The organism is Pelagibacterium sp. 26DY04 (assembly GCF_031202305.1).
In the GTDB taxonomy this organism is placed as follows: domain Bacteria; phylum Pseudomonadota; class Alphaproteobacteria; order Rhizobiales; family Devosiaceae; genus Pelagibacterium.
The window spans coordinates 3,233,915-3,287,824 of record NZ_CP101731.1 but is presented as its reverse complement, the minus strand read 5'-3'; the positions used below and the strand labels follow the sequence as shown (position 1 = coordinate 3,287,824).

63 protein-coding genes (2 of these 63 only partly in view) are annotated in these 53,910 nt (G+C 63.5%); 40 read left to right on the top strand and 23 right to left on the bottom strand.

Going from position 1 to position 53,910, the window contains the following annotated elements; translation table 11 throughout:
• From NO932_RS16290 to NO932_RS16210, 17 genes are all read left to right on the top strand, one after another.
• Positions 1–429, top strand: the 3' portion of a protein-coding gene (locus tag NO932_RS16290) for a TlpA disulfide reductase family protein (protein ID WP_309208402.1). Its footprint begins 231 nt before the window's first position; 429 of the gene's 660 nt are visible here — the last part of the coding sequence; its start codon lies off the left edge, out of view; its stop codon occupies positions 427–429.
• 128 nt (positions 430–557) lie between these two features.
• Positions 558–929 carry a hypothetical protein gene (locus NO932_RS16285; protein ID WP_309208401.1) on the top strand — a complete coding sequence of 124 codons (372 nt, stop codon included), beginning with the start codon at positions 558–560 and terminating at the stop codon, positions 927–929.
• Between the two features lie 171 nt (positions 930–1,100).
• Positions 1,101–1,931, top strand: a complete 831-nt coding sequence (locus NO932_RS16280; RefSeq protein ID WP_375142892.1) for a GH25 family lysozyme — start codon at positions 1,101–1,103, stop codon at positions 1,929–1,931.
• Between the two features lie 338 nt (positions 1,932–2,269).
• The gene (locus tag NO932_RS16275; protein WP_309211074.1) at positions 2,270–4,267 is read left to right on the top strand and encodes a conjugal transfer protein TraG; all 1,998 of its coding nucleotides are present in this window, start codon (positions 2,270–2,272) and stop codon (positions 4,265–4,267) included.
• Positions 4,268–4,269: 2 nt separating this feature from the next.
• Positions 4,270–4,719 (top strand): CopG family transcriptional regulator, encoded by a 450-nt coding sequence (locus NO932_RS16270; protein ID WP_309208398.1) that lies wholly within the window; start codon positions 4,270–4,272, stop codon positions 4,717–4,719.
• 36 nt (positions 4,720–4,755) lie between these two features.
• Positions 4,756–5,664: a LysR family transcriptional regulator gene (locus NO932_RS16265; protein ID WP_309208397.1), complete on the top strand. Its 909-nt coding sequence runs from the start codon at positions 4,756–4,758 to the stop codon at positions 5,662–5,664.
• Between the two features lie 228 nt (positions 5,665–5,892).
• Positions 5,893–6,897, top strand: a complete 1,005-nt coding sequence (gene trbB / locus NO932_RS16260; RefSeq protein ID WP_309208396.1) for a P-type conjugative transfer ATPase TrbB — start codon at positions 5,893–5,895, stop codon at positions 6,895–6,897.
• The gene (locus tag NO932_RS16255; RefSeq protein WP_375142775.1) at positions 6,894–7,253 is read left to right on the top strand and encodes a TrbC/VirB2 family protein; all 360 of its coding nucleotides are present in this window, start codon (positions 6,894–6,896) and stop codon (positions 7,251–7,253) included. Before trbB ends, NO932_RS16255 begins: the two co-directional genes overlap by 4 nt.
• A complete protein-coding gene (locus NO932_RS16250) occupies positions 7,253–7,522 on the top strand; it encodes a VirB3 family type IV secretion system protein (RefSeq protein WP_309208395.1) in 270 nt (89 codons plus the stop codon). Before NO932_RS16255 ends, NO932_RS16250 begins: the two co-directional genes overlap by 1 nt.
• 12 nt (positions 7,523–7,534) lie before the next feature.
• Entirely contained in the window at positions 7,535–9,994 is a 2,460-nt protein-coding gene (gene trbE, locus NO932_RS16245) for a conjugal transfer protein TrbE (RefSeq protein WP_309208394.1), read from the top strand.
• Complete coding sequence (gene trbJ / locus NO932_RS16240) at positions 9,984–10,901, top strand: P-type conjugative transfer protein TrbJ (protein WP_309208393.1); 918 nt, start codon at positions 9,984–9,986, stop codon at positions 10,899–10,901. Before trbE ends, trbJ begins: the two co-directional genes overlap by 11 nt.
• A 2-nt stretch (positions 10,902–10,903) precedes the next feature.
• Complete coding sequence (gene trbK-alt / locus NO932_RS16235) at positions 10,904–11,257, top strand: putative entry exclusion protein TrbK-alt (RefSeq protein ID WP_309208392.1); 354 nt, start codon at positions 10,904–10,906, stop codon at positions 11,255–11,257.
• Positions 11,254–12,582 carry a P-type conjugative transfer protein TrbL gene (gene trbL / locus NO932_RS16230; RefSeq protein WP_309208390.1) on the top strand — a complete coding sequence of 443 codons (1,329 nt, stop codon included), beginning with the start codon at positions 11,254–11,256 and terminating at the stop codon, positions 12,580–12,582. Before trbK-alt ends, trbL begins: the two co-directional genes overlap by 4 nt.
• Positions 12,582–13,271 (top strand): conjugal transfer protein TrbF, encoded by a 690-nt coding sequence (trbF, locus tag NO932_RS16225; protein ID WP_309211072.1) that lies wholly within the window; start codon positions 12,582–12,584, stop codon positions 13,269–13,271. Before trbL ends, trbF begins: the two co-directional genes overlap by 1 nt.
• The gene (gene trbG, locus NO932_RS16220; protein WP_309208389.1) at positions 13,268–14,281 is read left to right on the top strand and encodes a P-type conjugative transfer protein TrbG; all 1,014 of its coding nucleotides are present in this window, start codon (positions 13,268–13,270) and stop codon (positions 14,279–14,281) included. Before trbF ends, trbG begins: the two co-directional genes overlap by 4 nt.
• Positions 14,278–15,459 carry a TrbI/VirB10 family protein gene (locus tag NO932_RS16215; protein ID WP_309208388.1) on the top strand — a complete coding sequence of 394 codons (1,182 nt, stop codon included), beginning with the start codon at positions 14,278–14,280 and terminating at the stop codon, positions 15,457–15,459. The genes trbG and NO932_RS16215 overlap by 4 nt, the downstream gene beginning before the upstream one ends.
• A gap of 10 nt (positions 15,460–15,469) precedes the next feature.
• Positions 15,470–15,682: a DUF2274 domain-containing protein gene (locus NO932_RS16210; protein ID WP_309208387.1), complete on the top strand. Its 213-nt coding sequence runs from the start codon at positions 15,470–15,472 to the stop codon at positions 15,680–15,682.
• A gap of 50 nt (positions 15,683–15,732) precedes the next feature.
• On the opposite strand, the gene NO932_RS16205 is transcribed toward NO932_RS16210, so the two are convergent.
• From NO932_RS16205 to NO932_RS16175, 7 genes are all read right to left on the bottom strand, one after another.
• Positions 15,733–16,242, bottom strand: a complete 510-nt coding sequence (locus NO932_RS16205) for a GNAT family N-acetyltransferase (protein ID WP_309208386.1) — start codon at positions 16,240–16,242, stop codon at positions 15,733–15,735.
• A 3-nt stretch (positions 16,243–16,245) separates the two neighbouring features.
• Positions 16,246–16,548 (bottom strand): DUF1778 domain-containing protein, encoded by a 303-nt coding sequence (locus tag NO932_RS16200; protein WP_309208385.1) that lies wholly within the window; start codon positions 16,546–16,548, stop codon positions 16,246–16,248.
• Between the two features lie 118 nt (positions 16,549–16,666).
• Complete coding sequence (locus NO932_RS16195; RefSeq protein ID WP_309208384.1) at positions 16,667–17,830, bottom strand: tyrosine-type recombinase/integrase; 1,164 nt, start codon at positions 17,828–17,830, stop codon at positions 16,667–16,669.
• Between the two features lie 317 nt (positions 17,831–18,147).
• The gene (locus NO932_RS16190; protein ID WP_309208382.1) at positions 18,148–18,972 is read right to left on the bottom strand and encodes a manganese catalase family protein; all 825 of its coding nucleotides are present in this window, start codon (positions 18,970–18,972) and stop codon (positions 18,148–18,150) included.
• A 96-nt stretch (positions 18,973–19,068) separates the two neighbouring features.
• Positions 19,069–19,818 (bottom strand): amino acid ABC transporter ATP-binding protein, encoded by a 750-nt coding sequence (locus tag NO932_RS16185; protein ID WP_309208381.1) that lies wholly within the window; start codon positions 19,816–19,818, stop codon positions 19,069–19,071.
• On the bottom strand, positions 19,815–20,705 hold the full coding sequence (locus NO932_RS16180; protein ID WP_309208380.1) for an amino acid ABC transporter permease: 891 nt from the start codon (positions 20,703–20,705) through the stop codon (positions 19,815–19,817). The genes NO932_RS16185 and NO932_RS16180 overlap by 4 nt, the downstream gene beginning before the upstream one ends.
• The gene (locus NO932_RS16175; protein ID WP_309208379.1) at positions 20,702–21,535 is read right to left on the bottom strand and encodes an ABC transporter substrate-binding protein; all 834 of its coding nucleotides are present in this window, start codon (positions 21,533–21,535) and stop codon (positions 20,702–20,704) included. Before NO932_RS16175 ends, NO932_RS16180 begins: the two co-directional genes overlap by 4 nt.
• Before the next feature lie 120 nt (positions 21,536–21,655).
• Between NO932_RS16175 and NO932_RS16170 the strand changes: the two genes are divergently transcribed.
• The 3 genes from NO932_RS16170 (at position 21,656) to NO932_RS16160 (ending at position 24,043) form a co-directional block, all read left to right on the top strand.
• Positions 21,656–22,576, top strand: coding sequence for a LysR family transcriptional regulator (locus NO932_RS16170; protein WP_309208378.1), 921 nt, complete (start codon positions 21,656–21,658; stop codon positions 22,574–22,576).
• 91 nt (positions 22,577–22,667) lie between these two features.
• Entirely contained in the window at positions 22,668–23,612 is a 945-nt protein-coding gene (locus NO932_RS16165) for an SDR family oxidoreductase (protein WP_309208377.1), read from the top strand.
• A gap of 65 nt (positions 23,613–23,677) precedes the next feature.
• Positions 23,678–24,043, top strand: a complete 366-nt coding sequence (locus tag NO932_RS16160; protein ID WP_309208376.1) for a DUF2200 domain-containing protein — start codon at positions 23,678–23,680, stop codon at positions 24,041–24,043.
• Here the strand turns inward: NO932_RS16160 and NO932_RS16155 are convergent.
• A complete protein-coding gene (locus tag NO932_RS16155) occupies positions 24,034–24,576 on the bottom strand; it encodes a flavin reductase family protein (protein ID WP_309208374.1) in 543 nt (180 codons plus the stop codon). The genes NO932_RS16160 and NO932_RS16155 overlap by 10 nt on opposite strands.
• A gap of 132 nt (positions 24,577–24,708) precedes the next feature.
• Here NO932_RS16155 and NO932_RS16150 point away from each other — a divergent pair, with 132 nt between their 5' ends.
• The 3 genes from NO932_RS16150 to NO932_RS16140 all read left to right on the top strand — a co-directional run bounded on the left by NO932_RS16150 (position 24,709) and on the right by NO932_RS16140 (position 27,795).
• Positions 24,709–25,389, top strand: a complete 681-nt coding sequence (locus NO932_RS16150; protein ID WP_309208372.1) for a transcriptional regulator — start codon at positions 24,709–24,711, stop codon at positions 25,387–25,389.
• A 660-nt stretch (positions 25,390–26,049) separates the two neighbouring features.
• Positions 26,050–26,982, top strand: coding sequence for a VOC family protein (locus NO932_RS16145; RefSeq protein WP_309208371.1), 933 nt, complete (start codon positions 26,050–26,052; stop codon positions 26,980–26,982).
• 216 nt (positions 26,983–27,198) lie between these two features.
• The gene (locus NO932_RS16140; RefSeq protein ID WP_309208369.1) at positions 27,199–27,795 is read left to right on the top strand and encodes an alpha/beta hydrolase; all 597 of its coding nucleotides are present in this window, start codon (positions 27,199–27,201) and stop codon (positions 27,793–27,795) included.
• Here the strand turns inward: NO932_RS16140 and NO932_RS16135 are convergent.
• Positions 27,792–28,085: a GNAT family N-acetyltransferase gene (locus tag NO932_RS16135; RefSeq protein ID WP_309208367.1), complete on the bottom strand. Its 294-nt coding sequence runs from the start codon at positions 28,083–28,085 to the stop codon at positions 27,792–27,794. The two genes, NO932_RS16140 and NO932_RS16135, sit on opposite strands and share 4 nt — an antisense overlap.
• Before the next feature lie 124 nt (positions 28,086–28,209).
• Between NO932_RS16135 and NO932_RS16130 the strand changes: the two genes are divergently transcribed.
• A complete protein-coding gene (locus NO932_RS16130) occupies positions 28,210–28,584 on the top strand; it encodes a RidA family protein (RefSeq protein WP_309211071.1) in 375 nt (124 codons plus the stop codon).
• 150 nt (positions 28,585–28,734) lie between these two features.
• Here NO932_RS16130 and NO932_RS16125 read toward each other — a convergent pair whose 3' ends face one another.
• On the bottom strand, positions 28,735–29,646 hold the full coding sequence (locus NO932_RS16125; RefSeq protein ID WP_309208364.1) for a VOC family protein: 912 nt from the start codon (positions 29,644–29,646) through the stop codon (positions 28,735–28,737).
• A 66-nt stretch (positions 29,647–29,712) separates the two neighbouring features.
• Positions 29,713–30,489: a GntR family transcriptional regulator gene (locus tag NO932_RS16120; RefSeq protein ID WP_309208363.1), complete on the bottom strand. Its 777-nt coding sequence runs from the start codon at positions 30,487–30,489 to the stop codon at positions 29,713–29,715.
• Between the two features lie 154 nt (positions 30,490–30,643).
• Between NO932_RS16120 and NO932_RS16115 the strand changes: the two genes are divergently transcribed.
• Both NO932_RS16115 and NO932_RS16110 read left to right on the top strand, forming a co-directional pair.
• The gene (locus NO932_RS16115; RefSeq protein WP_309208360.1) at positions 30,644–32,119 is read left to right on the top strand and encodes an NAD-dependent succinate-semialdehyde dehydrogenase; all 1,476 of its coding nucleotides are present in this window, start codon (positions 30,644–30,646) and stop codon (positions 32,117–32,119) included.
• 88 nt (positions 32,120–32,207) lie between these two features.
• Positions 32,208–32,741 carry a thermonuclease family protein gene (locus NO932_RS16110; RefSeq protein WP_309208358.1) on the top strand — a complete coding sequence of 178 codons (534 nt, stop codon included), beginning with the start codon at positions 32,208–32,210 and terminating at the stop codon, positions 32,739–32,741.
• Here NO932_RS16110 and NO932_RS16105 read toward each other — a convergent pair.
• From NO932_RS16105 to NO932_RS16095, 3 genes are all read right to left on the bottom strand, one after another.
• Positions 32,738–33,160 carry a DoxX family protein gene (locus tag NO932_RS16105; protein ID WP_309208357.1) on the bottom strand — a complete coding sequence of 141 codons (423 nt, stop codon included), beginning with the start codon at positions 33,158–33,160 and terminating at the stop codon, positions 32,738–32,740. The two genes, NO932_RS16110 and NO932_RS16105, sit on opposite strands and share 4 nt — an antisense overlap.
• 190 nt (positions 33,161–33,350) lie before the next feature.
• Positions 33,351–33,557, bottom strand: a complete 207-nt coding sequence (locus tag NO932_RS16100; protein ID WP_309208355.1) for a SlyX family protein — start codon at positions 33,555–33,557, stop codon at positions 33,351–33,353.
• A gap of 8 nt (positions 33,558–33,565) precedes the next feature.
• A complete protein-coding gene (locus tag NO932_RS16095) occupies positions 33,566–33,958 on the bottom strand; it encodes a GNAT family N-acetyltransferase (RefSeq protein ID WP_309208353.1) in 393 nt (130 codons plus the stop codon).
• A gap of 128 nt (positions 33,959–34,086) precedes the next feature.
• Here NO932_RS16095 and NO932_RS16090 point away from each other — a divergent pair, with 128 nt between their 5' ends.
• The 4 genes from NO932_RS16090 to NO932_RS16075 all read left to right on the top strand — a co-directional run bounded on the left by NO932_RS16090 (position 34,087) and on the right by NO932_RS16075 (position 39,921).
• Positions 34,087–36,537 (top strand): heavy metal translocating P-type ATPase, encoded by a 2,451-nt coding sequence (locus NO932_RS16090; RefSeq protein ID WP_309208352.1) that lies wholly within the window; start codon positions 34,087–34,089, stop codon positions 36,535–36,537.
• 249 nt (positions 36,538–36,786) lie between these two features.
• On the top strand, positions 36,787–37,743 hold the full coding sequence (locus NO932_RS16085) for a carbohydrate kinase (protein WP_309208350.1): 957 nt from the start codon (positions 36,787–36,789) through the stop codon (positions 37,741–37,743).
• 73 nt (positions 37,744–37,816) lie between these two features.
• Positions 37,817–38,386, top strand: coding sequence for a hypothetical protein (locus tag NO932_RS16080; protein ID WP_309208349.1), 570 nt, complete (start codon positions 37,817–37,819; stop codon positions 38,384–38,386).
• A gap of 191 nt (positions 38,387–38,577) precedes the next feature.
• A complete protein-coding gene (locus tag NO932_RS16075; RefSeq protein ID WP_309208348.1) occupies positions 38,578–39,921 on the top strand; it encodes an MFS transporter in 1,344 nt (447 codons plus the stop codon).
• Positions 39,922–40,307: 386 nt separating this feature from the next.
• Here NO932_RS16075 and modB read toward each other — a convergent pair whose 3' ends face one another.
• From modB to eda, 4 genes are all read right to left on the bottom strand, one after another.
• The gene (modB, locus tag NO932_RS16070; protein WP_309208347.1) at positions 40,308–40,991 is read right to left on the bottom strand and encodes a molybdate ABC transporter permease subunit; all 684 of its coding nucleotides are present in this window, start codon (positions 40,989–40,991) and stop codon (positions 40,308–40,310) included.
• Positions 40,988–41,713, bottom strand: a complete 726-nt coding sequence (modA, locus tag NO932_RS16065) for a molybdate ABC transporter substrate-binding protein (protein WP_309208346.1) — start codon at positions 41,711–41,713, stop codon at positions 40,988–40,990. Before modA ends, modB begins: the two co-directional genes overlap by 4 nt.
• Before the next feature lie 74 nt (positions 41,714–41,787).
• Entirely contained in the window at positions 41,788–42,156 is a 369-nt protein-coding gene (locus tag NO932_RS16060; protein WP_309208344.1) for a winged helix-turn-helix domain-containing protein, read from the bottom strand.
• Entirely contained in the window at positions 42,157–42,792 is a 636-nt protein-coding gene (gene eda / locus NO932_RS16055) for a bifunctional 4-hydroxy-2-oxoglutarate aldolase/2-dehydro-3-deoxy-phosphogluconate aldolase (protein ID WP_309208342.1), read from the bottom strand.
• A gap of 142 nt (positions 42,793–42,934) precedes the next feature.
• On the opposite strand from eda, the gene nadA reads away from it, so the two are divergent.
• A complete protein-coding gene (gene nadA, locus NO932_RS16050) occupies positions 42,935–44,002 on the top strand; it encodes a quinolinate synthase NadA (protein ID WP_309208340.1) in 1,068 nt (355 codons plus the stop codon).
• Positions 44,003–44,009: 7 nt separating this feature from the next.
• On the opposite strand, the gene NO932_RS16045 is transcribed toward nadA, so the two are convergent.
• Positions 44,010–44,294: a GNAT family N-acetyltransferase gene (locus tag NO932_RS16045; RefSeq protein WP_309159984.1), complete on the bottom strand. Its 285-nt coding sequence runs from the start codon at positions 44,292–44,294 to the stop codon at positions 44,010–44,012.
• Positions 44,295–44,415: 121 nt separating this feature from the next.
• Entirely contained in the window at positions 44,416–45,363 is a 948-nt protein-coding gene (locus NO932_RS16040; RefSeq protein WP_309208339.1) for a DUF5996 family protein, read from the bottom strand.
• A 135-nt stretch (positions 45,364–45,498) separates the two neighbouring features.
• On the opposite strand from NO932_RS16040, the gene NO932_RS16035 reads away from it, so the two are divergent.
• The 6 genes from NO932_RS16035 to arsH all read left to right on the top strand — a co-directional run bounded on the left by NO932_RS16035 (position 45,499) and on the right by arsH (position 50,215).
• Complete coding sequence (locus NO932_RS16035; protein ID WP_309208338.1) at positions 45,499–47,088, top strand: L-aspartate oxidase; 1,590 nt, start codon at positions 45,499–45,501, stop codon at positions 47,086–47,088.
• Between the two features lie 70 nt (positions 47,089–47,158).
• Complete coding sequence (locus NO932_RS16030) at positions 47,159–47,515, top strand: metalloregulator ArsR/SmtB family transcription factor (RefSeq protein WP_309211070.1); 357 nt, start codon at positions 47,159–47,161, stop codon at positions 47,513–47,515.
• Positions 47,508–48,035, top strand: coding sequence for an arsenate reductase ArsC (locus NO932_RS16025; protein WP_309208336.1), 528 nt, complete (start codon positions 47,508–47,510; stop codon positions 48,033–48,035). The genes NO932_RS16030 and NO932_RS16025 overlap by 8 nt, the downstream gene beginning before the upstream one ends.
• On the top strand, positions 48,035–49,096 hold the full coding sequence (gene arsB / locus NO932_RS16020; RefSeq protein WP_309208335.1) for an ACR3 family arsenite efflux transporter: 1,062 nt from the start codon (positions 48,035–48,037) through the stop codon (positions 49,094–49,096). The genes NO932_RS16025 and arsB overlap by 1 nt, the downstream gene beginning before the upstream one ends.
• Positions 49,093–49,515 (top strand): arsenate reductase (glutaredoxin), encoded by a 423-nt coding sequence (gene arsC, locus NO932_RS16015; RefSeq protein ID WP_309208334.1) that lies wholly within the window; start codon positions 49,093–49,095, stop codon positions 49,513–49,515. Before arsB ends, arsC begins: the two co-directional genes overlap by 4 nt.
• On the top strand, positions 49,472–50,215 hold the full coding sequence (arsH, locus tag NO932_RS16010) for an arsenical resistance protein ArsH (RefSeq protein ID WP_309208332.1): 744 nt from the start codon (positions 49,472–49,474) through the stop codon (positions 50,213–50,215). The genes arsC and arsH overlap by 44 nt, the downstream gene beginning before the upstream one ends.
• Here the strand turns inward: arsH and NO932_RS16005 are convergent.
• The 3 genes from NO932_RS16005 to NO932_RS15995 form a co-directional block, all read right to left on the bottom strand.
• Entirely contained in the window at positions 50,212–50,748 is a 537-nt protein-coding gene (locus NO932_RS16005; RefSeq protein WP_309208330.1) for a dihydrofolate reductase family protein, read from the bottom strand. The genes arsH and NO932_RS16005 overlap by 4 nt on opposite strands.
• An 83-nt stretch (positions 50,749–50,831) precedes the next feature.
• Complete coding sequence (locus NO932_RS16000; RefSeq protein ID WP_309208329.1) at positions 50,832–51,209, bottom strand: VOC family protein; 378 nt, start codon at positions 51,207–51,209, stop codon at positions 50,832–50,834.
• A gap of 124 nt (positions 51,210–51,333) precedes the next feature.
• Entirely contained in the window at positions 51,334–51,759 is a 426-nt protein-coding gene (locus NO932_RS15995) for a hypothetical protein (RefSeq protein WP_309159996.1), read from the bottom strand.
• A gap of 137 nt (positions 51,760–51,896) precedes the next feature.
• Between NO932_RS15995 and NO932_RS15990 the strand changes: the two genes are divergently transcribed.
• The 3 genes in view from NO932_RS15990 to NO932_RS15980 are tightly spaced (at most 15 nt apart) and all read left to right on the top strand, a layout consistent with a single transcriptional unit that may run on beyond the window.
• On the top strand, positions 51,897–52,700 hold the full coding sequence (locus NO932_RS15990) for a creatininase family protein (protein WP_309208328.1): 804 nt from the start codon (positions 51,897–51,899) through the stop codon (positions 52,698–52,700).
• Positions 52,697–53,599, top strand: a complete 903-nt coding sequence (locus NO932_RS15985; protein WP_309208326.1) for a LysR family transcriptional regulator — start codon at positions 52,697–52,699, stop codon at positions 53,597–53,599. The genes NO932_RS15990 and NO932_RS15985 overlap by 4 nt, the downstream gene beginning before the upstream one ends.
• 15 nt (positions 53,600–53,614) lie before the next feature.
• Positions 53,615–53,910 carry the start of a DUF1007 family protein gene (locus NO932_RS15980; protein ID WP_309208325.1) on the top strand. The gene runs 1,327 nt beyond the window's last position, so only the first 296 of its 1,623 coding nucleotides appear in the window; the start codon lies at positions 53,615–53,617; its stop codon lies beyond the right edge, outside the window.

Below are 53,910 nucleotides of genomic sequence, written 5' to 3'. Positions count from 1 at the left end.
GACATCGCCTTTCAGGATGCCGACGGTAACCCTATCACTCTGGTGAACTTTGCCGGAAAGAAGCTGTTGATCAATTTCTGGGCGACATGGTGCGCGCCATGCCGGGAGGAAATGCTGTATCTCGACGCCCTCGAGGCGTCCTATGGCGGCGACGATTTCGAAGTTGTCGCTATCAGCCTCGACATGGGTAGCGAGGGTCCGGCTGCCGCTAGGCTTTTTCTCGATGAAATTGGTGCGGATTACCTGAAGCTCTTTGCCGACCCCAGCTACAAGCTCTTTGAACGCTTGCGCAATGACGGGGTGACCCTGGGTCTCCCGGCCACTGTCCTGGTTGATGAAGAAGGCTGCGAACTGGCCGTTCTGCAAGGCCCGGCCAAATGGGATAGTCCCGATGGCCGCAGGGTCATCGAGACGCTGCTGGAGATATGAACCGCGGTAGCGACCTTCTCGGTCAATCTCATTCGACGTTCGGCACTCCTCACTCCCTCGGCAATCTGGTGACCTCTGGATTTCCGTTTGTTTAAAACCGTTAAGCTTTCCAAGCTATCCTGGTTACCATGTTTGGTTCCGCGCGCGTACTCGTTGCTTTCATTGCAGTTGCTGCCGTAGCGCTGAGCTTTTTCATCGCTCAGGGAGGACAGGCGCTCTCCCACAGCAGCCAGTTTCCGCTCGCCACGGAAATCCTGATGGAGACCGCTTCCGTCTCGCATGACGAGCGCCACGGACAATCCAGCCATGATCATCCCGCCGGTTGGCACGAGCGGCATCACCATTCGAGTTCAGAAGATCATTCTCACGGCTACGGGTTAACAGCCTCTCAGCAACTGCCATTTGTCCTCACCGGTCAACGCGGCCGCCATCCCGCGAATGCGGTCGGCCTCGGCAAAGCCCAGTATGAGCTGAAACGTCCACCACGAATTTCCGCCTAAGCGAAGAAGCGGGTTCTGGGCGGTCGCGCCGTCACTCTGCTTCTTCCTGAAGTGTGGCCGTGTTCCGGCCCTGTCTCAGTAAAAGCGGAAATCACTATGTGGCTGGACATGCCCTCTGTGCGCGTATCGTTCGCGCGACTCCATAAAAGCATTGCTCATAGCTATGGAAGAATGTGTCGCGACGGCTGGGTAGAGCGGCTGTCTCAGAGTATTGCTCTGGTTTCGATTATCGCGCTGGTGGCGTTCGTCTCGGGCTGTGCGACAAATTACTATCCTATGAAAGGGGATAGCAGCCCTCATCCCGGTGTCGCGCGCGCGCATACGCTGCCCATTCATGGGATAGACGTGTCTCGACACCAAGGTGAAATCGACTGGCAAGCCGTAGCGCGAGCGGGCACTCGCTTCGCATTCATTAAGGCGACGGACGGCGGAGATTACCTGGATCCGCTGTTTCAACAAAATTGGCGGCTCTCGCGCGAGGCGGGAATACCTCGCGCCGCCTATCACTTTATGTACTGGTGCAGGACTGCGGACGAGCAGGTCGCGTGGTTTGCTGCGAACGTGCCGCCAGATCCCGACGCCTTACCCCCTGTCCTCGACCTTGAATGGAACAACGGTTCTCAATGTCGGCCGACGCTTTCACGCGACGAGGTTTTGGAAAAAGTGCGCATCATGTTGGCCGGTATGGAGGCACACACCGGTAAGGTACCGATAATCTACACCGATATCAATTTTCATCGCGATATACTTGAAGGCGTGCAGCTCGACAACCCGATGTGGCTTCGTTCCGTCGCAGCCGAACCGCTTGAACGCTACCGCGACCGCCCTTTCACGTTCTGGCAGTACACCCAGACAGGAACCGTCCCAGGCGTCCGAGGAGATGTCGACCGCAACGCTTGGTATGGCAGCGAAGCGGAGTGGATCCAGTTCTTTTCGACCGGGTGCGATCCGCGTTCGTTTCAAAGACTTGCGGCCCAAGGGCGATGCGCAGCAAGCAGATGATTAGGCTTTGGGCGCCTGCAATCGCCGGGGTGTTGGAGCCTCACATGCCGCAGAAGCTTCATATCGACAGCGCGCTTTCGATGAATTTGCGAGACGTGCATTGCCCTGGGTTGCAGCTTGGCATCACGTTTGTCGAGCGTGGGCGCAGTCATGTCGTCAAATGCCATTTGGCGATTGATTGGCAGAAATGTGCGTTCTTCCGCAATTTTGGTCTAGCCCTATTCAGCAAGTATTTTTGCGATCGGCTTTCTGCTCCTGCGCTCTCTCGCAAGTTCGGCTTGAAATACTCTCTGGCTCAGTTGTCCTGTTCAGACTTGCAATCGAATGTGGAGCGAGCCGTGTCAGGTACCAAGATCCTTTGGGGGCAGCTCATTACCGTTTTTGGCATTGTGCTCATATTTCTTTGGGCCGGTACCCAATGGGTGGCGTTCCGTCTGGGTTTCCAGGCACAACTGGGTGAGCCGTGGTTCGATATCTGGGGTTTGCCGGTCTACACACCGCCCGCCTTGCTCTGGTGGTGGTATTTCTTTGATGCCTATGCGCCCGGCATCTTCTTCGAGGGTGGGTTGATCGCGGCAGCAGGCGGCATCGTCGCAATCTGTATAGCCGTGTTAATGTCGGTCTGGCGCGCCAGAGAAGCCGAGAATGCCGAAACCTTCGGCTCCGCGCGCTGGGCAAAGCACGAAGATGTGAGGGCTGCGCGCCTACTCAACCCCGATGGGGTCGTGCTGGGCCAATACCGACACGACTACCTCCGGCACGACGGGCCGGAGCATATTCTCTGCTTTGCGCCGACGCGGAGCGGAAAAGGGGTGGGGCTTGTGATCCCCACCCTGTTGACCTGGCCCGGCTCTGCCATCGTGCACGATATCAAAGGGGAAAATTGGACGCTGACCGCGGGTTTCCGCGCTGGGTTCGGACGTGTTCTGATGTTCGATCCAACCAATCCCATCTCGGCCGCATACAACCCATTGCTGGAAGTGCGGCGCGGGGAATGGGAAGTCCGCGACGTCCAAAACATAGCGGATATTCTGGTCGATCCCGAAGGCAGCATGGAGAAAAGAAACCACTGGGAAAAGACAAGCCATTCGTTGCTGGTTGGTGCCATCCTGCATGTGCTCTACGCGGAACGTGACAAGACATTGGCGGGGGTGGCGTCCTTTCTGTCCGATCCACGGCGGCCCATCGAATCCACTTTAGCCGCCATGATGACGACACCCCATCTTAGCAAGGGCAAAGTGCACCCGGTCGTCGCCAGTGCTGCGCGAGAGTTGCTCAACAAATCCGACAACGAGCGCTCAGGGGTCTTGAGCACGGCCATGAGCTTTCTCGGGCTCTATCGCGATCCTATTGTCGCAAAAGTCACTTCGACCTGCGACTGGCGCATAGCCGATCTGGTTTCTGGCGAACAGCCAGCCACGCTCTATCTGGTTGTGCCTCCCTCGGATATCGCTCGCACCAAGCCTCTAATCCGACTCATTCTCAACCAGATTGGTCGGCGATTGACCGAGGACCTGTCTGGGGTAGCGGAACGTCAACGGCTGCTCTTGCTGTTGGATGAATTTTCGGCGCTGGGGCGGCTCGATTTTTTTGAAAGCGCGCTCGCCTTTATGGCGGGGTATTCGATCAAGGCATTCCTGATCGCTCAGAGCCTCAATCAAATAGAAAAGGCCTATGGTGCAAACAACGCCATTCTCGACAATTGCCACGTTAGGGTTAGCTTTGCGACCAACGATGAGCGCACTGCCAAGAGGGTTTCCGACGCGCTAGGCACGGCCACAGAGATGCGGGCGATGAAGAACTATGCCGGACATCGCCTGGCACCCTGGTTGGGCCATCTGATGGTATCCCGCTCGGAAACCGCGCGGCCTCTGCTTACGCCGGGGGAGATCATGCAACTCCCTCCCGACGAAGAAATCGTCATGTTGGCCGGCACACCGCCGATACGCGCGCGCAAGGCGAAGTACTACGCCGACGAGCGTTTGATGGCCCGCGTGCTGCCGGCGCCCAATTCGGTGCCCGATACCGGAGCAGAGAAACCGCATGATTGGTTGGCTCAATCCCTGGCTCCTGCGACGGACGGTATGAGCATCGTCGACCAGACGCAGGCCGCAACAGAGGAAATCGATCCAGCAGCCACCATCCGTCAAGACCCGGGGCCGCGCTCGCCCGAGGAGGTCGTTCCGGTACCACAGCGCCCGCACAACGAGTTCGAACCGGACGCAGCCACGGTAGAGCGAGATGCTACCGCTGCCCGCAACCGAGCCCTAACCCAGACCATGCGGCAGGCCGCGCGCCAAGTCGATATGAACCCCGATGACGGAATGGGATTCTGAGCATGTCACGTCCGGAGAAAAAGCAGAAGCTCACCGTCTATCTCGATCCCGATCTGATGGCCGCGCTCGCTGACCTATCATCGCGCCGCAAGCACTCCCTCTCTCTAGTTGCCGAGGCAGCCGTCGCCTCTTTCCTTTCTCCGGACGCCGAGCAGCGGCGCGAAGCGGCTTTTGCAAAGCGGCTCGATCGTCTCGACCGCCGCATCGGTCGCCTGGAGCGTGACGTTTCCATCTCGAATGAAGCCTTCGCTCTGTTCATGCGCTCTTGGCTCGCAGCTACCCCGCCGTCGCCCGATGCTGCTCAGCCGGCCGCCCGCGCTCAGGCTGCCAGCCGCTACGATCAGTTCCTGGAAGCACTCGGTCGGAGGCTCGCGAGCGGGCAAACGGTCCAGCAAGAAATCGCCGATGACATACGTACACCTTCAGGAGGCGAACACCATGAGCGGTCGTAGCGAGATCTATTCCCCCCTTGGTCGACGGCTCTGCCTATGATCATAACTCTCCGCCATCTTTACTATATGAGCCTCGTTGCCCGGACCGGGAGTTTTCGCAGCGCAGCCGAAGCCGCGGGGGTGAGCCAGCCCGTTATCTCCGACCAAATAGCCGCCATCGAGAGTCACTATGGCGTCAAGCTGTTCGAGCGCCGTCAGGCCGGCGCCCGCCCCTCCACGCTCGGCTGGGACTACATACAATCGGCCGACCGCATCCTATGCGAGTTCGAAAGGATGGAGGAACGTGTGAAGTCGGGCGCTGAGGGACACTACGGTACCCTATCGGTCGGGTACTACAAATCCCTGGCGAACGGCGCCCTGCGTGCCGCGTTCAGGTCCATGATCCGGTGCTACCCAGACGTCCGCCTCGTTCCGGTCGTCGCAGGTCTCGACGATCTGGAGCGCGTGGTGCGCAATGGCGCCCTCGATCTCGCGGTTTTGGCGACCGAAGCGGGCGGCTATGATGATCTTCGGCTCCTGCCGCTCTGGTCCGACCGTGTAGTGGCGGCATTGCCGGAGCACCATCCGCTCACCGAGAGAGACCACCTCTACTGGACCGATCTCCTCGGTGAGAAGTTCCTGTTCAGCCGCCACAATCCAGGTCCCGATCTCGCCGACATGCTGACCGCCAAGTTGGCGTCGCCTGGCAGGCGTCCCGAAATCGACATCATGGAGGTCAATCGCGAGGATGTGTTGAACTTCGTCGGCATAGGCGCCGGGGTCAGCCTGCAATGCGAGTCCGCGATTACTCCCGGAATCGGCGTTGCGTTCCGCGAGGTACGGGAGGGAACAATGGTCTCGCGCGTCGGCTATTCCGCCTGCTGGCGCGAGGACAACGACAATCCGGCTCTCAATGTCTTTCTCGAAATCCTGCGCAATGGCAGCCGGCACGAGTTGGACGGATAGGGGCCTATCCCCCCAGCGCCGAATCGCCACCTGTCGAACATTGCGAAAAGGCGACGTCAAACTGTCTATCGCGAGGGTGGCCGCAGGTATCGATCTACGCCCACGCAAGTATTTTTTCGCTCCCCTATGACCGCCCATAGTCCGCTATTGCACGCCCCCATTTTCCGGTTTTCTTGATTGACCCGTTGCCGTCCGCATGGGTCGCGGACGGACTGAACGGGGCCGATCATGGGCAATCCAGTTTCCGCCATCTCCGCTTCTTCGCGCGGCGCACGCATGCTGCGCACCGCCCTCGGACCAGTCATCGGCGCGCTGCTTTCCGATCCGGCTGTCATCGAAGTCCTGCTCAATCCTGACGGCCGCATCTGGGTCGATCGGCTGCGCGACGGGCTGGCCGATAGCGGCGCGACGATGAGCGCAGAGGATGGCGAACGCATCGTTCGCTTGGTCGCGCACCATGTTGGCGCGGAAGTTCATCCCGGAGCGCCGCGAGTCTCGGCCGAGTTGCCCGAAAGCGGCGAGCGCTTCGAAGGCTTATTGCCACCCGTCGTCATCGCGCCAAGCTTTGCCATTCGCAAGCCTGCGGTGTCGGTTTTCACCCTGGAGGATTATGTCCGCACAGACATCATGTCTGCGTCCCAGGCCGCGTTTCTCAGCCGTGCCGTTTCCGAGCGCCGCAACCTTATCGTGGCCGGTGGCACATCGACTGGCAAGACCACTTTGGTCAACGCGCTGCTCGCGGAAGTCGCCAAAACCGCTGACCGCGTGGTTCTGATCGAAGACACGCGGGAACTGCAATGTCCTGCCCCCAATCTGATCGCGCTGCGCACTAAGGATGGCGTGGCGTCTTTGACTGACCTGGTGCGCTCGGCACTACGCCTGCGGCCCGACCGTATCCCAATCGGAGAAGTCCGCGGGCCCGAGGCCCTGGATCTGCTCAAGGCATGGTCGACCGGCCACCCCGGCGGCATCGGCACGCTCCATGCGGGATCGGTGCAGGGCGCGCTTCGCCGGCTCGAGCAATTGATCGCCGAGGCCGTGGTCACGGTCCCGCGCGCGCTGATCGCCGAAACCGTGGACGTCGTTGCCGTCCTCGCCGGGCATGGCCCCTCACGAAAGTTGGTCGAACTCGGCTTCGTCGCGGGGCTCGACGCGGCGACCAGCGACTACCTGATCGTGCCGGCCGTTGACTGCAAATCCTCCCGCTCCCCCAAGAAAGGACTTCTGCCATGAACCACGGCCGTCCAGCGCGTCCTTTGTGCGCGCTCCTCTCCCGCTCCTCGCTTGCCATCGCCTTCACGGCGTTGATGCTGGCTCCGTCCTATGCCGCTGGTTCCTCAATGCCCTGGGAGGGTCCACTTCAAACCATTTTGGAGAGCATAGAGGGTCCCGTGGCCAAAATATTTGCCGTGGTCATCATCATCCTCACCGGCATCGGCCTTGCTTTCGGCGACACTTCGGGCGGCATCCGCCGGTTCATTCAGATCGTGTTCGGCCTGAGCATCGCCTTCGCGGCCAGCTCTTTCTTTCTGTCGTTCTTCTCCTTCGGCGGCGGTGTGGTGGTGTCCGGTGGCGTGACGGTGATCTGATGGAATCCACCGTGCCCATCGCCGGCTATTTCGTGCCCGTGCATCGCGCCGTCACTGAACAGATCCTCATGGGCGGCGTGCCGCGTGCGATTGCGATCACCAACGGGACGTTGGCCGCAGCGATCGGGCTGGGACTTCAGCTCTGGGTCGCTGGTCTGGTGATCTTCGTCCTCGGTCATTCGGTGGCGCTCTGGGCGACGCGCCGCGACGCGCAATTCGTCGACGTCGCGCGCAGGCACCTGCGCTACCCCGGCTATCTTCGTGTGTGAGGAGAGATCGCGATGCTCAATCTCGCCGAATACCGCCGCAAGGGGCGCCTGCTTTCGGACTATCTGCCTTGGGCTGCCTTGATCGCCCCGGGCGTGGTCTTGAACAAGGACGGGTCGCTCCAGCGCACCGCCCGTTTCCGGGGTCCCGATCTTGACAGCGCCACCCCCGCCGAGCTGGTCGGTACGACCGGGCGGCTCAACAATGCGCTGAGGCGCCTCGGCTCGGGCTGGGCGCTGTTCTTCGAGGCGCAACGCCATCCCGCCGGCGACTATCCCGAGAGCCTGTTCCCCGATCCGGCCTCGGCGCTGCTCGACGCCGAGCGCAAGGCCCAATTCGAGGAAGCGGGCGTGCTGTTCGAGAGCAGCTATTTCCTCACCTTCGTCTGGCTGCCACCCGCCGAGGAAGCCTCCCGAGCCGAAAGCTGGCTCTATGAGGGCAAGTCCAAGTCCGGCATTGATGCTCACGACCTCCTGCACGGCTTCATCGACCGAACCGACCGCGTGATCGGCCTGCTCGACACTTTCATGCGCGAGTTGGCCTGGCTCGATGACGGCGAGACGCTGACCTATCTGCACTCGACGATATCGACCAATCGCCAGAAGGTGCGGGTGCCGGATGTCCCTATGCATCTCGACGCGCTTCTGGCCGATCAGCCGCTTGTGGGCGGCCTCGAGCCGCGCCTGGGCGATCATTTCATTCGCACTCTCACCATCATGGGATTTCCCGCCGCGACCTTTCCCGGAATATTGGACGACCTCAATCGCCTAGCCTTCCTCTATCGCTGGTCGACCCGTGCCATTATCCTGGACAAGACCGACGCCACACGGCTGCTGACTAAGATCCGCCGCCACTGGTTCGCCAAGCGCAAGTCAATCGGCGCGATCATCAAGGAGATCGTCACCAACGAGCCCGCCGCGCTGCTCGACAGCGATGCCGCCAACAAGGCGATGGATGCCGATTTGGCGCTCCAGGAATTGGGGTCGGACGCCATTGGCGAGGCGCTGGTTACCGCGACCATCACCGTCTGGGATGCCGATCCCACCATCGCCGCTGAAAAGCTGATGCTGGTCGAGAAGCTCGTGCAGGGCCACGACTTCACCGCCATCCCTGAAACCCTCAACGGCATCGAAGCCTGGCTCGGCTCGATCCCCGGTCAATGCTACGCCAATGTGCGCCAGCCACCGATCTCGACGTTGAATTTGTCGCACATGATCCCTTTCTCGGCGGTCTGGGCGGGGCCGGACGCGGACAGCCACTTCAACGCGCCGCCCTTGTTCTTCGGCAAGATCGACGGCGCTACGCCCTTCCGCTACGCGCTCCATGTCGGCGACGTCGGACATACCCTTGTGGTCGGCCCTACCGGGGCGGGCAAGAGCGTGCTTCTGGCGCTTGTGGTCGCGCAATTCCGCCGCTACGAAGGCAGCCAGGTATTCGGTTTCGATTTCGGCGGCTCGATCCGGGCGGCCTGTCTCGCGATGGGCGGCGAGTGGTTTGACCTTGGCGGCACGCTCTCGGAGGACCTCGACGATCTGGTCGCGCTGCAACCGCTCGCCTGCATCGACGAGGACGCTGAACGCGCCTGGGCTGCCGAATGGATCGCCGCCATCTTTCGCCGCGAGGGCGTAAGCGTCACCCCCCAAGTCAAGGAGCTTGTCTGGACTGCCTTGGGATCACTGGCGACCGCGCCGGTCGAGGAGCGTACCATCACCGGGCTGGCGGTCCTACTCCAATCGAATGACCTCAAACTGGCGCTCAAGCCGTATTGCGTCGGTGGACCCTGGGGGCGGCTGCTCGATGCCGAGGCCGAACATTTCGGCGACACCTCTGTTGTGGCATTCGAGACGGAAGGGCTGCTCGAGACAGGAGCCGCGCCCGCCGCGCTGGCTTACCTGTTCCACCGCATCACCCGTCGCCTCGACGGCCGGCCGACCCTCATCATCATCGACGAAGGCTGGTTGGCGCTGGATGACGAGGGCTTTTCCGCCCAGCTCATCCAGTGGCTGATCACCATGCGCAAGCTCAACGCGAGCGTCGTCTTCTCCACCCAGTCGCTCAGCCAGATTGAGGGCAGCGCCCACGCCATTAAGATCGTCGAGAGCTGTCCCACGCGCATCCTACTGCCCAACGATCGCGCGCTGGAGCCCAAGATCGCAGGCATCTATCGCAGCTTTGGGCTCAATGATCGTCAGATCGAAATCGTGTCCCGATCTGCGCCGAAGCGCGACTATTACATGCAAACGAGGCACGGAAACCGGCTGTTCGAGCTGGGTCTTGGCCCGATCGGTCTTGCGCTTTGCGCAGCCTCCGACCGCAGCGATCAACCGCTGATCGCCAGCATCTATGCCAAGCACGGTCGCGACGGCTTCCTTGCCGCCTGGCTCGAAGCGCGCGGGCTCACCTGGGCTGCCGAGCTGATCCCCGATCTCACCAACCGTGTCCCAGATCCGAAGGAGGACAAACATGACCGATGACCCCCGCATCGTCACGACCGCGCGCGGGACGCGCGCGCTGCTGCCCGAGACGGAAGGGCACGACACACTCGACATTCCCGCGCTCGACGCGGCCCTGACGCTCGACATCGCCGCTCATAAGCGCCGCCGCCGTATCGACGGCATCCGGTCAGTCCTGCTTCGTGCCGGGGCGATCGCCGCCCTTGTTGCCGCGACCGCCGGGAGCATCGCTATCCTCGCGCCTGCACCGGCCCACGCCTTCATCTTCGGCCCAAGCATCGTCTTCGATCCGACCAACTACGGCGAGAACGTCCTGTCTGCCGCCCGTGCCCTCGAACAAATCAACAATCAGATCCTGAGCCTTCAGAACGAAGCGCAGATTTTGATCAACCAGGCGCGGAACCTGACCGCATTGCCGACCTCGCTGCTCTCGGACATCCAGGCCAACCACACCCGCATGCAAATGTTGCTGCGTCAGGCCGAACGGCTCGCCTATGATGTGCAGTCCATCGAACAGGCATTCCAGCAATCCTATTCCGGCTTCGCTGCCGGTCAGACCGATGCGCAACTCGTGGATCTCGCCCGTTCGCGCTGGCAGGATTCAGTCCAAGCCTTCGAGCATGCCTTGCAGGTCGGCGCCGGCGCCGTCGGCAATATAGAGGATCGCCAGTCCCAAACCGGGCGATTGGTCGATGCCAGCCAGTCGGCGGTCGGCGCCTTGCAGGCTGTCCAGGCCGGCAACCAGCTCATCGCGGTTCAATCGGCGCAGCTCGCCGATCTGACGGCACTCCTCGCCGCGCAGGGAAGGGCGGACGCCATCGAGCAGGCACGGCATGCGGCCGAATACGAGCAAGCTCAGGAGCAGTTCTCGCGCTTCATGTCCGGCACACCCTATCAGCCCCAGCCCGTGCGGATGTTCGGAAACTGATTATGCGCCTACACCCCGGAGACAGCACGTTCGCACAGCTGGTTCTCATCGTCGGTTTCGTCACAGGCATCGCCGTGGCGACTCTGATCATGCACGAGCGCGCGGCAGAGCAGAGCATCGAGGGCGAGCTAGCCCGTTCATTGCCTGCTGCCGGTGATCCCGAGCTGATCCGCTGCCGCGACCTCGGCACAGCGGCGGCCGAGGACGAAAGCTGTCTTGCGGCCTGGTCCGAGGAGCAGCGCCGCTTCTTCGGGACACCCCAGACACCGCAATCGGTTCCGCCCGCTCTGCCCCCTGCCGGCGGGACCGAAGAGGAAGCGGTTGATGCACAAGCCGTAGGGATGGAGGCCCAATGAATAACACCGGCGTCATCGATCGCTTCCTCGACACGTTCACGACCTACATCGACAGCGGGTTCGGCCTGCTAGGTGGGGAGGTCGCGTTTCTCACCGCAACTCTGATCGTGATCGACATCACGCTCGCCGGACTGTTCTGGGCTTGGGGCGCCGACGAGGACGTCATCCAGCGCCTAGCGCGCAAGACTCTCTATATCGGGTTTTTCGCCTTCATCATCGGCAACTTCAACAGCCTTGCCCAGATCGTCTTCCAGAGCTTTTCCGGGCTCGGGCTCCTGGCGGGCGGTTCGCAGATCACCCCCGACCAGCTCCTGCGGCCCGGTGCCATTGCCCAGACCGGCCTCGACGCCGCGCAACCGCTGCTCGACTCCGCGAGCCAACTCCTCGGCTTTCCTGCCGTCTTTTTCAATCTCGTGCAGATCGTCGTGTTGCTCATGGCCTGGATCATCGTGCTCATCGCCTTCTTCGTTCTCAGCGTGCAGGTATTTGTCACCCTGATCGAGTTCAAATTGACGACCCTGGCTGGGTTCATTCTCATCCCTTTCGCGCTGTTCAACAAAACAGCCTTCCTCGCCGAAAAAGTCTTAGGCAACATCGTTGCCTCGGGCGTCAAAATCCTCGTCTTGGCGGTCATCGTCGGCATCGGCTCGGGCCTTTTCGGCGAGTTCACGCAAGGGTTCGGTGGCGACCAGCCCACCATCACCGATGCTATGGCGCTGGTCCTTTCCGCACTCGCCCTGATGGGCCTTTCCATTTTCGGCCCGGGCATCGCTACCGGCCTTGTCTCGGGCGCCCCGCAGCTCGGTGCGGGATCGGCCGTCGGCACAGGCCTCGCCGTGGCCGGCATCGGCGCCGCCGGCTTCATGGGCGGCCGCGCGCTTGCCGGCGCCGTTCCGGGTGCTGCGCGCGGAGCCGCGACGGTCGGGGGCGCAGCATCCACTGCCTATTCCATAGGCGCTGAAACTACCGGCAAAACCGGTAGCGCAGCAATTCCCGCTGGTGCAGGCGGCATGATCGGCGCGGGCAGCGCGCTCGCTGGCCAAGGTCTACGAGCGATGGAGCGACGGGCTCTTGGCGCCCTGCGCACGAGTGCTGACACCGGCGCTAACGCGGTGCGCCGAGCCGCCGGACAGACTGTTCCCGACGGTGCCGGTTTCGTCGACTCCGGCGGTAGCCAGTCGTCCTCACAACCCGAATGGGCCGCTCGTATGCGCAGATCCCAGACCATGAGCCAGGGCGCCACTACTGCAGCCCATGTTATCCGGTCCGGCGATCAGGGCGGTGGCGGCTCTTCCGTTTCCCTCCAGCAGGACGACCGCCGATGATATCGCTCTTCCGACGTCCCCAATCCCATTACGGCGAAACGCCCGAACCTGAGACACCATATCAAAAGGCCGGCCAGGTCTGGGACGAGCGGCTCGGCACCTTCCGCGTGCAGGCCAAGAATTGGAGACTGATGGCATTTGGATGCCTGTTGCTCACCCTCGGCTTTGCCGCTGCGCTGGTCTGGCAATCAACGCGCGGCACCGTTGTGCCCTGGGTGGTCGAGGTTGACCAACACGGCGAGGCCCGCACCGTCGCGCCCGCCATCGCCGACTATAATCCCACCGACGCGCAGATCGCTTCGCATTTGGCGCGATTTATCGAGCAGGTCCGCTCGATCTCGGCCGACGCCGTGGTCGTACGGGAAAACTGGCTCGACGCTTACAACTATACCACCGATCGTGGCGCCATGGCGCTCAATGACTTCGCCCGCTCGAGCAATCCCTTCGAGCGCGTCGGCCGCGAGCAGGTCGCCGTCGAGGTGTCGAGCGTCATACGTGCCTCGGAGAGTTCATTCCGCATCGCTTGGACCGAGCGCCTTTACGAGAATGGTCAGCTTGCTCGCACCGAACGCTGGACCGCCATCCTCACTACGGTCATTCGCCAGCCCCGCACCGCCGATGCCCTGCGCGCCAACCCACTGGGCCTTTACGTCAACGCCATCAACTGGTCGAGGGAACTCGGACAATGACTATCGCAAACGCCTCTCGCCTCAAAAAATCCGCTCCCCTGCCGACTGTTTTTGCCCTTACCCTGGCACTGACGGGCTGCGCCACAAACCGCACCTACATCCCGCCGGAGATCGACTATGATGACATGGCCCCGGCAGTGCTCACTGTCGATCCGCCAGCGCCCGTGCAAGTGGTCGAGCTGCCGACGCCGTTGCCGCTGCCGGGTCAGCTTCGCCCTCTCGATGGGGAACGCGAGCCCGATAATCGTGATCCGGCCGATCGTGTACTCGACGCCAATGAGGAAGCGCGGATGGAGCCGACCCAGGACGGTTACATCAACGCCGTGCAGGTCTATCCATACTCGGCTGGCGCGCTCTATCAGGTGTACGCTGCCCCCGGCCAAGTTACAGATATCGCCTTGCAGCCTGGCGAATCCCTGGTCGGCGCTGGCCCCGTTGCCCTTGGCGATACCGTGCGCTGGATAGTCGGGGACACCGAGAGCGGAGCTGGGGACGCAAGGCAAATCCATATTCTCGTGAAACCCACAAGGCCCGATATTCGGACCAATCTGATCATCAACACCGACCGCCGCACCTATCTGGTCGAGCTCAATTCGGCTGAAACCGCCTACATGGCGCAGGTGTCGTGGCAATATCCCCAAGATCAACTCATCGCCCTGCGCCAGCAGAATACCCAGGCACAGGCCCAGACGCCGATCGCCGAGGGCGTCGATATCGCCAGCCTCAACTTCCGCTACGCCATCGAGGGCGACAGCGCGCCGTGGCGACCGCTGCGCGCCTTCGACGACAGCCAAAGGGTGTATATTGAGTTTCCGTCCGGCATCGCGCAAGGAGACTTGCCGCCGCTGTTCACCATCGGCCCGGCCGGTGGCACCGATCTGGTCAATTACCGGGTGCGCGAAAACTACATGATCGTCGACCGGCTGTTCGCGGCCGCCGAGTTGCGTCTTGGCGACGGCAACAGTCAGCGCATCGTCCGCATCGTGCGCACCGATGGGCGGCGGCCATGAGCGATGCGCCGGATATCCGCGCGGAGCTGCGCCTTCAACCCGAGAAGCCGAGGGTCACGCGGCTCTCTCGCCGCGTCATCATCGGCCTTGCCGGCGTTTCGGGCGTTGCAGTGCTCGGCGCGCTGATCTGGGCGCTCGACACCAACCGACGCAGCACCGATCCGGGGCAGGAGCTTTTTAACATAGACAATCGCCCGACCGCCGAGGGGTTGAATACGCTGCCCTCCGACTATGCAGGCATTCCCCAGCTCGGCCCGGCGCTGCCCGGCGATCTCGGCCGCGCCATCCTTGAAACCCAGGACCGCGGCCAGCCCGTCGTGGTGCCGTCTTTCCAGCCTCCAGAGATTGAAAGCGAGGAGCAGGCGCGCCTTGCCGAGATCGAATCCGCGCGGCTGAGCCAATTGTTCGTCGGCGCCAATACCGCCGTCCCGACGCAGAGCCTGCCATCGCTGCCGCAGCTCACCATGCCCGATCTGATCGCGCCGGTCGCCGCGGCGTCCCCGCTGCCGCTCGACGCCGGCGCCGCCCGGAACATGCAGGACCGCAAGCTCGATTTCCTCACCGGCGAGGTCGATACGCGCGCCGTCAGCGACCAGCAGCTCATGTTGCCCGCATCGCCCTATCTCGTACAGGCCGGGGCGATCATACCGGCGGCGCTCATCACCGGCATCCGCTCGGACCTCCCAGGGCAAATCACGGCCCAGGTGACGAGCCCGGTCTATGACACGCCGACCGGGCGATACCTGCTCATCCCGCAGGGCGCCCGCCTAATCGGCCGGTACGATAGCCAGATTGCCTTCGGCCAGTCCCGCGTTCTCTTGGTCTGGGATCGGCTGATCCTGCCCAATGGGCGCTCGATCCTGCTCGACAACCAGCCCGGCACCGACACGATGGGCTTTGCCGGGCTCGAGGACGAGGTGGACTTTCATTGGGGCCGCATCTTCCAGGCTGCTGCTCTCTCGACGCTGCTCGGGATCGGTACGAACCTCGGATCGTCGGGCGAAGAGAGTGAAATCGCTGCCGCCATCCGCGAGAGCGCCCAGGGTGCGGCGCAGGACGTCGGCCAGCAGATCGTGCAGCGTCAGATCAACATTCAGCCGACCTTGACGATCCGGCCCGGCTTTCCGGTTCGGATTCTGGTCAACCGCGATCTCGTGCTTGAACCCTATCAGGGATAAGGAGACACTCGTGAGCAAGCTCAAGCTCGGCCCTATCGTTGACGAGAAGCCCGTCAAGCTCACCGTAGAACTGCCCGCCGCCGTGCATCGCGATCTGGTCGCCTATGCCGAAGTCCTGGGGCGCGAAACAGGTCAGGACGTCCCTGAACCGGCAAAGCTCATTGGTCCGATGATCCAGAAGTTCATGGCTACGGACCGAGCGTTTGCGAGGGCGAGAAGGTAAACGCGCTGGAGCGGTTCTTTCCGCATCCGGCAGAATGGCGCCGCGCGCAATCAAGACCCCGCTGCGGCGATTGATGCAGCAACATTCGAAATCGCGTGGAAGAGGACCAACGGATCATCCTTTGAGGGGATGAATCCTCGCCGCGACCAGAAGGCGGCCGCATCGCTATCGACCGCGTTGACGATCAACGCACGTCCTCCGATAAGCGACGCCGCCGCGACACAGCGCTGAAGCGCGTGCTTGACGAGTCCGGTCCCGATGCCCCGGCCACGCCAACCTTCATCAGTTGCGAACTGGCCGAGCAGCAGACAGGGCACAGGGTCGGGAGGCTGGCCGGTGCGAATGGAACGAGGGAGCCGCGACGGCACGATGGCCGTCGGTGCCAGGCCATAGTAACCGACGACCCGCTTGTTCTCATGCACGACGATGACCGCCGTGAACCCCTTTTCCTGGTTCGACAAGGCCCGTGTCGTCAGCCACCGATCCAGCGCTGGCTTGCCACAGGAAAATCCCGATACGTCATGCGATGAATTGAGCGGTTCGGGGCTGGAAAGCGGCAAGCCTCATTCCCCGGACTTGGCTTCGTCTTGTTCCCAGGGCGAGGGACGACGCAGCAGCTCCACCATCTCGGGAATCGCCGTAGCGGGGCCGGAAAGGGCATCGAGGAACGCATCGAAGCCCTCGGGGCTCATGCGGATCGGCGCCGCCTCCATAAGCACATCCTCCGCCGCGCGCACGGCTGCCTCCCGCACGAAATCCGTGCGCGAACGCCCGCGCAGCGTCGCGGCGCGATCAATGATGGCGATGTCCGTCTCTGGTAGGCGCATTGAAAGCGGATGATCCTTGCGTTCAGCAATGGGTGGCATGGCGATACTCCTTCCTGCCGAAGATACGAGATTGTAGCGCATATTGCAATACAGAAACCGCTGGCGGCGCAGATGCCATTCGGGCCAAACGACGACCGCATCGCGTCCGCGCCAACGATCACCCAAGCGCCTCGGCGAGGCGGCTTGCGATCTTGGTCGCGGCGGCCTTGATCGGGTCATTCGCCAAATGCGCGTACCGCGCCGTCGTTTGTATCTGCGTATGGCCTAATAGCTTCCCGATCATCGAAAGACCCTCGCCCACGACCAAGCCGCCGGACGCGAAGGTGTGGCGCAGATCGTGGATGCGGACATCCTCGAGCTCGGCCAGCTTGCGTATGCGTCGCCAAGGCCGCTGCATGTCTGTGAGATACGCGCCGGGCCTCTTGCCGACGATGACGAAGGGGTTGCCGGCCGCCTTCGGCACCTTCTTGAACACGTCGATTGCGGCCTCGCCCAGATAGACCGACTTCGCTCCGGTCTTGCTGTCAGGAAGCCGGATCTCCATCTCATCGAGATCGACCCAGGCCCATTTCAGCTTCTGGATCTCCGAAAGGCGGCAGCCCGTCAGGAGCAAGAGGCGAAACGCTGCGACGGCATGCGCGCTTTCGGACCCGTCCTGCTCGACCTGAATGAGCACCTTACCGAGCCGCGCCAATTCGTTCCCGGACAGGAAGCGGGTTCGCTTGCGCTCGGGGAAATGGGCAACGTCGTCGCATGGGTTGGAGTGCTTGTCGCGGACGCCCCAGACCTCAGCGAGGTTCATCATTTTGGAGAGCACTCCCACGGTGCGGTTGGCCTGGTAGGGAATGTGCGACATGCCGCCATGCAACTCCGCCACATCGGCCGTCGTGACGCTGCGCACACGCTGCTTGCCAAAGAAGGGGTTGATGAACAGCTCGACCGAGCGCTTGTATTCATATTGCGTCGATGGCTTGCACCGTACGGCGACGTGCTCTTTCAGGAATCGCTCGCCGAGCGCTACCATCGTCAAAGACTGGCGCTCCCGATCACGCGCCGCCGCAGGATCGCCGTCGCCGCCCCGAACACTGCCGAGCATGCGCAGCGCCTCCCTCCGCGCCTCATCCGCGGTGATCGGCCCGAATTGGCCGATCATCACGCGACGGGTGCGGCCGTGACGCCGATATTGAATCAGGAAGTAGCGGTGGCCGCTGGGCATGACCCGAACGCCGAAACCTGGCAGATCGTTGTCGAAGACGATATAGTCCTTGTCGCGCCCGGTCAGCTTATCGACCGTCCGCTTCGTCAGCTTTTCCTTGGACATGGGGTTTCATCCTGGCCTTCATTCGATGGATCGCCGGGATTTTGTGGAAGCATACTGGAAGCAGCAGGCGAAAAATCACGGCGTAGGGGATCGAAGTTGATGTTAGGCGGGATGAAGGGGAAATCAAGCTATTTCAGGGACTTGTCGTAGTAGTTCGAAAGAATACAAGCTGCATCGTAGATGGTCGTAACTATCGTTTTATTTCTCATAACCTGAAGGTCGCAGGTTCAAATCCTGCCCCCGCAACCAATCTTTTCGTCAGCGAATAAAGCCGCCCCGCAGGGCGGCTTTTTTTGTGCCCGTCGGTGCCGGCTCGCTTACAGCTGCTCGTTCTGGGCGCCGGAATTGGGGCGGGCCTTGCCCAGGCTTGGCTGTTGGCCCAGGGGTTCGACATTTTCCACGACCGAGAATTCCGAGCGTCCGTCCAGGGAGGGGCCCGAGGTCCAGCGGCCTTCGGGGGTGGGTTCGTCGATCGAGGTGTTGAGGAAATAATAGGAGTGCGCGGTCGCCTCGTGCTCGGTGGGCGTGGAATTGGGGATCGGAAGCTGCTTTTCGAGCCCGCCCAATTCCTCGATCACCGCCAGCCATTGCTGCTGATGCATGGTGTCGCGGGCGATGAGGAAGCTCAGCATGTCCTTCATGCCGGGGTCGTCGGTCATGTTGTAGAGCCGCGAGGCCAGAACGCGACCGCCGGCTTCGGCGGTGGCATTGGCCAGCATGTCGGCGCCGATATTTCCCGTGGCGTAGACATGGCTCATGTCGAACGGCACGCCGTTGGCGTTGACCGGCATGGCCGAAAGCCCGGACGAGAGGATGTGGCGCGGATTGGTGCCGGCGAGAATCGCATTGACCACCGGGTCCTGGGCGGCTTCCTCCTGCAGCGAGAGCGGCGCGCCCTCGAGGTTGAGGGCCACGGCATGGCCGAGAAATTCGATATGGGACAGTTCCTCGGTGGCGGTCATCATCAGCAGGTCGCGATATTTGGCATCGCCCCGCGCGCCCATGGCCTGGAAGAAATACTGCATGGCGACGCGGATCTCGCCCTCGATGCCCCCGATTGCCTGCTGCAGATGGCGGGCAAATTGCGGATTGGGCTTATCCACGCGCACTTCGTATTGCAGCTTTGCCGAATGGTGAAACATGAATGCTCTCCTGGTTGAACTCGTGGCTCAACCAGGGGCGCGCTGTTTCGTTCAATCGGCGAGGCGGGCGCTAACACCGGTCAAGTCGATTCGATGCTAAAGCCGGCCCGCCGCGATGATGCGTTCGAGAAATTTCCGCGTGCGCGGATTTTCGGGGGCCGAGAACAGCTTTTTGGGCTCCCCTTCCTCGACGATGCGTCCGCCATCGAGAAAGCAGACCCTGTCGGCCACCTCGCGGGCAAACCCCATTTCGTGGGTGACGATCACCATGGTCATGCCCTCGCCCTTCAAGCGCCGGATGATGGCGAGCACGTCGCCCACAAGCTCGGGATCGAGCGCCGCGGTCACCTCGTCGAGCAGCAGCACTTCGGGCTTGGTGGCCAGTGCCCTGACGATCGCGACGCGCTGCTGCTGGCCGCCCGAAAGCTGTTCGGGATAGGCCTTGCCGAATTCTCCCAGCCCGAACGCTTCGAGCAATTGCTGCCCGCGCGCGGTGGCTTGGTCCTTTCCGATCCCGTGCACCTTGATGGGCGCGAGGGTGATGTTTTCCATCACGCTCATATGGGGAAAGAGATTATAGGCCTGGAAGACGATCCCGACCTTGCGGTAGAGCCCATGCCGGCCCCAGGCGGGATCGTCCACCGACACGCCGTCGAGGGCGATGGTGCCGTGGTCGTATTCGGTGAGCTTGTTGATGCAGCGCAGAAGGGTGGACTTGCCCGAGCCCGAGGCGCCGATCAGGCAGACGACCTCATGGGGCGCGACCGAAAGGTTCACATCGTCGAGCACCAGCGTCTCACCATAATATTTGGTGAGCCCGGAAATTGTTACGCGAGGCTGTGTCACAAAACCCCCTGCAGGCGGCGTTGGCGGTCCTTGCGGGCGATGTAGTCGGTCAGCCGCGCCATGGGAATGGTGGCGAGAAGGAACAGCAGCGCCGCAGCGATCAGCGATGAATAGTTGAAGGTCTGGGCGGTATAGATCTGCGCTTCGCGCACCGCGTCGCGCACCCCGATTACCGAAAGCAGCGCAACGTCCTTTTGCAGCGCGACGGCGAGGTTGAGCAGCACGGGGATCACGTTGCGCACCGCCTGGGGCAGAATGGCGTAGCGCATGGTCTGCCATTGCCCCAGGCCCAGCGCCTTGGCGGCGGCCCATTGGCCGTCATGGACCGCCTCGATCCCCGAGCGGTAGATCTCGGCCGAATAGGCGGCATAGGAAATCACCATGGCGGTGGCCCCCCAGAAAAGCGCCGAATTGGGCAGGCCGGGCAGATTGAGCGCGGGAATGCCGAAGCCGAAGATCAACACCAAAAGCAGCACCGGCAGGCCGCGGAAGATATCGATATAGACGACCGTGAATACGCGCAGCGGCGCGAACCAGGGGCCGCTCAGCGCCCGGAACAGCGCCAGCACCAGCCCCAACGCCATGATGCCGAAAAGGCAGATCACCCAGATCTGGATGTTGAGCCAGAAGCCGCGCAGAACCTGGGGAAAGGATGCGGCCATGGCGCCCAGATCGAAGAACTGGCGCGCGATGCGCGGCCATTGCTCGGCCGAGGTGACGGTCACGGCGACGATGCCGAAGACCAATAGCACCATGGTGATGGAGATCAGGGCAGGGACGAAACGCTCGGTGGCGCTCAGTTTCTTTTTGGCCGGGGGAAGCGGACGGCGGGAACCCCCATCGGGGTCCCCGCCGGTCGAACCTTGCGGCGATACGCCTAAACTCATTGAGTGATAACCGGCAGGTCGGGGTCTGCGATCAGATACTCGGCGACCAGCGCATCGATAACGCCTTCGCTCTGAAGCGTGGCGATCGCCTCGTTGACCCATTCGACCAGTTCGTTGCCCTGCTCGAAGATCAGCCCGTGGCCGTAGTCGTTCTCGTCATGGGGCAGGATGGCGGCGATTTCGGCGTCGGGCACCTGGACGGCGGTGAGATAGAGCGCGGTGGCCAGTTCGGTCGCGACCGCGTCGATCTGGTTGCCCTGGAGCGCCTGGAACAGCCCGACCTGGTCGTTATAGACCGCCGCGTCATCGACCCCGATGATCTCGGCGACATAATCGAGATCGGTGGTGCCCAGCATCACGCCCCAGCGCACATCGCGCAGATCCTCGAAGGTCCGCGCCTCGCTCACCGGGGAACCGGGCATGGCGACCACGGCCTTTTCGGGCAGGTAATAGGGATCGGAGAAGGTCGCGATCTGGCTGCGTTCCTCGGTCACCGAAATCTGCTGGATGCCGAAATCGTAATTCTTGGCGCCCGGCGCGATCGCCTGATCGAAGGTTTCGCGCACCCAGACAACGTCCTCGCGGTCGAACCCCATCTCCTCGGCCAGGGCATAGACCAGGGCGCTTTCGAAGCCTTCGCCATTGGAGGGATCGTTGTCCATCATCCAGGGCGGGAACACCGGATCGGAGGTTGCGACTGTGAGCTTGCCGGGGGTGAACAGCCGGGGATCGTCCGGCGTGTTTTCCTGGGCCTGTGCGGCGCCCGTGGCAAGTGGAACAAGGAGCGCCACCAAAAGGGCGGTCCGGCTGGGTGTCATGGTCCCCGACATGGTTGTTTCCTCGCGTCCAAGGGATGGGAAGCATCAAAGCGTGCGATATTATCGGGGTGAAGGTGACTCGCAAGCGTTTTGCGTGGAATGTTGGTCCCGATCGTGAAGGGGATTTGGCATATGAGCATACGCGGCCTCGATGGCGTCGCCGCTTTCCTGCGGGTTGCCGAGCGGCGCAGCTTCCGCGCCGCCGCCCTCGATCTGGGCGTTTCGGCCTCCGCCGTCAGCCAGGCCATCAGGGCCCTTGAGGCACGGGTGGGTGTGGCGTTGGTCGCCCGCTCGACGCGCAGCGTGGGGCTGACCGAGGCGGGGGAGAAATTTCTCGCCCACGCCGCGCCGGCCATGGCCGATCTCGCCGCCGGCTTCGAGGCGGCGCGGTCCCTGGGCGACCGTCCGGCCGGGCTTTTGCGCCTTACCGTTCCGCGTGCGGTGGTGGGACCGGTCATCGAACCGGTGCTTGCCCAATTCTGTGCCGCCCACCCGGAGGTCGAAATCGAGATCGTCGCCGATTCGGGGTTTGTCGATATCGTGGAGGCCGGGTTCGACGCCGGCATCCGGCTCGCCGAATCGCTCGATGCCGATATGATCGGCGTGCGGCTCACGCCGCCCTTCCGATTTTGCGTCGTTGCAAGCCCGGCCTATCTCCAAGCCCATGGCACGCCGAAACGTCCCGAAGACCTCGCCAACCACCGCGCCATCGGTTTCCGCCAACGTTCCTCGGGCGCCATCTATCGCTGGGAGTTCAATGAAGGGGGGCGCGAATTCGACATGGCGGTGCCCGGCCAGGTGATCGTCAACGACGAGGCGCTGGTGGTCTCGCTCGCGCTCAAGGGGCTGGGGCTTTCCTATGTAGCCGAGCCGATCGTCGCCCCGCACATCGCGGCGGGTCGGCTGGTGCCGGTGCTCAAGCCGTTTTGGCCGGAAAGCCCCGGCATCTTCCTTTACTACCCCAGCCGCGCCCAGACGCTTCCCAAGCTCAGGGCCTTTGTCGAGCACATGAAACGCTCGCGCGAGGCGATAATCGCCGCCAATCCATTGTGAAGCACAGCTTCACGGCTCGTGCCGATTCCGCTCGATTGTTGCACGCTTCTTTCGCCGCCATTTTGCTCTCAAAGCAAAACGGATGAACGAGATGAGCCAAGATACCGACAAGACCGATAAACCCGCCAATCCCTCTCGCCGCCGCATGCTGGGCGCGGCGGCGATCGGCACCGTGGCGGGGGCGGCGGCGGGTCTGGCCAGCGGCATGGCGCTGGCCGGCTCGACCCCTCCCCAGCCACCCATCCTTGATGGCCGCCGCCGTTTTGCGGACCAGACGGTGCTCATCACTGGCGCCACTTCGGGCATCGGCCGCGCCGCCGCCGAAGCCTTTGCCGCCGAGGGCGCGCGCGTCGCATTCTGCGGCCGGCGCGAGCAATTGGGCGAGGAGGTCGCTGCCGGCATCCGCGACAATGGCGGCGAAGCGCTCTACATCCGCGCCGACGTGCGCGAGGAGGCCGATGTCGACGCCTTCGTCACCCAGGCGGTCCAAGCCTATGGCGGCATCGACATCGCGCTCAACAATGCCGGCGTGACCTTCAACGATCCCCTCCACGAGATCGCCACGGCCGATTGGGATGATCTTTACGCGACCAATGTGCGCGGCGTCTTCCTCGCCATGAAGGCGGAAATCCCGCATATGCTCGAACGCGGCGGGCAGATCATCGTCACCTCCTCGGTCAATATCGTGGGCGCGCGTCCGGGGCTCGCCGCTTACAACGCCTCCAAGCGGGCGCTGGCCGGCATCGTCCAGACGGCGGCGCTCGAATATGGAGGCCAGGGCATCAGGGTCAACGCCATCTGTCCGGGCGCCACCGATACCGAAATGATCCGGCGCGATGCGGGGTTCATGGACGCGCCCGATGCCGTCTGGCATGCCGGAGTGGGCGCCTGGGCGCGCTCCAACGTCCATGGCATGCAGCGGGTGGCCTCTCCCCAGGAAATCGCCGCCGCCATCCTTTCGATGGCTTCGCCGGAGATGACCTATCTCAACGGCTCGCTGTTCTTCGTCGATGGCGGGATGACATCGGCGCTCTAAGCTTCGACCAGGCGGCCAATTGGGAGTATAAAGAGGCTGGGCAATTCCGCCGTGGAGGAGAAGGCATGACGGGCCACCGCATCTATAAGATCAGCGTCGCCAGCGTTTATCCCCACTATATCACCAAGGCCGAAAAGAAGGGGCGCACCAAGGCCGAGGTGGATGAAATCATCCGCTGGCTCACCGGGCACAGCCAGGCTTCGCTGGAAGCCGAGCTGGAGAACAGGACCAGTTTCGAGGATTTTTTCGCCACCGCGCCGCGCCTCAATCCGGCGCGATCGCTGATTACCGGCGTCGTCTGCGGCGTCCGGGTCGAAAATATCGAGGAGCCGCTGATGCGCGAGTTGCGCTATCTCGACAAGCTCATCGACGAACTCGCCAAGGGCAAGGCGATGGAGAAGATTCTGCGCGCCGAACCGGCTCAGTCCTGATCGAGCCGGGCATAGCCGCGCCGGTGCCAGAGCAGCGGCGCGCGATCGGGGAAGGATGCGGTGTGCATCACGATCCCCGCATAGAGGATATGGGTATCCATCTCGATCGATCCGGCCAGCACGCAATCAAAGCTCGCCACGGCGCCATCGAGCCTGGGCTGGCCCGAAGCCCATTCGGCCCATTCCGCTTCCCCGAACCGGTCGGCGGGGCCCCAGCCGGCAAAGGCATCGGCCACGGCCTGCTGATTTTCGGCCAGAACCGAAAGCGAAAAACGCCCGGCGGTTTCGATGGTCTGCGCCAATTCGGTATCGCGCGTGATCGAGACGAGGATCGCGGGCGGCTCGGCGCTGAGCGACAGCATCGCCGTTACCGTACGTCCGTGCCGCTCGGCACCGTCGCGGGCCGCAACCACGGTCACCGAAGCGGCGAGCGTGCTCATGGCGCCGGTGAACTGGGAGGCGGGCACCGCGTCGCGGGCGGCGGGGTGGTCGGCGCAGGCCAGCGCAAGGGTCGGAGCCGGATGGGCTGGCATGATTTTGCTCAGTTTCGTCATTCGCCATGGGCGCGCAGGCGCCATTTGCCGGGGAGACGCGGCAGGACTTGATCTTGCGCGCCGTCCCCTGTATTTTCCAAGTAAGTGCTTTCTAAATGCCGCCCCGGAGCCATGTCAAGCAGCAAACCGGCCATCGAGTCCGACATCCAATCCGCCCAAAGCTGGAGCCCGCGCAACGCGGCCGAGCGCATCCTGTTCCATTTGAAGATGCACGGGGAAAAGACCGCCGCCGAGCTCGGCCGGGCGCTGGGCACCTCGGGCGAGGCGGCGCGCCAGCAGCTCGTGCGGCTGGCCGAAGAGGGGCTGGTGGAAAGCTGGAGCCAATCGCGCGGTGTGGGCCGGCCGTCCCAGTTCTGGCGCCTGACGGCTGGAGGCCAGTCGCGTTTTCCCGACACCCATGCCGCGCTCACCGTCGAGCTGTTGGGGATCGTCGGGGACACCTTCGGCCCCGATGCGCTCTCGCGCGTGATCGATGCGCGCGAGGAGCGGACGCGCACGCTCTATCGCAATGCCCTGGCCGATGCACGGACGCTTGGCGAACGCGTGGCCCGGCTGGCCGATCTGCGCTCGACCGAGGGGTACATGGCTTCTTGGGAGCCCGATGGGGAGGGGGGCTATATGCTTTACGAAAACCACTGCCCCATCTGCGCGGCCGCCACCGCCTGCCAGAATTTCTGCCGCGCCGAACTGGCGGTGTTCCGCGACGTGCTGGGCCCCGAAGCCCAGGTGGAGCGCACCGACCACATCGTCATGGGCGCCCGCCGCTGCGCTTACCGGGTGACGCCGCTGTAGGTGGCTTTGCTCGCGCGATCGTGAGGGGGCTACGCTGCGCACCCCTCATCCGCCCGCTTCGCCGGCCTGCCATTCGAGCCCCCGCCTTCGCGGGGGCAGGCGCCGTCTCATGGCCTTCCCGCCTCCAATGCCGCCGGCACGTTTGGCCAGAGGACGGCTCGAAGTCTCCCTCAAGGGGAGAAGGGGAGTTGAGCTTGTGGTTAGCAGAGTGCTTCCCCACGAGCCCCTCTCCCCTGGTGGGAGAGGGGACGGGGGTGAGGGGGCGCAGCCTATCGGCGGCATCCAGCGTGTGCGCATGGGCAATCTCAGAGCCCCCCTCATCCGACCGCTTCGCCGGCCTGCCATTCGAGCTTAGCTCTCATGGCCTTCTCACCTCCAATCGTGCCACCGGCACGATTGGCCAAAGGACGGTTCGAAGTCTCCCACCAGGGGAGAAGGGGAGCCGTGGCCGCTTTTCCGTAAGAACTCAAACGCTCCTATGGGAGCTCCCTCTCCCCTTGAGGGAGAGGGGCCGGAGTGAGGGATGCGCTGGGCTTCCGCAACCCGTGCGGTGGGAGCGCGCACTGTTCACCATTATCGAATAATCAATGAACCATAGGCCGGATTATCCGACCGGCCATGCGCTCTATATTGGTCTCAACACGCAATGGGAGACCAACCATGCTCAATCAGATCAAAGGCCTGCACCACGTCACCTCCATGTCGCGCGATGCGGATGCCAACAACCGCTTTTTCACCTCGACGCTCGGCCTGCGCCGGGTCAAGAAAACCGTCAATTTCGACGAGCCCTCCGTCTATCATCTCTATTATGGCGATGAGGTGGGCACGCCCGGATCGGTGATGACCTATTTCCCCTTCCCTCACATCATCCGTGGCCGTCCCGGCACGGGCGAGGTGGGCGAGACGGTGTTCTCGGTTCCCGAGGGGAGCCTGGAATTCTGGAAGGAGCGCTTTGCGGAAAAGGGCGTCACCGGCATCGCGGCCGAAGAAAGCTTTGGCGAAAAGCGCCTGCGCTTTACCGCCGTCGATGGCGATCATTTCGCGCTGGTCGAGGCCAAGGGGGACGATCGCGCGCCCTGGACCGGCGGCAGCATCAACGGCGACGAGGCCATTCGCGGCTTTGCCGGCGCCACGCTGCGCCTGCGCGAAACCGGAGCCACCGAAGAGCTTTTGAAGTTCATGGGGTACGAACACGCCGATACCTCCAGGGGCATCAAGCGGTTCGTGATTCCGGGCGGCAATGGCGCGGACGTCATCGATCTTCAGACGCTTCCCAACATGCCGCGCGGCGATCTCGGCGCCGGCTCGGTGCATCACATCGCCTTCGCCGTCGAAAACCGCGACGCGCAGGCCGAAGTGCGCAAGGCGCTGCTCGATACGGGTTATCAGGTGACCCCGGTGATCGATCGCGATTATTTCTACGCCATCTATTTCCGCACCCCCGGTGGCGTGCTGTTCGAGATCGCCACCAACGAACCCGGTTTCGACCGCGACGAGGACACCGCGCATCTGGGCGAAGCGCTGAAGCTTCCCACCCAGCACGAGCATCTGCGAAGCTGGCTGGAAACGCATCTGCCTGAGATCAAGGGTTAAGCCGGCCTGGTAGGATCGTTCAAGCGCCGCGCCCCTCATCCGACCCGGCTCTGCCGGGCCACCTTCTCCCACGAGGGGAGAAGGGGAACCCACGGCAGCGTTTGAGCAACAACCATAAGCTTGCCAAAAGAGCCCCCTTCTCCCCTGGTGGGAGAAGGGATGGGGATGAGGGGGCTCAGCGACTGCGCCGATCACAAATGCTATAGTTGGATCACCATGACCTACATCACGAAAACGCATGACCCCAAAACCCCCGGCGCCCCTACGCTCGTGCTCTTTCACGGCACGGGCGGGGATGAGAACCAGTTCTTTGCGCTGGGCCGCCAGCTTCTGCCCGATGCCCGGCTCGTCGCGCCACGCGGCGATGTCTCCGAGGGCGGGGCGTTGCGCTATTTCCGCCGCACGGGCGAGGGCGTTTACGATATGGACGACCTCAAGATCCGCACCGAGACGATGGCCGAGTTCCTCAAGGGGCTTGCCGCCGACGGGCCGCTGATCGGGCTGGGTTATTCCAACGGCGCCAACATCCTGGCCTCTGTGATGTTCGCCCATCCCGAGATCGTCGATGCCGCCGTGCTGATGCATCCGCTGATCCCATGGGAGCCCGAGGCGGTCGCGGGGCTTGCCAACCGCAAGGTTCTGATCACCGCCGGCCGGCGCGATCCCATCTGCCCGGCGCCGCGCACCCAGGCGCTGGCGGACTGGTTCGTGGACCAGGGCGCGACGACCGAGATCGCCTGGCATGAGGGCGGTCACGAGGTGCCCCAGAGCGAACTCATGGCCATCGCGGCCTTCCTCAAGCCTTGGGGTTAAGCCAGCAGGTCGCTCCAATCGGGATGGCGGCGGAACTGAACGGCCACATAGGGGCATTGCGGCACGATCTTGAACCCGCCATCGCGCGCATCTTTTATGGCGCGCTTGACCAGTTTGAGGGCAATGCCACGGCCTTCGAATTCCTTGGGGACGCCGGTGTGGTCGATGACGATCGAACCGTCCGGGCGGCGGCGATAGGTCATTTCCGCCTGCCGGCCGGGCGCCAGATCGGCCCAATAGCGCCCGCGATCACCCTTTGTGGCGTAGTGGATATCGAGTTCGGTGTCCATGAGCGCTTCCTTGCCTGTTTGAGCCCATAACGCCGAAGCGAGGCTTCCGGTTGACGAGTCGGTTCAGCCTCCGCACTCTCGGGCGTAAAATCAAGGAGCCAAGATGAGCCTGCCCCTCCACCACATGATCGAAAGCGGCCCGCGCCCGGTCGCCCCCTTCTCCCATGCCGTCGAGGCCGATGGCTGGGTGTTCGTCACCGGCCAGATGCCGACCGACCCCCAAGCTCCCGACGCACCGCTCCCCGAGGGGATCGAGGCGCAGACCCGGCGGGTGATGGACAATCTTTCGATCGTTCTCGGCGGCATCGGCCTGGCGCTCGAAAACGTCACCATGGCACGCATCTATCTCACCGATTTCGAGGGGGATTATGCGGCGATGAACGCTGTCTACCAGTCCTATTTCGAGCCGGGAAAGCTTCCGGCCCGGACGACGATCGGGGTCACGGGGCTGGCGGTGGGGGCGAAGGTCGAAATCGATCTGATTGCGCGGCGGCCTTAGTCTCGTTCGCTGGTGCTTTCGGCAAGCGCCGCGCACCCCTCATCCGACCCGGCTTCGCCGGCCCACCTTCTCCCTCAAGGGGAGAAGGGCGCCCCTTCGCATGTGTTTCGGTGAATCACGAAGGTGCCGGTGCGCGGAGCTTCCGTAGGCTCAGGCCTCAACGAGGATCTTCAATCTGTTCCCCGCCGGATCTCGGGTCTCGATCCCGCCTCCGATCACCTCCACCGGCGAGCCGGCTCGCTCGAGCCGGTCGTGGATTTCCTTAAGCGTCTGCTGATCGGGCACGACGATGGTGAACCAGCGCAGCCCGGCGACGCCTGCCGGTGGGGTTCCGGGGTTGCGGCCGGCCCAGATGTTGAACGCAAGGATATGGGGAGCATAATCGAGGTTGACGTCGCCCATGCCGTAGCGGCGCGAGAGCAATTGGCCGGCAAAGCCGAGCTGGTCGCGGTAAAACTCCATGGCGGTGTCGAGGTCGTCCACATGCACATGCACGTGCCCGATCCGCGTGCCGTCCGGCATGGGGGCGAAGGGTGTGGCATCGCCGTCGAGTTCGGCCAGAAGTCCGGGCACGTCGATCGGCTCGCGCCCCGAATGGGGCCGTCCGTCCGGGGTCATGGCCAGCAATTCGTCGTTTTCGACGAACCGGCCGCGCCAGGGTGTTTCGAAGGTGATCTCGATGCCGTTGCCGTCCAGATCCCAAAGGTAAAGCGCTTCGGAGACCAGATGGTCGGTGGGCGAAACCCGGACCCGCGCGGCAGCGGCACGGTTGAGCGCACGGGCGAAGTCGCGCCGGGTCGGCACGTGGATGGCCACGTGATAGAGCCCCACGGTATGGGGCGCCACCGGCCCGGTGGCGCCGGTATGGAGCACGACCAGCACGTTTTCGCCGGCGCCAAGTTCCAGCCGGTTCTCGTGCCGCGCGATCAGCGTCAGCCCGACAACGTCGCGCCAGATATCGAGGGCGCGTTCGGGGTCGGTCACCGCGATATGGATGGCGCCCAGCCGCGTCGTGGTGGGGACGAGGAGCGGCGTGGCCACTGTGGCTTGGATGTCGGTCATGGCAAATCTCCGGCGGTCGCGGGCAAATGATCTTGCCGCCCAAGATAAGGCCAGTCGGCGTTCCGATTAAGTGGACGGCAGGCGACGGATTGTTGCCAATTGATGAATGACGGCAGCCGGGGCCCGGCGCGGGGCCGGGCGGATGAACAGCTCGGGGCGTTCTGAAGCCAGCGCCTCGAGTTCGCTTATCATGCCTTCGAGGTGCCGGTGCATGGCGCGGGCGGCGCGGTCGGCCTTGCCCGCCGCGATCAGCTCGACGATTTCGGCGTGCTCTTCGATGCCCAGGGCAATGCGGCGCATGGTGTTGGTCATCTGCCGCGCCCTGTCGAGATTGTTCCGCGCGGTGTCGACCATCGCCTTCATGCGCTTGTAGCCGAGGGGGGCGAGGAGCTGTTCGTGGAACTCGAGGTCGAGCTTATGGAAAGCGTCGCGGTTCTCGGCCGCCGCCACGTCGCGCTGGGCGGCGATATTGGCGCGCAGCCGTTCGATCACCTCGGGCGCCCGCCGCGCGGCGCAAATGCGCACCGCTTCGCCTTCGAGCGCCTTGCGGATGAAGATATATTCACGGATCTCGGCAAAGGAGATGAACGAAACCACGGTGCCCCGCTGGGGCAGGATTTCCAGCAGCCCTTCGGCCTCGAGCCGGGCGAAGGCTTCGGCGACCGGTGAGCGGGAGACCCCGAGCCGTGTGCAGATCTGGGCCTTGTCGAGCATGGTGCCGGGGGGCAGCTTGAGGGAGACGATGGCGTCGCGCAATTGCGATGCGACCTCTGCGGCCATCGAGCCGCGGGTGAGTTCTGATGCGGGGGTCAGGAAGGAATAAGTGGTTTCGGCGGTCGCCATTCGGTCCGTCGTTGTCTAATTCAGGCCGAGCGGCCATTTGTATGATTATAACAGCAATGTTCCGCCCGGCAACGGGCAAGCGGCGCGTCGCCCATGTTGCCTTCTTTGTCCTTTGCGCGTTCAATCGGGGGCAACCACAAGACGGAGGCCTCACATGACCCTCACCTCAGCCCTTACCGACAAGCTCGACGAGCCGCATCTGGTCGCCGCCGGCGGTTTCATCAACGGCAAATGGAACACGGTCTCCTCGCGCGGCAAGGTGTTCAGGGTCACCAACCCGGCAACCGGCGAGGTGCTGGCGCAGATCCCCGACCTTTCCACCCACGCAACGCGCGACGCCATCGATGCCGCCTATGCCGCCCAGCCGGCCTGGGCGGCGCTTTCGGCCAAGGAGCGCGCGGACCTGATGAAGAAACTCCACCGCCTGATGGTGGAAAAGGCCGATGATCTGGCTACCATCCTGACGCTGGAAATGGGCAAGCCCTTCAATGAGGCGCGCGGGGAAATCCTTTACGGCGCGAGCTTTATCGAATGGTTCGCGGAGGAAGCCCGCCGCATCTATGGCGATACCATTCCCGGCCACACCGCCAATACCCGCATCTCGGTCATCAAGCAGCCGGTGGGGGTGGTCGGGGTGATCACCCCCTGGAATTTCCCCAATGCCATGCTCACCCGCAAGCTCGCCCCCGCGCTTGCCGCCGGCTGCACGGTGGTCGCCAAGCCCGCCGCCGAAACCCCGCTTTCGGCGCTGGCCATCGCCCGGCTCATGGAATGGGCCGGCTTTCCGCCGGGCGTTTTCAACATCGTGCCGGGCACGGACGCGGCGGCCATCGGGGAGGAATTGTGCGCCAACCCCAAGGTGCGCAAGATCAGCTTTACGGGCTCAACCAATGTGGGCCGCATCCTGATGCGCCAATGCGCCGATGGCATCAAACGCATGAGCATGGAACTGGGCGGCAACGCCCCCTTCATCGTCTTTAACGATGCCGATCTGGACGCCGCCGTCGACGGGGCCATCGCGTCCAAATTCCGCAATGCCGGCCAGACCTGCGTGTGCGCCAACCGCGTCTATGTGCAGGCCGGCATCCACGATGCGTTCGTCGCCCGGCTCAAGGAAAAGATGGAAGGACTCCGGGTCGGCAACGGCATGGAGGAGGGAATCGATATCGGGCCGCTCATAACCGACAAGGCGGTGGCCAAGGTCGAGGACTTGCTGGCCGATGCGCGCGGGCAGGGCGCCTCGGTTCAAATGGGCGGAACTCCCATGGGCGAAGCCACATTCTATCCCCCGACGCTCCTGACCGGCGCCACCAAAACCATGCGGCTGGCGCGCGAGGAGATCTTTGGTCCGGTCGCTCCGGTGTTCAAATTCGAAACCGAGGCGGAAGTGATCGAACTCGCCAACGCCACCGAATTCGGCCTGGCCGCCTATTTCTATGCGCGGGACATATCGAAGGTCACCCGCGTCGCCGAGGCGCTGCAATATGGCATCGTGGGCATCAATACCGGGCTGATCTCCACCGAGGTCGCCCCCTTTGGTGGCGTCAAGCAATCGGGCTTCGGGCGGGAGGGCTCCAAATACGGCATCGAGGATTATCTCGACATCAAATATCTCTGCCTGGCGGTCTGACCGGCATCCGTAACGCCCCCAGCTTGCCGCTTACCAGGCGTTAGCATCGTCTCCCTATCGTTTCTCAAGGCGATAGGGAGACGATTCGATGCGGGCGGTTTTCGGCAAGATACGGGCGAGGGCATCGGCGCGGCGCCGGCGCGCACCCATGATTGCCGAACCGGCCCTGGCCTTTGTCGCGGTGGTCGCCCTGGGCTGGGTCGCCATCGAGCGGGGCTATGTCGATCTTCCCGCGCTGGATCTGCCGGCGGTGGCCGTCGCGCCCGCCGAAAGCATTTCCGCCCGGTTCACGCTCTGCTCGGGCGCGGGCGGCACCTGCGTCATCGATGGCGATACCATCCGCATCGACGGCCAGTCGGTGCGCATCGCCGATATCGATACGCCCGAAGTGCAGAACTATGCCTGCCCGCAGGAAAAGGCGCTGGGCGACCGGGCGACCCAACGCATGCTCGCCCTGGTCAATGATGGCGCCTTCGCACTCGCCCGCTGGGATGAGCGGGACGAAGACCAATATGGCCGCAAGCTCCGCGTTCTCGAACGCGACGGGCAGTCGCTGGGCATGGTTCTCGTCGCCGAAGGTCTGGCGCGCCCCTGGGACGGCGCGCGCCGGAGTTGGTGTTAGGCGCGGCGGCGCATCCCGTCCACGCTCCAGTCGCCGGGGCCGGCAAAGAACAGGTACAGGAACACGAAGCAGTAGAGGATGGCGAAACCGCCCATATTGGAGGCCGGGAAAAAGCCCATCGGCGCATGCCCCATGAAATAGGCCACGGCCATGAAGCCGCTGAGGATGAAGGCGGTGGGGCGGGTGAACAGCCCCAGCACGATGAGCAGGCCACCCGCCAGCTCGAGAATGCCAGCCGTCATCAGCAGCGGATCGAGCGGCGGCATTTCCATGGGCGCGGCGGGCCAGCCGAACAGCTTTTGCGTGCCGGTCTGGATAAACAGCAGGCCGGTCATGATGCGCAGCACGGCCAGGGCCTTGGGCGCGTATTGAGACAGGGTGGTCGTCCAGGACGTCGTCGATCGGGAAGTCGTTTGCATTGAAGTCCCCTCGGTTGCTGGGAGCGATGCGATTCGCACCGCCAATACCCCGAGGACGGATGATTGCCTGACTTTCCGACACGCGCACGCTTTTTTTAGAGCATTTCAGCTTTTCTTTGAATCGCTTCAATACTCTAAGTCTTTGTTTGGTCGCGTGTCCGAACCGCAAAAGCGTTCCGCTGGACACGCTCTAGTAGTGCGGCGGTGGCGGCTCGATCTTGCCGGTGCGCGCCATCTGCTCGACGGCGGCCATCTGGTCGTCGATCAACTGGAGCTGGCGCTTGAGCCTGTCGATCTCGCGCCACTGCTGGGCGACCACGGCATTCATCTCCTCGATGGTGCGGTCCTGATGGGCAAGCCGCTCCTCGAGGGCGGTCAATCTTTCTTCAGAGGACATGTGAAAGCCTAGTCGATGGTCAGAACGCCTGCGTCGGTCGGGGTGAAGCCGCAGGAGAGGTAGAAATCGCGCAAGTGCGGCTCGAAGTCCACATGCACTTTCTTGATCCCGCGCTGCCGCGCCACCTTGAGCGCCGCTTCCACCATGGATTGCCCGATGCCGTGATCGCGGAAATCAGGATGCACGCAGACATCGACCAGAAAGGCGTGGATCCCCCCGTCCCAGGCCATGTTGGCAAACCCGATCAGATGCTCATCGTGGAAGGCCGCCACATGGGTGAGGCTGCGCTTGAGTATGGCGCGGAAGTCGGTGAGCCCATCGATTTCCCATGTGGAGCGCCAGAGGTCCGAAAGTGTCCGCTGACTGGGAAAGGGATCGATTCTGATATCGACAACATTCATGACGAAAATCCTTGGCGAAACCAACAAATCAACCAGGGAAAAACGGGTGGAACAGACAAAGGTTGCCGTTTTCCGCCTTTCATCGTAAAGTGACGATGAAAGAAACTCGACCGACCAAAGGCATATCCATGTCCGCATCCAGCCCCGCCACCATCACCCGCGATCCCGTCTGCGGCATGAGCGTGGACCCGGCCACCGTCAAGCATCACGCGAGCCATGGCGGGCACGAATTCCACTTCTGCAATCCGGGCTGCAAGGACAAGTTCGCCGCCGATCCCGAGGCGTATCTGATCGCCAAGGACCCGGTCTGCGGCATGGATGTCGATCGCTCCAACGCCAAATTCATGAGCAAGCATGCGGGCGAAAAATTCTATTTCTGCTCGGCCCGCTGCCAGGAGAAGTTCGAAGCCGATCCCGCCGCCTATCTCGGGGACCGACCGGCGCCCGAGCCCATGCCCGAAGGCACGCTCTATACCTGCCCCATGCACCCGGAAATCGTAGAGGATCATCCGGGAGATTGCCCGCTCTGCGGCATGGCGCTCGAGCCCATGGGCGTGCCGGCCGCCGATTCGGGCCCCAATCCCGAGCTCGTGGATTTCTCCTTCCGCCTCAAGGTTTCGGCGGCTCTCACGGTGCCGATCCTTCTGATCGCCATGGGCCCGATGGTGGGGCTGCCGGTGCGCGACTGGATCGGGGAAGCCACGGCCAAATGGGCCGAACTGATTCTGGCTACCCCCATCGTCGTCTGGGCCGCCGCGCCGTTCTTCAAGCGCTTCTGGTCCTCGCTCAAAAACCGTAGCCCCAATATGTGGACGCTGATCGGCATGGGCGTGGGCGCGGCCTATGCGTTCTCGGTCGTCGCGACGATCTTTCCCAACATCTTCCCCATGAGCTTCCGGCATATGGGCGGGTCGGTCCCGGTCTATTTCGAGGCCGCCGCGGTGATCATCACCCTGGTCTTTGCCGGCCAGGTGCTTGAACTCAAAGCCCGCGAGCAGACCGGTTCGGCCCTGCGCGCGCTGCTCGATCTCGCGCCGAAAACCGCCCGCGTGGTCCATGATGGCCACGAGCACGATGTCCCGCTCGAAAACGTCAAATCCGGCGACATCCTGCGCGTCCGTCCCGGTGATGCGGTCCCGGTCGATGGCGAGGTGATCGAGGGCGCGTCGGGAATTGACGAATCCATGCTCACCGGCGAACCGCTCCCGGTTGAAAAGGCGGTCGGCGATCCCGTCACCGGCGGTACGCTCAACGGAAACGGCACGTTCCTGATGCGCGCCGACGCGGTGGGCGCGGCCACCAAGCTCTCGCGAATCGTCGAGATGGTCGCCAAGGCCCAGCGCACCCGCGCGCCCATCCAGGCGCTGGCCGACAAGGTCGCGCAATATTTCGTGCCCACCGTGGTGGTGGTCGCCATCGTCGCCTTCATCATCTGGTCGATCTTCGGGCCCGAGCCGGCCATGGTTTATGCGCTGATCGCCGCCGTTTCGGTGCTGATCATCGCCTGTCCCTGTGCGCTGGGGCTTGCCACGCCCATGTCGGTCATGGTCGCCACCGGCCGTGGCGCCCAGGCCGGCGTCCTGGTGCGCGAGGCCCGGGCGCTGGAGACCCTGGCCCGCGTCGACACCCTGATCGTCGACAAGACCGGCACGCTCACCATGGGCAAGCCGAAACTGGTCGGCGTCGATAGGGTCGATGGCGTTTCCGAAGCCGAACTGCTTGCCCTGGCCTCGGGTCTCGAACAGGGCTCGGCCCATCCACTCGCCGAGGCCATTGTCGCCGGCGCCAACGAAAAGGGCGTTTCGGGGCGGCGGATCGAGAATTTCACGTCCCACACCGGCATGGGCATTTCGGGCACCGACGATGGGGAACCGGTCGCGCTGGGCAATCTGCGTCTTCTCGATACGATGGGCGCAACGCTCTCGGACGCCCTGCGCACAGCCGCCCAGGCCCGGATCGATGCCGGTCAGACCGCCATGTATCTGGTTCGCGGCAAGGCCGTGATCGGGGTCATCGGCGTTGCCGATCCCATCAAGTCCGAAGCGAAAGCCGCGCTCGATGCGCTGCACGCCGATGGCATCAGGATCGTCATGGCCACGGGCGATGCCGAAGGCACGGCGAACGCCGTGGCGCGGCAATTGGGGATCGACCAGGTCTTTGCCCAGGTGATGCCCGAGGACAAGCTGGAACTGGTCAAGCGCCTCAAGGCGCAGGGCAAGACGGTCGCCATGGCTGGCGACGGCATCAATGACGGCCCGGCGCTGGCCGCCGCCGATGTGGGCATTGCCATGGGCACCGGCGCCGACGTCGCCATGGAAAGCGCCGGCATCACCTTGGTGGGCGGGGAATTGAACGGCATCGTCCGGGCCCGCAAGCTCGCCCACGCGACGCTCAAAAACATCAAGCAGAACCTGTTCTTCGCCTTCGCCTACAACACGGCCGGGGTGCCGATCGCGGCGGGCGTCCTGTTCCCGGTGTTCGGCGTCCTCCTCTCCCCCATGCTCGCCGCCGCCGCGATGTCGCTCTCCTCGGTCTCGGTTATTGGAAATGCGCTACGGTTGCGGGGGATCAAACTCTAGCGGCGGATAACCCGGCTACCTCAGCGCCCCTCACCCCAACGGGGAGAGGGAGGAACTTGCGGAAGCGCCTGCGCCAAGCTTTCCTTCGCCCCGCTGGGGAGAAGGTGGCCGCGAAGCGGTCGGATGAGGGGGCGCAGCGCTTGCGAAAAGAACCATCGTCGCGGCCCTGCCAAGCATCCGCCCAGCACCTTGGCGAATGCCCGGCGAGCATATAGAAAAGCGCCGACGCGTTGGACGGGGAGGGTGCATATGTTCGTTGTCGCGGGGGAAAGCCTTATCGATCTGGTCGCCAAGCCGCGCAGCGATGGCCCGCTGGAGATGGGCGCTCACCAGGGCGGCTCCCCCTACAATTGTGCCATTGCCCTTGCCAAGCTCGGTCAATCCGCCGGTTTCCTCTGCCCCATCTCCCGCGACACCTTCGGCGATCTGCTGATGGGGCCGCTGGAAAAAGCCGGCGTCGTTCCGCTGGTCAAACAGCGTTCGGACTGCAACACGACGCTTGCGGTGGTCACGCGCAACGCCAAGGGCCTTCCCGCCTATGCCTTCTACCGCCAGGGCACGGCCGAGCGCGACATCTCCCGCAAAAAGCTCCTCGCTGCGCTGCCGGAAAAGATCGATCTCTTCCAGATCGGCGGTTTCCTCCCCATCGAGCCCGACGATGCTGAAATCTGGCTCGACGTGGTCAAATCCGTCGCCCAACGCGGCGCGGTGCTCTCCATCGACCCCAATGTCCGCCCCTCGCTGATCTCCGATTTCGCCGGTTACAAGAAACGGCTGGGCGCCTTCCTCGATCTCGCCCATATCGTTAAGGTTTCTGACGAGGATCTCGCCGCTCTCGATCCGGGCAAGTCTGTTGACGAGCACGCGCAAGATCTGCTCGCCCGCCCCAATGTCGAACTGGTCGTCGTCACCCTGGGCGAGGACGGTTCGCGCGCCTTTACCGCTTCCGGCCAGGCCCGCGCTTCGGTCCATCGTCCGGAAAAGTTCGGCGATACCGTTGGGGCAGGCGACAGTCTCATGGCCGGTATTCTCACCGCGCTCTCCGATCGCGGCGCGCTGGAAAAGGACAGGATCGGCACTCTGGATGCCGACGCGCTGGAAGCCGTCCTTACCTTCGGCGCCGTCACCGCCGGGCTCAATTGCGGCCATATCGGCTGCAACCCGCCCACCCGCGCCGAGGTCGAGGCGGCGCTGGCCCGCATCTGAGCCCCATATTGCTGCCGGATTGGCAGGCAACGATATTGGCAGATCGAACCCGCCGCACAAGGATTCTCGCGCCATGAAAGCCCTCTTCGCCGCCCTCGCCCTGTCCTTCGCCGCGGCTCCGGCCATGGGGCAGGCGGTCAGCGAATATACCGAATATGACGTCGAAGCCGATTGCAGCGTCATCGGCCGCTCGCTGGACGGGGAGGGGGATTGGGCCGATTATGTCTGTCCGGGCTATGCCGGCTATCCCTTCGTCATCCGTTACACCGATGGGCGTGAATCGGTCACCTACGGCTTTGCCACGGAATCCGGCATGTCGACCTTCTCGCCCTTCAACTACGCCAATGGCACGGTCGAATGGCGGGTGCGGATCGACCGCGATATCGAAATCCCCGTCGCCGCCATCCAGCGCTGGTTCCTCGCCGACATCGAGGGCAATTGGAGCCGGGAAGTGCTCGTGGTCTCCCGCGTCGGCCAACCCGATGGCGGCGGCGCGTGCGCGGTGGCCTATATCGACGCCCAGACCGAAGGCGCCAACCAGCGCGCCCGGCAAGCCGCCGATCAATTGGCCGAAACCTTCACCTGCGGTTCCGACCAGCCGATGGTCGAGGAATCGGTCAGCGACCTTGTTCCGGCCGGGTAGCGGCAGGCGGGGCAGGCCCCTCACCCGGATTGCCGCCGATCCGGAAATTTTCAATACCCCTGTCGGCATCCCCATCCCTCGTCCGTCCTTGGCTCGAACCGGGCCAGCCATCCGGTTTCGAGTCGTAAAATAATCGCGATTGCCTGCTAGAACGGCGCGGATTAGGCTCGCGCCTCGCAAAGGACCGGACCATGAGCCCCTTTCACCAGATTCTGGGCAACAACCTTGTTGCCAACGTGACCAATTTTACCGTCTGGTTCGCCATAACCTTCTGGATCTTCATCGAGACCCAGTCGGTGTTCGCCACCGGCATGGTGGCCGGCATCTTCCTGGTGTTCACTGCCGCCTTCGGCATCTGGCTGGGCGCCATTGTCGATCATAATTCGAAACGCCTGGCGATGATGGGGTCGAGCCTTGTTTCGTTCGTCTTCTACCTCGCTGCCATCGCCATGGTGCTGCTCGAGCCCGAGGGCGCGTTCTCGGACGCTTTCAGCGCCTATCTCTGGGTGTTCGTCCTCATCGTGATGCTGGGGGTGATCGCCGGCAATATCCGCTCGATCGCGCTGCCCACCATCGTCACTATCCTGATGCCGGAAGACGAGCGCGACAAGGCCAACGGTTTGGTCGGCATGGTCACGGGCATCGGGTTTCTGACCACTTCGGTGATCTCGGGGTTCCTGGTCGCCTGGGGCGGCATGTATCTGGTGCTGCTGCTCGCCCTTGCCGCCACGGTGGTGGTGTTTTTCCACCTGTTCTTCCTGCGCCTCAACGAAGGACGCCCGGTGCCCGTCGACGGGCAACCGTCCGAGCCCAAGCGGGTCGATATCGCCGGCACCATCGCCGTGATCGCCGCCGTGCCGGGGCTTTTCGCGCTGATCTTTTTTGCCACCTTCAACAATTTTTTGGGTGGCATCTTCATGGCGCTGCTCGACGCCTATGGCCTGTCGCTGGTCTCGGTCGAGATCTGGGGCCTGCTGTTCGGCGTGCTGTCCACCGCCTTTATCGCCTCGGGCATCATCATTTCGCGCACCGGGTTGGGCAAGAATCCATTGAAGACACTGCTTTTGGTCAATCTCATCGTCTGGACCACCTGCTGCTTTTTCACCATCCAGCCCTCGCTCTGGCTTTTGGTCGGGGGCTGTTTCATCTGGATGTTCTTTGGCCCTTATGCGGAAGCTGCCGAACACACCACGCTGCAAAAGGTGGTCCCCCTCGAACGCCAGGGGCGCGTGTTCGGCTTTGCGCAATCGGTGGAACAGGCGGCTTCTCCGCTCACCGCCTTTCTCATCGGCCCCTATACCCAGTTCGTGGTCATCCCGTTCATGACCGATGGCGCGGGCGCCGATACCATCGGCGACTGGTTCGGCACCGGCCCGGATCGGGGTATCGCGCTGGTCTTTACAGTCGCGGGGCTGGTGGGCGTCCTCGTCACCATCATCGCGCTCAACTCCCGCCCCTACCGCCAGCTCTCGGCCTTCTATGCCGGCCGGCCCGAGGCGGAAGTCGGTTCGGCCGAGGGGCCGACGCCGGCTTAGGGGCTCCAGGCAAGCTCAGCGCACCCCTCACCCCCATCCCCTCTCCCTCAAGGGGAGAGGGGGGCTCTCTTGGTAGCGCTTGCGCTTCTGCTGAAACGCTCGCCAAAAGCTACCCTTCTCCCACCAGGGGAGAAGGGGGGCTCGTTGGGCGGCCTTACAGTTCTTGCCGAAATGCTGTCCAGAAGCCCCCATGGCACTGCCTTTCCACCTCGTCGTCTTCGTCTCCGGACTTGATCCGGGGACCCGCAAGGCTCCCACGAGCTGAGAAGAAATGTGTCCTTCAAACTCCTTCCGCACCCTCGGCAGCGTTTCGGGTTGTCGGGTCAAGCCTGACAATAACGAAGGAGAGGATGATGGAAGGGAAGAACGGCGACGCGGTGAGGGGGCTATGGCTGCACCCGCGCAATCCTTCGATCCACCCCCATGGTGATGGCCAGCGTCACGAACGCGAAGACCAGCAGACCGGCCGCGATGATATGCGCCTCGGTCCATCTGAGCTGCTCGACATAGTCGAAAATCGCGATGGACAGCACCTTTGTCTGTCCCGGTATGTTGCCCCCGATCATCATCACCACCCCGAACTCGCCCACCGTATGGGCAAAGCCCAGCACGGTTGCGGTCAGATATCCGGGCCGGGCCAGGGGCAGGGCGACGCGCAGGAAGGTCTGCATCGGGCTCGCCCCCAGCGTATGGGCCGCCTCGATGGGGTCTTCGCCGATGGCGATGAACGCATTGCGCAGCGGCTGGACGACGAAGGGCAGGGAATAGAACACCGAGCCGATGACCAGCCCCGGAAAGGTGAACGCCAGCGTCCGCGCGCCCCAGAGCGGGGCGAGCCAGCCGCCCGGCCCATTCACGCCCAAAAGGATCAGCAGGTAGAACCCCAGCACCGTGGGCGGCAGCACGAGCGGCAGGGCGACGAGCGCATTGACCACCACCGTCCAGCGCGAGCGCGACCGGGCCAGCCACCAGGCGATGGGCGTTCCGACGATCAGCAGGATCACCGTCGTCGTCGCGGCCAGGGCGAGCGTGAGCCGCACCGCCGGCCAGATGTCGGAGAGCAGGTTCACTCCGCGAACCCGTAGCCGTAAGAGGCGATGATTTCGTGCGCCGCCTCGGAGGTCTTTATAAAGTCGAGGAAATCGGCGGCCACTTCATTGTCGGTCAGCAGCACCGCGTCCTGGGTGATCGGCGTATAAAGCTCCGCATCCACCACCCAGCGCGATCCATCCTCGCGCCCGATCACCTGCGAGAGCGCCACGAACCCCAGCTCGGCATTGGAGGTATCGACGAACTGGTAGGTCTGGGAAATGTTCTGGCCGATCACCAGCCGATCGGCGAGCGCCTCTGTCAGCCCCAGAGCTTCGATCACCTCCGCCGCCGCCGCGCCATAGGGCGCCGCCGCCGGTTCGGCGATGGCGAGCCGGGCGAAATCGCCCTCAAGGCTCTCGGGGCCGGTCACCCGCTCCGGATCGGTGGAAAACAGCACCAATTGCCCGACGGCATAAGTAAACCCCGATCCCTCGACCGCCAGCCCCTCCTCGAGCAGCCGGGCCGGCGTTGCCGCATCGGCGGATAGGAACGCATCGAAGGGGGCGCCTTGGGTTATCTGCGCGTAAAGCTGTCCCGTCGCGCCAAAGGAAAATCCCACTTCCTGCCCGGTCTCCTCGGCAAAGGCCGCTCGCAATTGTTCGACCGCCGCCGTGAAATTGGCGGCAATTGCGATCTGCGCATCCTGCGCATGGGCCGGAAAGGCAAGAGCGAGAGCGAAGGCGAAAAGCGGCAGGCGCATGAAGCGTCCCTTCGATATGTTTGCCAAAACATATCGAGCTTTGCACGCCAGGCGCCGTCGAACAACCGATATGTTCAGCCTGACGGCTCGCCGCGCAGCTTCTTGAGCGCTTCAATATCCCCGGCGATCGCGGTTGCGGTCTTTTGCTCCATCGCGCGATACCGCGCCAGAACCTCGCGCCCGGCCTCGGTCAAGCTCGCGCCGCCCTGGCCCGAACCGCCCCGGCTGGTTTCGATCAGCGGACTGCCGAAGCCGTCATTGAGCGCCTGCACCAGGCTCCAGGCGCGTTTGTAGCTCATGCCCATGGCCTTGCCCGCCGCGCTGATCGAGCCGGTCGCCTCGATCCCGGCGAGCAGGTCGGCCCGCCCCGGTCCCATATAGAACCCCTCGTCGAGCACCACGCGAAGGTGCCCCAGGCCCGAAGCGGGGACAGGGCGCCTCATTTACGCCGAGAGCTTGGCCGCGTCCGCCGCCAGCGTGCGGATGGTGTCGAAATCCTTGGCCGCGATGGCATCGGCCGGCACGGTCCAGGAGCCGCCCACGCAGATGACGTTGGGGAGCTTGAGATACCCCTTGGCCTTTTCCATATCGATCCCGCCCGTGGGGCAGAATTTGATGTCCGGCAGCGGCGAGGCAAAGGCCTTGAGCACCGCAGCCCCGCCCATGGCTTCGGCGGGGAAGAATTTGAGGTAGGTATAGCCCAGAAGCGAAGCGGCCATGGCTTCGGTGGGCGAGGCGATCCCCGGCAGCAGCGGCACGCCGATATCCTCGGCGTCTTCGAGGAGTTTGACCGGCGCACCGGGCGATACCATGAATTGGCAGCCGGCATTGGCGGAGGCCTTCATGTCGTCCTTCTTGCGCACGGTTCCCGAACCCACAACGGCGCCATCGACCTTGGCCATCTCCTCGATGACCTTCAATGCATTGGGCGTGCGCAGCGTCACTTCGATATTGACCAGCCCACCGGCTACCAGCGCCTCGGCAAGGTTGCGGGCGGTTGCGACATCGTCATGAATAATCACCGGGACCACAGGCGCCGCCGAAAGGATTGTTCCAAGCTTTTCGGCATCTTGCTCCATGTCGTCCTCCATAGGTTCTTGCCAATGCTGCCTGTGCTCTAACACGGGCTTTATTGAATTGGGAACCAAAACTCCCTAAGTCATCCCCCGCGGCCGGCGAGCCGCGACACGCGACACGCGACAATGCGCGGGGATGCCTCCTATGCTCCAGCAGATCAACGCCATCACGCCCATCGAGGATGCGCGCGCGGTGCTTGCCGCCGAATTCGACCTCAAATTCTCCAAGGCGATCGAAAAGCACACCCGGCCGGTGTTCGAAAAGGTCAAGGACCGCATTCCCGAGGTCGAATGGCCGTTCTATGCGCCGCTTATCTTCCAGATCAATAAGCTCAAGCGCGAGAAGAACGCCGTCATCCTCGCCCATAATTACCAGACGCCGCAGATCTATTACGGGGTCGCCGATATCGTGGGCGACAGCCTGCAGCTCGCCATCGAGGCCACCCGGGTCGAGGCCGAAACCATCGTCCAGTGCGGCGTCCATTTCATGGCCGAGACATCCAAGCTGCTCAATCCTACAAAGCGGGTGTTGATCCCCGACAGCCGCGCCGGCTGTTCGCTCGCCTCCTCGATCACCGCCGCCGACGTGCTTTCGATGAAGGCGCAATATCCGAACGTGCCGGTGGTCACCTACGTCAATTCCTCGGCGGCGGTCAAAGCGGTCACCGATGTGTGCTGCACTTCGTCGAACGCGCTTCAGATCGTGGAAGCGGTCGAGGGAGATACGGTCATCATGATCCCCGACCAGTACCTGGCCAAGAACACGGCGAAAAAGACAAAGAAGAAGATCGTCACCTGGGCCGGCGCCTGCGAGGTGCACGAAACCTTCACCGCCGACGATATCGCCGAACTGCGCTCGGCCTATCCGGGCGCCAAGATCATCGCCCACCCCGAATGCCCGCCCGAGGTGATCGACGCCGTCGATTTCGCCGGCTCGACCTCGGGGATGATCGATTGGGTGCGCAGCCAGAAGCCCGAACGGGTGGTGATGGTCACAGAATGCTCGATGAGCGACAATGTCGCCGCCGAAACCGAGGGCGTCTCGTTCCTCAGAGGCTGCAATATCTGCCCGCACATGAAGCGCATCAACCTCGAAAACATCCTCTGGAGCCTGCACACCGGCACCGAGGAGGTCACCATCGCCCCCGAGCTGATGGATCCGGCTCGCGCTTCGGTCGAGCGCATGATCGCCTATTCCACCAGCCGGAGCTAGGTTCGGCTCAGAGCACGTCCTGCCATTCGGCGTGTTTTTCGATCTGGGCCTTGGCGAACGGGCAAAGCGGGATGATGCGCTTGCCTGCGGCCCGCGCGTCCTCGACGGCGCGCAGAACCAGCGCTTCGCCGAGATGGCGGCCCCGCAGCGCATCGGCCACATGGGTGTGGTCGATGATGATCTGGGTGTTGCCGACCTTGGTATAGGTCATTTCCGCTTCCGCGCCGTCGATGGCGATGAAATAGCGCCCCTTGCTGCCGTTGTCCTCGTGCTGGATCGTGACGTCGTTCATGGTCTGATGCTCCTTTATTACAGCATTTCAGCTTTTCTTCGAATCGCTTCAATGACTCTAAGTCTTTGTTTTTGTCGCGTGTCCGAACCGCAAAACCGTTTCCACTTTTGCTGGACACGCTCTAAACGGCCCGAGGCCTCAGCGGCACTCCGGGATGGCATTCGAGGTTGGCCCGATCCCAATCGCCCAGTGTCGCTGCCGCGTCATAGGTGGATTGGAAAAATTCGAGCAGGGTGGCGTCGGGGTCGGATGCGGTGCGCACGGCCTCATAGGGCAGGATGAATTCGCCTAAGCCCTCGTGGAAATAGGCGGCATCGGGCAAAACCGGCTGGTCCTTGAAGCCCTCGGGCACTGGATAGGCGTAGGAATAAAAAGCCTCGTCCTCGATGCCGCCGCCACCGGGCCAGAACCCGGCAGAGGAGACCTGGTGGCTGTAAGCCTCGTGGGTCACGGCATCGGGCAGGGCGGGAATGCCGCCTGGATGGCGCGGCGCGTCCCGCCCCGAAAACCGGGTCACGGCCATGTCGAAACTGCCCCAGAACAGATGCACGGGGCTGACCTTGCCCAGAAAGCTCGTGCGGAACTGGCGCATCACCCGATCGATCTGGACCAGCGCCCCAAAGAACCGCCGCACGGCATCGGCGTCATAGGGCCTTGACCGTGTGTCCTGGACGAAGGGCACCGGATCGGGGATCTCGTTGGGACTGCCATCGAACCGGGTGGTGGCGCCGATTTGTTCGAGCAGATCGATAAAGCGCCTATGGAAGTCGGCGACCGTCATGGGCTCGAGCGCAAACCGCGCGGTGACGCCATCGGCCGCTGTGGCGATAACCGCATGGTCGACCAAATCGAAGGCGATTTCGACGCCTCCGGACGGTCCGTCGCAGATCATGCCGGTGCTCAGCCCCCGCGCGTTGACATAGAGCGTGGCGTGCCAGGAATGATTGACCCATGGGGTCCGCGCCAGCCGGTACTTGCCGACGATCTGGCTGTAAAGGTGCAGCGCTGCGCAGGTTTCCCGCCATTGCGCAAACGGAATGGCGGGCCATTGGAGGCTTTGTCGCGTCATTGTGGGGATGACCTTTTGTGGCGTGAGGTGGCAGTTTGCACGCCTTGCTCGGGTCCGGCAATGGCCGGGCAACCGCCGGCCGCTTGCCAAGGGGCGGCACGGCTCCTAAACCTGCCTCCCGAGCGGGGGAGGCCCATGGACATCTTCGACAACGTTTTCAACGCCGAGGGCGTGGTGATCGTCGGCGCGGGCCTTGCGGGGCTCTTTTGCGCGCTCAAACTCGCCCCGCGCCCGGTCACCGTCCTCTCGCCCATGCCGCTCGGCTCGGGCGCCTCTTCCGCCTGGGCGCAAGGTGGCGTCGCCGCCGCCGTGGGGCAGGGCGATACGCCCCTCGCCCATGCGCTCGATACCGAAATGGCCGGCGCGGGGATCGTGGATCACGGCGTCGCCGAATCCGTTACCGCCGAAGCCGCCGCCCGCATCGACGATCTTGCCGATTGGGGCACCCCTTTCGATCGTGACGCGCTGGGCCAGTTCGTCCTCTCGCGCGAGGCGGCCCATTCGGCCCATCGCGTGGTGCGCGTCTCGGGCGACCGGGCGGGCCACGCCATTATGCAGGCGATCATCGCCAGGGTGCGGCAAACCCCCTCCATCCGCGTCCTCGAAGGCATCACCGCGGTCGATCTCGCCCATGCCGAAGGCCGTATCGTCGGCGTCTTCTGCCGCCGGCTGGGCGATCGCTATGTGGAGCCGGTCTTCATCCGCGCCCGCGCCACCGTGCTCGCCGCCGGCGGGCTGGGCGGGCTTTATGCGACAACCACCAATCCACCGTCCGTGCGCGGTCATGCCATGGGCATGGCGGCCCGCGCCGGGGCGATCATCGCCGATCCCGAATTCGTCCAGTTCCACCCCACGGCCATCCTCACCGGCCGCGATCCGGCCCCGCTGGCCACCGAAGCCCTGCGCGGCGAGGGCGCGGTCCTTATCAACGATTCCGGCGAGCGCTTCATGCAGGCCATCCACCCGGATGCCGAACTCGCCCCGCGCGACATCGTCGCCCGCGCCAATTTCCGGCAGATCAAATCGGGCCGCAAAGTCTTTCTCGATACGCGAGAGGCGCTGGGCGAAAAAATCCTCACTGCTTACCCGACCGTCGCCCAATATTGCCACGCCGCCGGCATCGACCCGGTCACCCAGCCCATCCCGGTTACTCCGGCCGCCCATTACCACATGGGCGGGGTCAAGGTGGACGAGGATGGCCGCTCCTCGCTTCCCGGCCTCTGGGTCTGCGGCGAAGCCTCGTGCACGGGCCTGCACGGCGCCAATCGGCTCGCGTCCAATTCGCTGCTCGAAGCCATCGTCTATGGCGCCCGCATCGCCGAGGACATCTCCGGCCTCGAACCCCAGCGCCGCCCGCTCCCCGATTTCGGCGGCATCGCCTGGGACGCGGAAAAAGGCGCCCGCGCCGAGGAGGTGCTGCGCAATCTCGAGGCCGTGAAGGATCTCCGCGCCACGATGAGCGCCGATGTGGGCGTCGAACGCGATGCGGAGGGCTTGAAGCGCGCTCTGCGCACGCTCCTCGAACTGGAGGAGACAGCGCTGGAAGTCACCCGCGCCTATCTCAACATGATCTCCTCGGCCACCCTGGTCACCGCCGCCGCCCTCAAGCGAACCGAAAGCCGCGGCGGACATTTCCGCACCGATTTCCCCCACACCAGTGCCGATTGGCAAACCCATACCGAAATGACCCTCGTGGAGGCGCGTGCGATCCGGGCACAGGCTTGATCGCAAGCACGAGCGGCAGGGCAACCATTGCCGCTTGACCAACACGCCATATATCGATATTGCTCGATATATGGAACAAACCGCCGCCATCGATGTTTTCGCCGCCCTCTCCCAGCCCACGCGGCTGGACGCTTTCCGCCTGCTCATGACTCATGAGCCCGAGGGCCTGCCGGCCGGCGAGATCGCCCGCCGCCTCGACATTCCCCAGAACACCATGTCCACGCACCTGGCAATCCTTTCGCGCGCCGGACTGATCGAATCCGAGCGCCACAGCCGCTCGATCGTCTACCGCGCCGTCGTCGATCGCGTCCGCGAGCTCGCCAGCTTTCTGGTCCAGGATTGCTGCGGCGGCCGACCTGAACTGTGCGAGCCCCTCATCGCCGAATTCACCCCCTGCTGCGCTCCAAAGGAGGCGAGCCATGTCTGACCCCGTTTATAACGTCCTGTTCCTGTGCACCGGAAACTCCGCCCGCTCCATCATGGGAGAGGCCCTGATGAACCATGTGGGCCAGGGCCGCTTCCGCGCCTATTCGGCCGGGTCCACGCCGAAGGGCGATATTCATCCTTTGACCATCGCCACCCTCGAGAAGGCCGGCGTTCCCACCGAGGGCCTGCGTTCAAAGACATGGGACGAGTTCGCGGCCCCCGATGCGCCGAAGATGGATTTCGTCTTCACCGTTTGCGACAATGCCGCCGGCGAAGCGTGCCCCGTGTGGCCCGGCCAGCCTATGACCGCCCATTGGGGCATCGAGGATCCGGCGGCTGTCCATGGTCCCGCCTTCAAGCAGGAAACCGCTTTCGAGGATGCGCTTCTCTATCTGCGCAACCGCATCGCCGCCTTCATGAGCCTCCCGCTCGCCTCCATCGACCGGATGGCCCTCACCTCCAAGCTGCAGGGCATCGGCGCCATGGACGGGGCCACCGGCTCGGGCAAGGGGGCCGCCTGATGTCGGTCTTTGAACGTTACCTCACCCTCTGGGTCGCCATCTGCATCGTTCTGGGCGTTGCCGCCGGACACTTCTTCCCCGGTGCCTTTCAGGCATTGGGCGCCTTCGAATATGCAGAGGTCAACCTGCCCATGGCGGTGCTCATCTGGCTGATGATCATCCCCATGCTGGTCCGCATCGATTTTCTGAGCCTGCGCAAGGTGGGGACCTATTGGCGCGGCATCGGGGTGACGCTCTTTGTCAATTGGGCGGTCAAGCCTTTCTCCATGGGGCTCCTGGGCTGGCTGTTCATCGGCTGGCTGTTCCGCCCGTTGCTGCCCGAGGCGCAGATCGAGAGCTATATCGCCGGTCTCATCATCCTCGCCGCCGCGCCCTGCACCGCCATGGTCTTCGTGTGGTCGAACCTTACCCGGGGCGAGCCTCATTTCACGCTGAGTCAGGTGGCGCTCAACGATGCGATCATGGTCGTCGCCTTCGCCCCCATCGTGGGTCTGCTGCTCGGGCTCTCGGCCATTACGGTGCCGTGGGACACGCTGCTGCTCTCGGTGGGGCTCTATATCGTCGTGCCGGTGATCGCCGCCCAGCTTTACCGGCGCTGGCTGCTCGCCAATGGCGGCATCGACGCCATGAACCGGGCCCTTGCCGTACTGCAGCCGATCTCGATCGCCTCCCTGCTGTTGACGCTGATCATGCTGTTCGGCTTTCAGGGCGAGCAGATCATCGCTCAGCCCACCGTCATCTTGCTGCTGGCGGTTCCGATCCTCATCCAGGTCTATCTCAATTCGGGCCTGGCTTATTTCCTCAACCGGGTATCGGGGGAGCAGCACTGCGTCGCCGGCCCTTCGGCGCTGATCGGGGCGTCCAATTTCTTCGAGCTGGCGGTCGCCGCCGCCATCAGCCTTTTCGGCTTCAACTCGGGCGCGGCGCTCGCCACGGTGGTGGGCGTCCTGGTCGAAGTGCCGGTCATGCTCTCGGTGGTCTGGATCGTCAACCGCTCGCAAGGCTGGTACGAACGCGGCGCCGCCGTGCGCCAGAACACCCAAACCGAGGCTGCCCAATGAGCGTCACCATCTATCACAACCCCGCCTGCGGCACCTCGCGCAACACGCTGGCGATGATCCGACAGTCCGGCATCGAGCCCACCGTGGTCGAATACCTTACGACCCCGCCCGACCGCGCAACGATCGTAAAGCTCGTCGCCGATGCCGGCCTCACCGTGCGCGAGGCGCTGCGCCAGAAGGGCACGCCCTTTGACGAACTCGGGCTCGCCGATCCGGCAAAATCCGATGACGAACTGCTCGACGCCATCGAGGCCCATCCGATCCTTTTGAACCGCCCCTTCGTGGTAACGCCCCTGGGCACCAGGCTCTGCCGCCCTTCGGAGGCCGTGCTCGACATCCTCGAAAATCCCGATATCGGCCCGTTCACCAAGGAGGATGGCGAGGTGGTCATCGACGCCGAAGGAAAGCGCGTTGCCTGATCTACCCAACGTCGCGCCCGCCGCCTTCGAAATTCCCGACATGGCCCGCCTCACCGCTCCAGGCATCGAGCACAAGCCCCGCATCCTGATGCTCTACGGGTCCTTGCGCGAGCGGTCCTACAGCAGGCTGCTGACCTATGAAGGCCAGCGGCTGTTGGAGGCGTTCGGCGCGGAGGTCCGCGTCTTTCACGCCAATGGGCTGCCCTTGCCCAACGATGCTCCCGATGATCACCCCAAGGTCAAGGAGCTGCGGGAGGCCATGCTGTGGTCCGAAGGGCAGGTCTGGACCAGTCCCGAACGTCATGGCGCCATGTCGGCGGTCATGAAGGCGCAGATCGACTGGATACCCCTTCCGGGCGGCGCCATCCGGCCGACCCAGGGGCGCACGCTGGCCCTGATGCAGGTCTCGGGCGGGTCGCAATCGTTCAACGCCGTCAATCAAATGCGCATTCTGGGCCGCTGGATGCGGATGGTCGCCATTCCCAACCAGTCATCGGTTGCCAAGGCGTGGCAGGAGTTCGAGCCCGACGGCCGGATGAAACCGTCATCGTTCTACGATCGCGTGGTCGATGTCATGGAAGAGCTTGTGAAGTTCACGCTCATCAATCGCGGCATAGCGGGCTATCTCACCTCCCGCTACAGCGAGCGCAAGCAAGCGGCTGCCGAACTGGAGGAACGGCGCGAACTCAAATCTCTCTAGCTCTGGGCCGGAACGTAGGTCAGCCTGATGACGTCCGCACCGATCCGGTCGCTCGCGACGAGATGCAAGGGCGGGCGCGGGCCGGTGAAGAAGGGCTTGCCGCTGCCGAGCACGACCGGGTGGAGGTAGATCCGATATTCGTCGATCAGCCCCAGTTCGGTGAGGCTGCCCGCCAATTGCGGCCCCGCGACTTCGATCACGCCGTCCCGTTGCGCCTTGAGTTCGCGTATCTCCGCCTCGATGTCGCTCCCGATAAGCGTTGCGTTGGGGCCCACCGAGGTCAATGAGCGCGACACCACCCATTTGGGCTGGTTTCGCCATGCCGCCGCATATTCGCGTTCGGCTTCGTCCCATTCTGGCCGGTCATCGTCCCAATAGCGCATCGTCTCATACATACGGCGGCCGTGCAAACTGCCGGCAAGGCCGCGCACGTCGTCGATGAAATGGCGGAAAAGCACGGCGTCGGGCCCGAAGGCCATATGGTCGACATAGCCATCCAGCGACTGGTTCAATGCAAAGACGAACTTGGCCATCGGGCGTCCTCCAACCTCCGAGGCTGGAACCTACGCTCAAATCAGACCAGCTTCAATCGGACCGCCCGCACATCCGGCCAGCGCTATTTTGCCGAATAGGTCACCGCTTCGATCTTGTGACCGTCCGGGTCGCGGACGAACGCCGCATAGTAATTGCCATCATATTCCGGCCGCAGCCCCGGCGCCCCATCGTCGCTGCCGCCGTTCTCGAGTGCCACGGTGTAAAAGCGCTCGACCATTGCGCGGTCTTCCACGGCAAAGGCGATGTGCGTGCCATTTCCGACCGTGGCCGGTTCCCCGTCGATCGGCACCTGAACGCTGAAATGGAAGGTTCCGCTCCCATAGCCCAGCCCGCCCTCGTCGTGGGCCATCAGTTCTATGCCAAGGATGGGCAACACGGTGTCATAGAACCTCTTGGAGCGTTCCACGTCATTGGTCCCGATCGGAACATGATGGATCATCACACCCTCCGCTTGTCTCTGCCCGATAACAGCGGGTAGTCCGCAGGGTTCCTTAAAAAGGGATGTGCGGGCCGGAACTTGTTCCCGGAATCCAGCAAGCACCGCCAGAAGAACCGCCGTGGCCCTAAGTCCCCAGCATCTCCACGATCCGCCGCAGCCCCTTGCGCAGATGCCGGTGGCGTTTGTCGCCCAGTTCCTGGGCGATGGTGTCCTCCAGCGACGCCCAGTGCTCCTCGATCGCTTGGCGCATGGCGTGACCTTGCTGGCTCAGCCGGGCGCCGGGCTCCATTTCCGGTCCCACGGCCAACCGCAGCAGGAGGTCGCGGCCCTCGAGCCGGGCCAGCCGCGCGTCGAGCTGTTCGGGCGAAAGGCCGGTGAATTCCAGCAGCGCCTCAGTCGTCACGCCGGCCGGATCAGAGAGCCCGAGCAGCACGGCGTCGTCGCCTGCTTCCAGGCCCCGCGCCGCCAAGGGGGCAAGCAGGGCCTGCCGGGCCAGATGGCCCGCTTCGATCAGGCGGTAGAGCGTCGAGCCGGCGGCGGATTTGGACATGGATACTGATCTAGCCAAAACCGGCCCTTCCGTCGAATCGCCTTTGGAAGGAAAGTTAATCGGGTGCCGCATGCTTGTCCGCGCTCCCGGGGCGCTATAATGCTGGTTGGCAAATGGAATTTCGCCGGAGTCGTTCCTTGCCGCTCACGCGTGTGACAGAAATGGAAGCGCTTGAGGACCACCGGTTCACCACGGCAAGCATCGCCATCCTGCCGGTCGCGGCCATCGAGGCACATGGTCCGCACTTGCCGGCGACCACAGATTGCGACATCGCCGAGGGTCATCTTAACGCGCTCGGCGCCCATCTTCCCAGTAACATTGACGCTGTCGTTTTGCCCATCCAGCGCGTAGGCGCTTCGCGCGAGCATTTGTGGGCCGAGGGAACCCAAAGCCGGGATGAAGCCGACCTCATGGCCGATTGGTTCGGCACGGCGAAAAGATGGGCGCGCGCCGGCGGCAAAAGGCTGGTGATCGTTTCCAGCCATGGCGGCAACACGGCGGTGGTCGATAGCGTCATCCTCAGGGCGCGGGCAGAACTGGGCATGCTGGCCGTCGGCACCGCATGGATGCGCTTTGCGCAACTGGAAACGCTCTACGATTATGACGAGCGCAAATACGGCATCCATGGCGGGGCCATCGAAACCGCGCTCATGCTCCATTTCGCGCCGCACCTTGTGGATATGGAAAAGGCCAAGAATTTCCCGTCTTCCTTTGCGGCCATCGAAAGCGGCATGACCCATCTTTCCGCCACCGGCCGGCACCGGTTCGGCTGGCTTAGCGCTGATCTCAATCCCGATGGCGTTGCCGGCGATGCGAGCATCGCGACGGCGGAGCAGGGGGCCCTGCTCGCCGATCACATTATCGCGGGCTTTTGCCAATTGCTTGACGATGTCGCCCGCTTCGACCTTTCCTGGCTCAGGCAACAAGGACAGTCCGCATGACCCAGGATCTCGCCCGTATCCGCGCCTTCGTGCAGGTGTTCGACGCCGGCGGCTTTTCGGCCGCCGCGCGCATTCACGGGCGGTCCAAGGCGCTGCTGTCGAAATACGTCACCGATCTCGAAGATTATCTGGGCGTGCGGCTGATGAACCGCACGACGCGCAAATTGAGCCTCACCGAGGCGGGCGAGGCCTATTACCGGGAGGTGCGGGAAATCCTCTCCCAGCTCGACGATCTCGACGCCACGATTACCGAGCAGTCCGCCGCCCCGCGCGGCATATTGCGCGTTTCCGCCCCGCGCAATTTCGGCGAATCCACGCTCCTCGAACCGCTGTTCGAATTCACCCGCGCCCATCCCGACGTCACCCTCGATCTAAGGCTCGAAGACCGCATGGTCGATCTCGTCGAAGAGGGGATCGATGTGGCGCTGCGTATTTCCAAAATGAGCGACACCTCGCTGATCGCGCGCAAGATCGCCGAAACCTCGGTGGCCGTTCTCGCCGCGCCCGAGATCATCAAGGCTCATGGGGCGCCCGCAACGCCCGAGGCGCTCAAGGGCGTGCCTTGCATCATCGACACCAACATGACCGGGCAGGCCAACTGGCAGTTCATCGAGGATGGCAAGACGGTCACCGTGCATGTGGATGGCCCGGTACGCGTCAATTCGCCCGTTGGCGCGCTGGTGGCGGCCAAAAAAGGCCTCGGTTTCGCGCTACTGCCGAGCTTTCTTGTCGATTCGGCTGTCCAGAAGGGGGAATTGGTGCCGGTTCTCGTCGATTATCTGCCGCAACGCCCGTTCCTGCAGGCTGTCTATCCGCATCGAAGGCATCTCTCGGGCAAGGTGAGGGCGCTGATCGATTTCCTCGTCGACTGGTTCCAAACCCATCCGGTCAATTCCTGATCCATGGCATCGTTCTTGCGCACAGCATCCGGAATGCTCCTGGCCGGACTGGCCTTGCTCGGCCTCGCTTCGCCGGTCCAGGCCCATCCTCATGTGTGGATCGATGCCGCCGGCGAGGTGCTGTTCGAAAACGGCGCCATTGTCGGCATGCGCCATCACTGGACGTTCGATCAGTATTTTTCCGCCTGGGCGATCCAGGGGCTCGACGCCGATGGCGACGGTGTGCTCACCCCGACCGAGCTCCAGCCGCTGGCCGAGGAGAACATCGAAGGTCTCGATTTTTATTCGTACTACACCTTCGCCGACCCCGA

What these genes read in the sequence shown, in the direction of transcription:
- NO932_RS16285 (WP_309208401.1), top strand. Translation starts at nt 558, where the DNA reads ATGTTTGGTTCCGCGCGCGTACTCGTTGCTTTCATTGCAGTTGCTGCC.
- NO932_RS16280 (WP_375142892.1), top strand. Translation starts at nt 1,101, where the DNA reads ATGTGTCGCGACGGCTGGGTAGAGCGGCTGTCTCAGAGTATTGCTCTG.
- NO932_RS16270 (WP_309208398.1), top strand. Translation starts at nt 4,270, where the DNA reads ATGTCACGTCCGGAGAAAAAGCAGAAGCTCACCGTCTATCTCGATCCC.
- NO932_RS16265 (WP_309208397.1), top strand. Translation starts at nt 4,756, where the DNA reads ATGATCATAACTCTCCGCCATCTTTACTATATGAGCCTCGTTGCCCGG.
- trbB (WP_309208396.1), top strand. Translation starts at nt 5,893, where the DNA reads ATGGGCAATCCAGTTTCCGCCATCTCCGCTTCTTCGCGCGGCGCACGC.
- NO932_RS16255 (WP_375142775.1), top strand. Translation starts at nt 6,894, where the DNA reads ATGAACCACGGCCGTCCAGCGCGTCCTTTGTGCGCGCTCCTCTCCCGC.
- NO932_RS16250 (WP_309208395.1), top strand. Translation starts at nt 7,253, where the DNA reads ATGGAATCCACCGTGCCCATCGCCGGCTATTTCGTGCCCGTGCATCGC.
- trbE (WP_309208394.1), top strand. Translation starts at nt 7,535, where the DNA reads ATGCTCAATCTCGCCGAATACCGCCGCAAGGGGCGCCTGCTTTCGGAC.
- trbJ (WP_309208393.1), top strand. Translation starts at nt 9,984, where the DNA reads ATGACCGATGACCCCCGCATCGTCACGACCGCGCGCGGGACGCGCGCG.
- trbK-alt (WP_309208392.1), top strand. Translation starts at nt 10,904, where the DNA reads ATGCGCCTACACCCCGGAGACAGCACGTTCGCACAGCTGGTTCTCATC.
- trbL (WP_309208390.1), top strand. Translation starts at nt 11,254, where the DNA reads ATGAATAACACCGGCGTCATCGATCGCTTCCTCGACACGTTCACGACC.
- trbG (WP_309208389.1), top strand. Translation starts at nt 13,268, where the DNA reads ATGACTATCGCAAACGCCTCTCGCCTCAAAAAATCCGCTCCCCTGCCG.
- NO932_RS16215 (WP_309208388.1), top strand. Translation starts at nt 14,278, where the DNA reads ATGAGCGATGCGCCGGATATCCGCGCGGAGCTGCGCCTTCAACCCGAG.
- NO932_RS16200 (WP_309208385.1), bottom strand. Translation starts at nt 16,548, where the DNA reads ATGCCACCCATTGCTGAACGCAAGGATCATCCGCTTTCAATGCGCCTA.
- NO932_RS16195 (WP_309208384.1), bottom strand. Translation starts at nt 17,830, where the DNA reads ATGTCCAAGGAAAAGCTGACGAAGCGGACGGTCGATAAGCTGACCGGG.
- NO932_RS16190 (WP_309208382.1), bottom strand. Translation starts at nt 18,972, where the DNA reads ATGTTTCACCATTCGGCAAAGCTGCAATACGAAGTGCGCGTGGATAAG.
- NO932_RS16180 (WP_309208380.1), bottom strand. Translation starts at nt 20,705, where the DNA reads ATGAGTTTAGGCGTATCGCCGCAAGGTTCGACCGGCGGGGACCCCGAT.
- NO932_RS16175 (WP_309208379.1), bottom strand. Translation starts at nt 21,535, where the DNA reads ATGTCGGGGACCATGACACCCAGCCGGACCGCCCTTTTGGTGGCGCTC.
- NO932_RS16170 (WP_309208378.1), top strand. Translation starts at nt 21,656, where the DNA reads ATGAGCATACGCGGCCTCGATGGCGTCGCCGCTTTCCTGCGGGTTGCC.
- NO932_RS16165 (WP_309208377.1), top strand. Translation starts at nt 22,668, where the DNA reads ATGAGCCAAGATACCGACAAGACCGATAAACCCGCCAATCCCTCTCGC.
- NO932_RS16160 (WP_309208376.1), top strand. Translation starts at nt 23,678, where the DNA reads ATGACGGGCCACCGCATCTATAAGATCAGCGTCGCCAGCGTTTATCCC.
- NO932_RS16155 (WP_309208374.1), bottom strand. Translation starts at nt 24,576, where the DNA reads ATGCCAGCCCATCCGGCTCCGACCCTTGCGCTGGCCTGCGCCGACCAC.
- NO932_RS16150 (WP_309208372.1), top strand. Translation starts at nt 24,709, where the DNA reads ATGTCAAGCAGCAAACCGGCCATCGAGTCCGACATCCAATCCGCCCAA.
- NO932_RS16145 (WP_309208371.1), top strand. Translation starts at nt 26,050, where the DNA reads ATGCTCAATCAGATCAAAGGCCTGCACCACGTCACCTCCATGTCGCGC.
- NO932_RS16140 (WP_309208369.1), top strand. Translation starts at nt 27,199, where the DNA reads ATGACCTACATCACGAAAACGCATGACCCCAAAACCCCCGGCGCCCCT.
- NO932_RS16135 (WP_309208367.1), bottom strand. Translation starts at nt 28,085, where the DNA reads ATGGACACCGAACTCGATATCCACTACGCCACAAAGGGTGATCGCGGG.
- NO932_RS16130 (WP_309211071.1), top strand. Translation starts at nt 28,210, where the DNA reads ATGATCGAAAGCGGCCCGCGCCCGGTCGCCCCCTTCTCCCATGCCGTC.
- NO932_RS16125 (WP_309208364.1), bottom strand. Translation starts at nt 29,646, where the DNA reads ATGACCGACATCCAAGCCACAGTGGCCACGCCGCTCCTCGTCCCCACC.
- NO932_RS16120 (WP_309208363.1), bottom strand. Translation starts at nt 30,489, where the DNA reads ATGGCGACCGCCGAAACCACTTATTCCTTCCTGACCCCCGCATCAGAA.
- NO932_RS16115 (WP_309208360.1), top strand. Translation starts at nt 30,644, where the DNA reads ATGACCCTCACCTCAGCCCTTACCGACAAGCTCGACGAGCCGCATCTG.
- NO932_RS16110 (WP_309208358.1), top strand. Translation starts at nt 32,208, where the DNA reads ATGCGGGCGGTTTTCGGCAAGATACGGGCGAGGGCATCGGCGCGGCGC.
- NO932_RS16105 (WP_309208357.1), bottom strand. Translation starts at nt 33,160, where the DNA reads ATGCAAACGACTTCCCGATCGACGACGTCCTGGACGACCACCCTGTCT.
- NO932_RS16100 (WP_309208355.1), bottom strand. Translation starts at nt 33,557, where the DNA reads ATGTCCTCTGAAGAAAGATTGACCGCCCTCGAGGAGCGGCTTGCCCAT.
- NO932_RS16095 (WP_309208353.1), bottom strand. Translation starts at nt 33,958, where the DNA reads ATGAATGTTGTCGATATCAGAATCGATCCCTTTCCCAGTCAGCGGACA.
- NO932_RS16090 (WP_309208352.1), top strand. Translation starts at nt 34,087, where the DNA reads ATGTCCGCATCCAGCCCCGCCACCATCACCCGCGATCCCGTCTGCGGC.
- NO932_RS16085 (WP_309208350.1), top strand. Translation starts at nt 36,787, where the DNA reads ATGTTCGTTGTCGCGGGGGAAAGCCTTATCGATCTGGTCGCCAAGCCG.
- NO932_RS16080 (WP_309208349.1), top strand. Translation starts at nt 37,817, where the DNA reads ATGAAAGCCCTCTTCGCCGCCCTCGCCCTGTCCTTCGCCGCGGCTCCG.
- NO932_RS16075 (WP_309208348.1), top strand. Translation starts at nt 38,578, where the DNA reads ATGAGCCCCTTTCACCAGATTCTGGGCAACAACCTTGTTGCCAACGTG.
- modA (WP_309208346.1), bottom strand. Translation starts at nt 41,713, where the DNA reads ATGCGCCTGCCGCTTTTCGCCTTCGCTCTCGCTCTTGCCTTTCCGGCC.
- NO932_RS16060 (WP_309208344.1), bottom strand. Translation starts at nt 42,156, where the DNA reads ATGAGGCGCCCTGTCCCCGCTTCGGGCCTGGGGCACCTTCGCGTGGTG.
- eda (WP_309208342.1), bottom strand. Translation starts at nt 42,792, where the DNA reads ATGGAGCAAGATGCCGAAAAGCTTGGAACAATCCTTTCGGCGGCGCCT.
- nadA (WP_309208340.1), top strand. Translation starts at nt 42,935, where the DNA reads ATGCTCCAGCAGATCAACGCCATCACGCCCATCGAGGATGCGCGCGCG.
- NO932_RS16045 (WP_309159984.1), bottom strand. Translation starts at nt 44,294, where the DNA reads ATGAACGACGTCACGATCCAGCACGAGGACAACGGCAGCAAGGGGCGC.
- NO932_RS16040 (WP_309208339.1), bottom strand. Translation starts at nt 45,363, where the DNA reads ATGACGCGACAAAGCCTCCAATGGCCCGCCATTCCGTTTGCGCAATGG.
- NO932_RS16035 (WP_309208338.1), top strand. Translation starts at nt 45,499, where the DNA reads ATGGACATCTTCGACAACGTTTTCAACGCCGAGGGCGTGGTGATCGTC.
- NO932_RS16030 (WP_309211070.1), top strand. Translation starts at nt 47,159, where the DNA reads ATGGAACAAACCGCCGCCATCGATGTTTTCGCCGCCCTCTCCCAGCCC.
- NO932_RS16025 (WP_309208336.1), top strand. Translation starts at nt 47,508, where the DNA reads ATGTCTGACCCCGTTTATAACGTCCTGTTCCTGTGCACCGGAAACTCC.
- arsB (WP_309208335.1), top strand. Translation starts at nt 48,035, where the DNA reads ATGTCGGTCTTTGAACGTTACCTCACCCTCTGGGTCGCCATCTGCATC.
- arsC (WP_309208334.1), top strand. Translation starts at nt 49,093, where the DNA reads ATGAGCGTCACCATCTATCACAACCCCGCCTGCGGCACCTCGCGCAAC.
- arsH (WP_309208332.1), top strand. Translation starts at nt 49,472, where the DNA reads ATGGCGAGGTGGTCATCGACGCCGAAGGAAAGCGCGTTGCCTGATCTA.
- NO932_RS16005 (WP_309208330.1), bottom strand. Translation starts at nt 50,748, where the DNA reads ATGGCCAAGTTCGTCTTTGCATTGAACCAGTCGCTGGATGGCTATGTC.
- NO932_RS16000 (WP_309208329.1), bottom strand. Translation starts at nt 51,209, where the DNA reads ATGATCCATCATGTTCCGATCGGGACCAATGACGTGGAACGCTCCAAG.
- NO932_RS15995 (WP_309159996.1), bottom strand. Translation starts at nt 51,759, where the DNA reads ATGTCCAAATCCGCCGCCGGCTCGACGCTCTACCGCCTGATCGAAGCG.
- NO932_RS15985 (WP_309208326.1), top strand. Translation starts at nt 52,697, where the DNA reads ATGACCCAGGATCTCGCCCGTATCCGCGCCTTCGTGCAGGTGTTCGAC.